The 52,216-nt window shown below is 72.3% G+C and carries 61 protein-coding genes (2 of these 61 only partly in view); 36 read left to right on the forward strand and 25 right to left on the reverse strand.

The annotated features are described in order from the left end of the window. From ACIBG7_RS18985 to ACIBG7_RS18995, 3 genes are all read left to right on the forward strand, one after another. A protein-coding gene (locus ACIBG7_RS18985; RefSeq protein WP_397337044.1) for an ABC-F family ATP-binding cassette domain-containing protein crosses the window boundary here: on the forward strand, positions 1–844 show its 3' portion. The gene continues 764 nt to the left of window position 1, outside the view; the window shows 844 of its 1,608 coding nt (coding positions 765–1,608); its start codon lies beyond the left edge, outside the window; the stop codon is at positions 842–844. A gap of 100 nt (positions 845–944) precedes the next feature. Further along, a complete protein-coding gene (locus tag ACIBG7_RS18990; protein ID WP_357934003.1) occupies positions 945–1,676 on the forward strand; it encodes a molybdopterin-dependent oxidoreductase in 732 nt (243 codons plus the stop codon). Then, the gene (locus ACIBG7_RS18995) at positions 1,642–2,292 is read left to right on the forward strand and encodes a cytochrome b/b6 domain-containing protein (RefSeq protein ID WP_397337045.1); all 651 of its coding nucleotides are present in this window, start codon (positions 1,642–1,644) and stop codon (positions 2,290–2,292) included. The genes ACIBG7_RS18990 and ACIBG7_RS18995 overlap by 35 nt, the downstream gene beginning before the upstream one ends. A 16-nt stretch (positions 2,293–2,308) precedes the next feature. Here the strand turns inward: ACIBG7_RS18995 and ACIBG7_RS19000 are convergent, their stop codons facing one another. The 4 genes from ACIBG7_RS19000 to ACIBG7_RS19015 form a co-directional block, all read right to left on the reverse strand. Continuing rightward, positions 2,309–2,890 (reverse strand): GNAT family N-acetyltransferase, encoded by a 582-nt coding sequence (locus tag ACIBG7_RS19000; protein ID WP_397337046.1) that lies wholly within the window; start codon positions 2,888–2,890, stop codon positions 2,309–2,311. A gap of 58 nt (positions 2,891–2,948) precedes the next feature. Continuing rightward, positions 2,949–3,533: a hypothetical protein gene (locus ACIBG7_RS19005; protein WP_397337047.1), complete on the reverse strand. Its 585-nt coding sequence runs from the start codon at positions 3,531–3,533 to the stop codon at positions 2,949–2,951. Positions 3,534–3,746: 213 nt separating this feature from the next. Continuing rightward, positions 3,747–4,973: an RNA polymerase sigma factor gene (locus tag ACIBG7_RS19010; protein ID WP_397337048.1), complete on the reverse strand. Its 1,227-nt coding sequence runs from the start codon at positions 4,971–4,973 to the stop codon at positions 3,747–3,749. Continuing rightward, positions 4,973–5,350: a YciI family protein gene (locus ACIBG7_RS19015; RefSeq protein ID WP_357933989.1), complete on the reverse strand. Its 378-nt coding sequence runs from the start codon at positions 5,348–5,350 to the stop codon at positions 4,973–4,975. Before ACIBG7_RS19015 ends, ACIBG7_RS19010 begins: the two co-directional genes overlap by 1 nt. A gap of 158 nt (positions 5,351–5,508) precedes the next feature. Here ACIBG7_RS19015 and ACIBG7_RS19020 point away from each other — a divergent pair, with 158 nt between their 5' ends. The 5 genes from ACIBG7_RS19020 (at position 5,509) to ACIBG7_RS19040 (ending at position 9,431) form a co-directional block, all read left to right on the forward strand. Then, positions 5,509–5,877 (forward strand): metalloregulator ArsR/SmtB family transcription factor, encoded by a 369-nt coding sequence (locus ACIBG7_RS19020; RefSeq protein ID WP_357933986.1) that lies wholly within the window; start codon positions 5,509–5,511, stop codon positions 5,875–5,877. After that, the gene (locus ACIBG7_RS19025; RefSeq protein WP_397337049.1) at positions 5,874–6,380 is read left to right on the forward strand and encodes an SRPBCC family protein; all 507 of its coding nucleotides are present in this window, start codon (positions 5,874–5,876) and stop codon (positions 6,378–6,380) included. The genes ACIBG7_RS19020 and ACIBG7_RS19025 overlap by 4 nt, the downstream gene beginning before the upstream one ends. 274 nt (positions 6,381–6,654) lie before the next feature. Beyond that, positions 6,655–7,491: a peptidoglycan-binding protein gene (locus tag ACIBG7_RS19030; protein WP_357933980.1), complete on the forward strand. Its 837-nt coding sequence runs from the start codon at positions 6,655–6,657 to the stop codon at positions 7,489–7,491. 62 nt (positions 7,492–7,553) lie between these two features. Continuing rightward, positions 7,554–8,444 (forward strand): peptidase inhibitor family I36 protein, encoded by an 891-nt coding sequence (locus ACIBG7_RS19035; protein ID WP_357933977.1) that lies wholly within the window; start codon positions 7,554–7,556, stop codon positions 8,442–8,444. Between the two features lie 30 nt (positions 8,445–8,474). Next, positions 8,475–9,431 carry a SpoIID/LytB domain-containing protein gene (locus ACIBG7_RS19040; RefSeq protein WP_397337050.1) on the forward strand — a complete coding sequence of 319 codons (957 nt, stop codon included), beginning with the start codon at positions 8,475–8,477 and terminating at the stop codon, positions 9,429–9,431. 48 nt (positions 9,432–9,479) lie between these two features. Here the strand turns inward: ACIBG7_RS19040 and ACIBG7_RS19045 are convergent, their stop codons facing one another. Continuing rightward, positions 9,480–10,481 (reverse strand): NBR1-Ig-like domain-containing protein, encoded by a 1,002-nt coding sequence (locus ACIBG7_RS19045; protein WP_397337051.1) that lies wholly within the window; start codon positions 10,479–10,481, stop codon positions 9,480–9,482. A gap of 69 nt (positions 10,482–10,550) precedes the next feature. Further along, complete coding sequence (locus tag ACIBG7_RS19050; RefSeq protein WP_397337052.1) at positions 10,551–11,195, reverse strand: dihydrofolate reductase family protein; 645 nt, start codon at positions 11,193–11,195, stop codon at positions 10,551–10,553. Between the two features lie 100 nt (positions 11,196–11,295). Here ACIBG7_RS19050 and ACIBG7_RS19055 point away from each other — a divergent pair, with 100 nt between their 5' ends. Beyond that, positions 11,296–11,769, forward strand: a complete 474-nt coding sequence (locus ACIBG7_RS19055; RefSeq protein WP_397337053.1) for a class I SAM-dependent methyltransferase — start codon at positions 11,296–11,298, stop codon at positions 11,767–11,769. A gap of 54 nt (positions 11,770–11,823) precedes the next feature. On the opposite strand, the gene ACIBG7_RS19060 is transcribed toward ACIBG7_RS19055, so the two are convergent. Beyond that, positions 11,824–12,078, reverse strand: a complete 255-nt coding sequence (locus ACIBG7_RS19060) for a MerR family transcriptional regulator (RefSeq protein ID WP_397337132.1) — start codon at positions 12,076–12,078, stop codon at positions 11,824–11,826. A 706-nt stretch (positions 12,079–12,784) separates the two neighbouring features. After that, positions 12,785–13,057, reverse strand: a complete 273-nt coding sequence (locus ACIBG7_RS19065; protein ID WP_397337133.1) for a winged helix-turn-helix domain-containing protein — start codon at positions 13,055–13,057, stop codon at positions 12,785–12,787. Positions 13,058–13,233: 176 nt separating this feature from the next. Here ACIBG7_RS19065 and ACIBG7_RS19070 point away from each other — a divergent pair, with 176 nt between their 5' ends. Beyond that, entirely contained in the window at positions 13,234–14,265 is a 1,032-nt protein-coding gene (locus tag ACIBG7_RS19070; RefSeq protein WP_397337054.1) for an NAD(P)H-dependent flavin oxidoreductase, read from the forward strand. A 5-nt stretch (positions 14,266–14,270) separates the two neighbouring features. Here the strand turns inward: ACIBG7_RS19070 and ACIBG7_RS19075 are convergent, their stop codons facing one another. After that, positions 14,271–14,573: a hypothetical protein gene (locus ACIBG7_RS19075; RefSeq protein WP_357933954.1), complete on the reverse strand. Its 303-nt coding sequence runs from the start codon at positions 14,571–14,573 to the stop codon at positions 14,271–14,273. 344 nt (positions 14,574–14,917) lie between these two features. On the opposite strand from ACIBG7_RS19075, the gene ACIBG7_RS19080 reads away from it, so the two are divergent. The 3 genes from ACIBG7_RS19080 (at position 14,918) to ACIBG7_RS19090 (ending at position 17,701) form a co-directional block, all read left to right on the forward strand. Further along, complete coding sequence (locus ACIBG7_RS19080; RefSeq protein ID WP_357933951.1) at positions 14,918–16,195, forward strand: glucose-1-phosphate adenylyltransferase; 1,278 nt, start codon at positions 14,918–14,920, stop codon at positions 16,193–16,195. Between the two features lie 155 nt (positions 16,196–16,350). Then, positions 16,351–16,662, forward strand: a complete 312-nt coding sequence (locus ACIBG7_RS19085; protein ID WP_357933949.1) for an isoamylase early set domain-containing protein — start codon at positions 16,351–16,353, stop codon at positions 16,660–16,662. 187 nt (positions 16,663–16,849) lie between these two features. After that, on the forward strand, positions 16,850–17,701 hold the full coding sequence (locus ACIBG7_RS19090) for an SDR family oxidoreductase (RefSeq protein WP_357933947.1): 852 nt from the start codon (positions 16,850–16,852) through the stop codon (positions 17,699–17,701). Positions 17,702–17,718: 17 nt separating this feature from the next. Here ACIBG7_RS19090 and ACIBG7_RS19095 read toward each other — a convergent pair whose 3' ends face one another. Continuing rightward, positions 17,719–18,894, reverse strand: coding sequence for an FAD-dependent monooxygenase (locus tag ACIBG7_RS19095; RefSeq protein ID WP_397337055.1), 1,176 nt, complete (start codon positions 18,892–18,894; stop codon positions 17,719–17,721). 145 nt (positions 18,895–19,039) lie between these two features. On the opposite strand from ACIBG7_RS19095, the gene ACIBG7_RS19100 reads away from it, so the two are divergent. From ACIBG7_RS19100 to ACIBG7_RS19115, 4 genes are read left to right on the forward strand one after another with little or no spacing between them, the layout of a single operon-like run. After that, on the forward strand, positions 19,040–19,975 hold the full coding sequence (locus tag ACIBG7_RS19100; RefSeq protein WP_397337056.1) for an SPFH domain-containing protein: 936 nt from the start codon (positions 19,040–19,042) through the stop codon (positions 19,973–19,975). A gap of 5 nt (positions 19,976–19,980) precedes the next feature. Further along, entirely contained in the window at positions 19,981–20,250 is a 270-nt protein-coding gene (locus tag ACIBG7_RS19105; protein ID WP_357933942.1) for a hypothetical protein, read from the forward strand. Beyond that, positions 20,219–20,869: a GPP34 family phosphoprotein gene (locus ACIBG7_RS19110; RefSeq protein ID WP_397337057.1), complete on the forward strand. Its 651-nt coding sequence runs from the start codon at positions 20,219–20,221 to the stop codon at positions 20,867–20,869. Before ACIBG7_RS19105 ends, ACIBG7_RS19110 begins: the two co-directional genes overlap by 32 nt. Positions 20,870–20,907: 38 nt before the next feature. Next, positions 20,908–22,071 carry a DUF418 domain-containing protein gene (locus ACIBG7_RS19115; RefSeq protein ID WP_397337058.1) on the forward strand — a complete coding sequence of 388 codons (1,164 nt, stop codon included), beginning with the start codon at positions 20,908–20,910 and terminating at the stop codon, positions 22,069–22,071. On the opposite strand, the gene ACIBG7_RS19120 is transcribed toward ACIBG7_RS19115, so the two are convergent. Together ACIBG7_RS19120 and ACIBG7_RS19125 are read right to left on the reverse strand one after the other, a co-directional pair. Then, positions 22,047–22,700: a response regulator transcription factor gene (locus tag ACIBG7_RS19120; protein ID WP_397337059.1), complete on the reverse strand. Its 654-nt coding sequence runs from the start codon at positions 22,698–22,700 to the stop codon at positions 22,047–22,049. The genes ACIBG7_RS19115 and ACIBG7_RS19120 overlap by 25 nt on opposite strands. Next, a complete protein-coding gene (locus tag ACIBG7_RS19125) occupies positions 22,640–24,583 on the reverse strand; it encodes a sensor histidine kinase (RefSeq protein ID WP_397337060.1) in 1,944 nt (647 codons plus the stop codon). The genes ACIBG7_RS19120 and ACIBG7_RS19125 overlap by 61 nt, the downstream gene beginning before the upstream one ends. A 110-nt stretch (positions 24,584–24,693) precedes the next feature. Here ACIBG7_RS19125 and ACIBG7_RS19130 point away from each other — a divergent pair, with 110 nt between their 5' ends. Next, the gene (locus ACIBG7_RS19130; protein WP_397337061.1) at positions 24,694–25,776 is read left to right on the forward strand and encodes an acyltransferase family protein; all 1,083 of its coding nucleotides are present in this window, start codon (positions 24,694–24,696) and stop codon (positions 25,774–25,776) included. 91 nt (positions 25,777–25,867) lie between these two features. On the opposite strand, the gene ACIBG7_RS19135 is transcribed toward ACIBG7_RS19130, so the two are convergent. Next, positions 25,868–27,661, reverse strand: coding sequence for a discoidin domain-containing protein (locus tag ACIBG7_RS19135; protein WP_357933918.1), 1,794 nt, complete (start codon positions 27,659–27,661; stop codon positions 25,868–25,870). Between the two features lie 219 nt (positions 27,662–27,880). Between ACIBG7_RS19135 and ACIBG7_RS19140 the strand changes: the two genes are divergently transcribed. The 7 genes from ACIBG7_RS19140 (at position 27,881) to ACIBG7_RS19170 (ending at position 33,972) form a co-directional block, all read left to right on the forward strand. Further along, a complete protein-coding gene (locus tag ACIBG7_RS19140) occupies positions 27,881–28,984 on the forward strand; it encodes a glutamate--cysteine ligase (protein WP_397337063.1) in 1,104 nt (367 codons plus the stop codon). After that, positions 28,981–29,967 (forward strand): iron-containing redox enzyme family protein, encoded by a 987-nt coding sequence (locus ACIBG7_RS19145; protein ID WP_357933912.1) that lies wholly within the window; start codon positions 28,981–28,983, stop codon positions 29,965–29,967. The genes ACIBG7_RS19140 and ACIBG7_RS19145 overlap by 4 nt, the downstream gene beginning before the upstream one ends. A gap of 35 nt (positions 29,968–30,002) precedes the next feature. Continuing rightward, on the forward strand, positions 30,003–30,680 hold the full coding sequence (locus ACIBG7_RS19150) for a HemK2/MTQ2 family protein methyltransferase (RefSeq protein WP_357933910.1): 678 nt from the start codon (positions 30,003–30,005) through the stop codon (positions 30,678–30,680). 34 nt (positions 30,681–30,714) lie between these two features. After that, on the forward strand, positions 30,715–30,882 hold the full coding sequence (locus ACIBG7_RS19155) for a CDGSH iron-sulfur domain-containing protein (RefSeq protein ID WP_357933907.1): 168 nt from the start codon (positions 30,715–30,717) through the stop codon (positions 30,880–30,882). A 10-nt stretch (positions 30,883–30,892) separates the two neighbouring features. Beyond that, a complete protein-coding gene (locus ACIBG7_RS19160) occupies positions 30,893–31,471 on the forward strand; it encodes a hypothetical protein (protein ID WP_397337064.1) in 579 nt (192 codons plus the stop codon). An 89-nt stretch (positions 31,472–31,560) separates the two neighbouring features. Then, entirely contained in the window at positions 31,561–32,511 is a 951-nt protein-coding gene (locus ACIBG7_RS19165; protein ID WP_357933902.1) for a DUF523 and DUF1722 domain-containing protein, read from the forward strand. A 3-nt stretch (positions 32,512–32,514) separates the two neighbouring features. Then, positions 32,515–33,972 carry an SDR family oxidoreductase gene (locus ACIBG7_RS19170; RefSeq protein ID WP_397337065.1) on the forward strand — a complete coding sequence of 486 codons (1,458 nt, stop codon included), beginning with the start codon at positions 32,515–32,517 and terminating at the stop codon, positions 33,970–33,972. 8 nt (positions 33,973–33,980) lie between these two features. Here the strand turns inward: ACIBG7_RS19170 and ACIBG7_RS19175 are convergent, their stop codons facing one another. Continuing rightward, positions 33,981–34,886, reverse strand: a complete 906-nt coding sequence (locus ACIBG7_RS19175; protein ID WP_397337066.1) for a MerR family transcriptional regulator — start codon at positions 34,884–34,886, stop codon at positions 33,981–33,983. A 74-nt stretch (positions 34,887–34,960) separates the two neighbouring features. On the opposite strand from ACIBG7_RS19175, the gene ACIBG7_RS19180 reads away from it, so the two are divergent. Both ACIBG7_RS19180 and ACIBG7_RS19185 read left to right on the forward strand, forming a co-directional pair. Then, positions 34,961–36,208, forward strand: coding sequence for a cryptochrome/photolyase family protein (locus tag ACIBG7_RS19180; protein WP_397337067.1), 1,248 nt, complete (start codon positions 34,961–34,963; stop codon positions 36,206–36,208). Between the two features lie 102 nt (positions 36,209–36,310). Beyond that, a complete protein-coding gene (locus ACIBG7_RS19185) occupies positions 36,311–37,426 on the forward strand; it encodes a serine hydrolase domain-containing protein (RefSeq protein ID WP_397337068.1) in 1,116 nt (371 codons plus the stop codon). Positions 37,427–37,522: 96 nt separating this feature from the next. On the opposite strand, the gene ACIBG7_RS19190 is transcribed toward ACIBG7_RS19185, so the two are convergent. Together ACIBG7_RS19190 and ACIBG7_RS19195 are read right to left on the reverse strand one after the other, a co-directional pair. Then, the gene (locus tag ACIBG7_RS19190; RefSeq protein ID WP_357933887.1) at positions 37,523–37,738 is read right to left on the reverse strand and encodes a DUF4287 domain-containing protein; all 216 of its coding nucleotides are present in this window, start codon (positions 37,736–37,738) and stop codon (positions 37,523–37,525) included. Continuing rightward, a complete protein-coding gene (locus ACIBG7_RS19195) occupies positions 37,735–38,874 on the reverse strand; it encodes a DUF418 domain-containing protein (protein ID WP_397337069.1) in 1,140 nt (379 codons plus the stop codon). The genes ACIBG7_RS19190 and ACIBG7_RS19195 overlap by 4 nt, the downstream gene beginning before the upstream one ends. Positions 38,875–39,036: 162 nt before the next feature. Between ACIBG7_RS19195 and ACIBG7_RS19200 the strand changes: the two genes are divergently transcribed. After that, on the forward strand, positions 39,037–39,783 hold the full coding sequence (locus ACIBG7_RS19200) for a helix-turn-helix domain-containing protein (protein ID WP_397337070.1): 747 nt from the start codon (positions 39,037–39,039) through the stop codon (positions 39,781–39,783). Here ACIBG7_RS19200 and ACIBG7_RS19205 read toward each other — a convergent pair. Together ACIBG7_RS19205 and ACIBG7_RS19210 are read right to left on the reverse strand one after the other, a co-directional pair. Next, positions 39,758–40,342 carry a GNAT family N-acetyltransferase gene (locus ACIBG7_RS19205; protein WP_397337072.1) on the reverse strand — a complete coding sequence of 195 codons (585 nt, stop codon included), beginning with the start codon at positions 40,340–40,342 and terminating at the stop codon, positions 39,758–39,760. The two genes, ACIBG7_RS19200 and ACIBG7_RS19205, sit on opposite strands and share 26 nt — an antisense overlap. Then, on the reverse strand, positions 40,339–40,881 hold the full coding sequence (locus ACIBG7_RS19210; RefSeq protein ID WP_397337073.1) for a DinB family protein: 543 nt from the start codon (positions 40,879–40,881) through the stop codon (positions 40,339–40,341). Before ACIBG7_RS19210 ends, ACIBG7_RS19205 begins: the two co-directional genes overlap by 4 nt. 58 nt (positions 40,882–40,939) lie before the next feature. On the opposite strand from ACIBG7_RS19210, the gene ACIBG7_RS19215 reads away from it, so the two are divergent. Next, positions 40,940–41,890, forward strand: coding sequence for a helix-turn-helix transcriptional regulator (locus ACIBG7_RS19215; protein WP_397337074.1), 951 nt, complete (start codon positions 40,940–40,942; stop codon positions 41,888–41,890). A 13-nt stretch (positions 41,891–41,903) separates the two neighbouring features. On the opposite strand, the gene ACIBG7_RS19220 is transcribed toward ACIBG7_RS19215, so the two are convergent. Beyond that, positions 41,904–42,416 (reverse strand): CGNR zinc finger domain-containing protein, encoded by a 513-nt coding sequence (locus tag ACIBG7_RS19220; RefSeq protein ID WP_397337075.1) that lies wholly within the window; start codon positions 42,414–42,416, stop codon positions 41,904–41,906. Positions 42,417–42,442: 26 nt separating this feature from the next. On the opposite strand from ACIBG7_RS19220, the gene ACIBG7_RS19225 reads away from it, so the two are divergent. Then, complete coding sequence (locus ACIBG7_RS19225; RefSeq protein WP_357933872.1) at positions 42,443–42,922, forward strand: GNAT family N-acetyltransferase; 480 nt, start codon at positions 42,443–42,445, stop codon at positions 42,920–42,922. 16 nt (positions 42,923–42,938) lie between these two features. Here the strand turns inward: ACIBG7_RS19225 and ACIBG7_RS19230 are convergent, their stop codons facing one another. The 3 genes from ACIBG7_RS19230 to ACIBG7_RS19240 are packed head-to-tail and all read right to left on the reverse strand — an operon-like array spanning position 42,939 to position 45,367. Beyond that, on the reverse strand, positions 42,939–43,589 hold the full coding sequence (locus ACIBG7_RS19230) for a sensor domain-containing protein (RefSeq protein ID WP_357933869.1): 651 nt from the start codon (positions 43,587–43,589) through the stop codon (positions 42,939–42,941). A 42-nt stretch (positions 43,590–43,631) separates the two neighbouring features. Next, positions 43,632–44,729, reverse strand: coding sequence for an ATP-binding protein (locus ACIBG7_RS19235; protein ID WP_357933866.1), 1,098 nt, complete (start codon positions 44,727–44,729; stop codon positions 43,632–43,634). Continuing rightward, on the reverse strand, positions 44,726–45,367 hold the full coding sequence (locus ACIBG7_RS19240) for a response regulator transcription factor (RefSeq protein ID WP_357933863.1): 642 nt from the start codon (positions 45,365–45,367) through the stop codon (positions 44,726–44,728). Before ACIBG7_RS19240 ends, ACIBG7_RS19235 begins: the two co-directional genes overlap by 4 nt. A gap of 90 nt (positions 45,368–45,457) precedes the next feature. Between ACIBG7_RS19240 and ACIBG7_RS19245 the strand changes: the two genes are divergently transcribed. From ACIBG7_RS19245 to ACIBG7_RS19260, 4 genes are read left to right on the forward strand one after another with little or no spacing between them, the layout of a single operon-like run. Beyond that, entirely contained in the window at positions 45,458–45,949 is a 492-nt protein-coding gene (locus ACIBG7_RS19245) for a hypothetical protein (protein ID WP_357933861.1), read from the forward strand. Next, positions 45,946–46,992, forward strand: coding sequence for an efflux RND transporter periplasmic adaptor subunit (locus ACIBG7_RS19250; RefSeq protein ID WP_397337076.1), 1,047 nt, complete (start codon positions 45,946–45,948; stop codon positions 46,990–46,992). The genes ACIBG7_RS19245 and ACIBG7_RS19250 overlap by 4 nt, the downstream gene beginning before the upstream one ends. After that, entirely contained in the window at positions 46,989–47,642 is a 654-nt protein-coding gene (locus ACIBG7_RS19255; RefSeq protein WP_357933856.1) for an ABC transporter ATP-binding protein, read from the forward strand. The genes ACIBG7_RS19250 and ACIBG7_RS19255 overlap by 4 nt, the downstream gene beginning before the upstream one ends. After that, the gene (locus tag ACIBG7_RS19260) at positions 47,639–48,820 is read left to right on the forward strand and encodes an ABC transporter permease (protein WP_357933853.1); all 1,182 of its coding nucleotides are present in this window, start codon (positions 47,639–47,641) and stop codon (positions 48,818–48,820) included. The genes ACIBG7_RS19255 and ACIBG7_RS19260 overlap by 4 nt, the downstream gene beginning before the upstream one ends. Positions 48,821–48,830: 10 nt before the next feature. Here the strand turns inward: ACIBG7_RS19260 and ACIBG7_RS19265 are convergent, their stop codons facing one another. Together ACIBG7_RS19265 and ACIBG7_RS19270 are read right to left on the reverse strand one after the other, a co-directional pair. Further along, positions 48,831–49,703 carry a GNAT family N-acetyltransferase gene (locus tag ACIBG7_RS19265; RefSeq protein ID WP_397337077.1) on the reverse strand — a complete coding sequence of 291 codons (873 nt, stop codon included), beginning with the start codon at positions 49,701–49,703 and terminating at the stop codon, positions 48,831–48,833. Further along, complete coding sequence (locus ACIBG7_RS19270) at positions 49,700–50,605, reverse strand: AraC family transcriptional regulator (protein WP_357933847.1); 906 nt, start codon at positions 50,603–50,605, stop codon at positions 49,700–49,702. Before ACIBG7_RS19270 ends, ACIBG7_RS19265 begins: the two co-directional genes overlap by 4 nt. A 75-nt stretch (positions 50,606–50,680) precedes the next feature. On the opposite strand from ACIBG7_RS19270, the gene ACIBG7_RS19275 reads away from it, so the two are divergent. Together ACIBG7_RS19275 and ACIBG7_RS19280 are read left to right on the forward strand one after the other, a co-directional pair. Continuing rightward, complete coding sequence (locus tag ACIBG7_RS19275) at positions 50,681–51,472, forward strand: NmrA family NAD(P)-binding protein (protein WP_397337078.1); 792 nt, start codon at positions 50,681–50,683, stop codon at positions 51,470–51,472. A 68-nt stretch (positions 51,473–51,540) separates the two neighbouring features. Continuing rightward, positions 51,541–51,993, forward strand: a complete 453-nt coding sequence (locus tag ACIBG7_RS19280; protein WP_357933841.1) for an anthrone oxygenase family protein — start codon at positions 51,541–51,543, stop codon at positions 51,991–51,993. A gap of 40 nt (positions 51,994–52,033) precedes the next feature. Here the strand turns inward: ACIBG7_RS19280 and lpdA are convergent, their stop codons facing one another. After that, positions 52,034–52,216, reverse strand: partial view of a dihydrolipoyl dehydrogenase gene (lpdA, locus tag ACIBG7_RS19285; protein WP_357933839.1) — the end only. The gene runs 1,197 nt beyond the window's last position; 183 of the gene's 1,380 nt are visible here — the last part of the coding sequence; the start codon falls outside the window, past its right edge — the gene reads right to left on this strand; the stop codon is at positions 52,034–52,036.

Here is a 52,216-nt window from a genome sequence, read left to right on the forward strand (position 1 = left end):
GCGCATCGAGGCGGAGACCAAGCTCGCGCGCCGCGAGCGTACCGCGAAGAAGACCCAGAAGGACGGCGGCATCCCGAGGATCCTGGCCGGCAACCGGGCGAGCAAGGCCCAGGCCTCCGCGGGCTCGTTGCGTTCCTCCCTCGACGACAAGGTGCACGCGGCCCAGGCCGTGGTCGACGCCGCGGACGCCCGGGTGCGGGACGAGGAGCACATCTCCCTCGTCCTGCCCGATCCCGACGTCCCGCGCGGCCGGCGCCTGGCCGAGCTGCAGGACCAGGACCACACCTTCGTGATCCAGGGGCCGGAGCGGGTCGCGCTCGTCGGGGCGAACGGCACGGGCAAGACGTCCTTCCTCGACCACCTCGTCCGTGGCACGACCCCGTCGTCCGACCGGCCGCACGGGCGGCTGCTGACCGAGCTCGTCGGGTACCTTCCCCAGCGGCTCGACGGGCTCGACGACGAGGCGAGCGCCATGGCGAACGTGCAGGCGGTCGCCCCGGGGACGCCGGCGGGCACGATCCGCAACCAGCTCGCCCGGCTGCTCCTGCGCGGCGACGCCGCCGACCGGCCGGTGCGCACCCTGTCCGGCGGCGAGCGGTTCCGGGTCTCCCTCGCGCGGCTGCTCCTGGCCGAGCCGCCGGCCCAGTTGCTGATCCTCGACGAGCCCACCAACAACCTCGACATCACCAGCGTCGAGCAGCTCGCCGAGGCCCTCGACGCGTATCGCGGGGCGTTGCTCGTGGTCAGCCACGACTTCGCGTTCCTCGCGCGGATCGGCATCGACACCGTCATCGAGCTCGGCGAGGACGGCCGCATGCGGCAACGGCGAGACCTGGATGACTGATCGCGACGATGGCGTCATCTGACGCTAGCTGCGGCGAATCGGACGAATTTACCTTGTGGCGTGCCACGGCGAGCGGCGTGGCACGCCACAAGGAGGACCCATGCACCAAGAACCCAGCGGGACGGAACGCGCCCAGGACCCCAGTCCTGCGGAGAACGGCCCGCCCGTCGCGCGCCGGGTGATGTTGTCGGTGCTCGGCGCGGGCGCCGCCGCCCTCGCCGCCGCACCGCTCCTGCGACGCGGCTGGGACGGGCTGCTCGGCGCCGCCGCCCAGAACGACCCCACCGGGCTGACCGGCCTGCTCCCCGGCACGGACGGCTTCCGCTACTTCAGCGTGGCGGGATCCGTGCCGAGGAGGACCGCGGCCGACTACCGGCTGGAGATCGGCGGGCTGGTCGAGCGCCCGCAGACGTACACGCTGGACGCGTTGCGCGCCCTGCCCCAGACGCGGGTGGTCGGCGAGGCCCGGTGCACGGACGGCTGGCGGGTGCAGGACGTGCCGTTCTCGGGCGTCCTGCTCTCGCACCTCCTTGACCTGGCAGGAGTACGCGCCGAGGGCAGGGCCGTCCGCTTCACCTGCTTCGACGGCGTCTACAGCGAGAGCCTCACCCTGGAGCAGGCCCGCCGGGCCGACGTGCTGGTGGCCCTGGACATGCTCGACGCGCCGGTCACCCACGACCACGGCGGCCCGGTGCGGCTCTACGTCGCCCCGATGTACTTCTACAAGTCGGCCAAGTGGCTGTCCGGCATCTCCGTCACCGACAAGGTCGTCCCGGGCTACTGGGAGGAGTACGGCTATGCCATCGACGGCTGGCTCGACCCCTCGGCCTGACGGCCCCCTTCCGCGGTTCAGCCGGGCGGAGCGCCTGGTGCACCGGGTCACCGCCGGCCTCCTGCTGCTGTGCGCGGGCACGGCGGCCTGCCTGTACCTCCCGCCGCTGGCCCAGCTCGTCGGCCGTCGCCACCTGATGGTCGTCGTGCACGAGTGGTCCGGGCTCCTGCTGCCCGTGCCCGTCCTGCTGGGCCTCACCTCGCGGGCCTTCCGCGCCGACCTCCGCCGGCTCAACCGGTTCGCGCCCTACGACCGGCAGTGGCTGCGTGCCGTACGGCGGGGCACCCCGGGCCCGCGCCCGGCCGGCAAGTTCAACGCCGGGCAGAAGCTCTACGCCGGCTGGATCGCCGGAGCCGTGCCGATCATGCTGGCCACCGGCCTGCTGATGTGGTTCACCGGGCTCCTGCCGGTGATCCCCCGGGCGAGCGCGCTCTTCGTGCACGACCTCACGGCCCTGGCGATCGCGATCGTCGTCCTCGGGCACCTCCGCCTGGCCTACCGCGACCCCGAGGCCCGGCGCGGAATGCGCACGGGGGTGGTGACGCGCGCGTGGGCCAGGAGGAACCATCCGCAATGGGTGGAAGAGCTGACCCACGTTCGTGAAGACCGCCGATGACGCGCCGCCTCGGCCGCTACCAGAGCTTGTCGATCAGGCCCGGGTGGAGCTGGATCCGGGCGTCGTGGAACGAGGTGCGGTGCCGGCGGCTCGTGGCGCTGAAGAAGCCGGCCATGGTGACCTTGTCGAAGCCGGGTTGATCGCTGGGGAAGGGCTCGTCAGGGGTTCCTCCGATCAGGACCGTCCCCGGCAGCAGCTCCCATCCGCCGCTCTCGTAGAAGGCCTGCAGCGGACGATCGCAGGTGAACAAGCCGATGTCATGGCCGGCCTCGGCCATCGCGGTGCGGGCGGCGGTGATCAGGGTGCGGCCGTGGCCTCGGCCGCGTGCGGAGTTCCGAGTCACCACGGTGCTCAGCCCGGCTGCGCGGTATCGCCGGCCGTGGTGCTCGATCTCTTTGGCGAGGATGTCCAGGGCGGCCAGCACGACGCCCTGGTCGACCAGCAGCATGGACTGCGGAGACAGGTCTGGATCGTGGTTGGGCTCGCTGCCGCCGGGATCGGGGAAGGGAGAGGACGGCCAGGCGTCCCGCTGCAGCTCCCGGACCTGGGCGAGCAACGCGGCGGGGGTGGCCGGCTCGGGAAAGGACACGACATGCACGGGTCGAGTCTGCCTGAACGGAGCGCTGAGGTCGCGGCGGGCCTGGGCAGGGGTGGTCTCAGGACCTTGCGTCGCGGCCGCGCTTCAGGGAGAGGGCGCCCAGGGTGTTCAGGCCGCCGCCCCAGACCAGCAGGACCACGAGCCACTGCGCCCAGATCACCGGGCTCGTCTGCTCGGACAGCAGGCTCTGGACGACGGCGTACGGGGTGAGCCAGGGCTGGGCGGGTTGGAGGGGTTCGATGCTGCCCAGCAGCCACCACAGGCCCATGGGCAGGACGATGGTGCCGATGCTGGCGATCAGCGGGGAGCGCAGGAGCAGGGCCAGCCCGGTGCCGACCGACTGGGCGACGATCTGGACCAGCACGCCGCCGACGGCGACGGTTCCGGCGTTCTGCCACGGGTCCGCATGAGCGGAGGCCACCGCGAGGGCGACGGCGCTCACCAGGCTGCCGAAGATCCCGACAGCGGCGGCCATGAGCGCCGACGCCAGCAACGTGGGGAGGAGGCGGGCGGTGCGCGCGGTTTTCCACAGGTCGGCGGCGAGCAGTGCGCTGAGGAAGGGCACGGTCACCGACATGAGGCTCTGGACTGCCTCGGCGAGGGTCGCGTACGTCAGTTCGGCCGGAGGAACGGTGGCGGACACGCCTATGGCTGCCAGAAGACCCAGTAGCGGTGTGAGTGCGAGGAGCCATTTGCGGGGGCGGGTCCCGGTCAAGCGCTGAAGTGCGGCGCCGGTCGCTGTTTGTGAAGTGGCGTGCGCGGCCTCAGTGTGCACCGAGTGGCTCCTCTCGATGGGTCCGTCTTCGCAGTCCGTTCCTCCGTCATCATCTCCCGCGCGAGCCGAGAGGGGAATCGGTCAGCCGAGCAGGGCCGCCTTGCGGAGCAGGACCGAGCGTTCGTGGGGGTTGGAGCAGAGGCGAGCGGCCAACTCCAGTTCGGCGCGGGCTTCGGCCGGCCGGCCGAGGCGGGTGAGGAGTTCGCCGCGGACGGTGGGGAGCAGGTGGGAGCCGGACAGGCGGCCCGAGGCGGCCAGGGCGTCCACGATGGCCAGGGCCGGAGCGGGGCCGGAGGCCATGGCGACGGCGACGGCGCGGTTGAGGTCGACGACCGGCGAGGGCGCGACCCGGCCCAGAGCCTCGTAGAGCACCACGATCCGGTCCCAGTCGGTCGCCTCGACCGAGGGAGCCGCGGCGTGGGTGGCGGCGATGGCGGCTTGCAGGCCGTACGGGCCGAGGCCACGGGCGGAGGCCTTGGCCAGGGCGGCGAGGCCGCGGTGGATGGCGGAGAAGTCCCACAGGCGGCGGTCCTGGTCCTCCAGCAGGACGGGTGAGCCGTCGGGGGCGGTCCGGGCGGGGAAGCGGGCGGCGGTGAGCTCGCACAACGCCAGGAGGCCGTGCACTTCGGGCTCGTCCGGTTGCAGCGCGGCCAGCGTGCGGGCCAGCCGGATGGCCTCGTAGGCGAGGCCGGGGCGGAGCAGCCGGTCGCCCGATGTGGCCGTCGAGCCCTCGGTGAAGATCACGTAGAGGACGCTGAGCACGCCGCCCAGCCGCTCGTGGCGCTCGGCGGCGGGCGGGAGCTCGAACGGCACGGAGGCCGCCGCGATGGTCTTCTTGCCCCGGGTGATGCGGGCCTGGATGGTCGGCACGGGGACGAGGAACGCGCGGGCGATCTCTTCGGTGGACAGGCCGCCGACCACGCGCAGGGTGAGCGCGACCCGGGACTCGGGGGAGAGCACCGGGTGGCAACTGATGAACATCAGCGCCAGCAGGTCGTCGTCGATCCGGTCGGGGTCGGGTGCTTCGGCGGCCGGGGAACCTGTGGTCAGATCGGCCGCCAGCAGGGCGTATCGGGTGGTCAGGGCGGTACGGCGGCGGATGGTGTCGATGGCCCGGCGCCGGGCCGTGCTCATCAGCCAGCCGGCCGGGTTCGTGGGCGGGGACTGCGGCCAGGACACCAGGGCCTCGGCCACCGCTTCCTGGGCCGCGTCCTCGGCCAGGCCGCAATCGCCGGTGAACCGGGTCAGCGCGGCGATGATCCGCGCTGACTCGATCCGCCAGACGGCCTCGACGTCGGCTGCGCTCATCAGTGTCCCTGGACGGAGGGCGGGACCTCGTCGCTGCCGGGCACCCGCCGTACCTCGATCTTGGATCCGGGGGCGGCGGGAACGCGCTTGGCCCACTCGACCGCCTCCTGCTGGGAAGCCACGTCGAGCAGGAAGAAGCCGCCGAACAGCTCCTTGGTCTCGCCGTACGGTCCGTCCGTGACCACCGGGGCCTCGCCGCTGAAGTCGACCACGACGCCCTTGGCCGGGTCGTCGAGCCCTTCCGCGGCGAGCAGGACGCCGGCCTTCAGCATGTCCTCGATGAACTCGCCGGTCCTGGCCATCAGCGTGTCGATGTCGGCCATCAGGGCCGCGTTCGACTCGTCGGTACCGCGCATGATCAGCAGGTACTTCGCCATCGTCTTCTCCTCGTACGGCGGGCCGCCTCTCGGCCCTTTGTACCCACACGTCGAACGGGCGGCCGGCGGATCGACATCATCCTCAAGATTAACGAGCATGTTACGCGATCAAGCGCTCTGCCTTGTGAACGCGTAACCCATAGGCTACGTTTCGAGCTGTGGACGACGTAGCGAGCGCGATCGCCGACCCGGTACGCCGGGAGATCCTCGCCATGCTGCACAGATCCCCCCGGACCGCGGGCCAGATCGCCGAGCACTTCACCATCAGCCGCCCCGCGGTGAGCCGCCATCTTCGCGTGCTGCGCGAGTGCGGTCTGGTCCGCGACGAGCCGGCCGGCAGGAACCGCATCTACGTCCTCACCCCCGGACCGCTCGCCGACCTGGCCGAGTGGCTGGGCCGGTTCGCCCGGCCGCTGGGCCTGGAGCAGCGCCTCGACGCCCTGGAGACCGAGGTGTACCGCCTTCGCCGCGAGCGGCGCACGAGCCGGACGACCGCACCCGACCTCCGAGAGGAAGGCACGGCATGACTCGCAAGCCTGCCGCCGAACTGTTCCGCAGCACCGAAGGGATCAAGCTCCTCCTGACCCGCACCCTCCGGGCCCCGGTGGAGGACGTGTGGGAGTGCATCACCGAGCCGGAGCGTACGGCCCGCTGGTACGGGCCCTGGGAGGGAGACGCCGGGCTCGGGAAGACGATCAAGGTCAAGCTGGTCTTCGAGGAGGGCGAGCCGTGGGCCGACCTGCTCATCGAGCGGTGTGAGCCGCCGCACCGCCTCGACCTGGCCATGGTCGACGAGATGATGACGTGGCGGCTGCGGCTGTCCCTCACCGAGTCGGACGGCGTGACCGAGCTCCGCTTCGTCCAGGACTTCGACACCGAGGACGGCATCGCGGAGATCGGTCCCGGGTGGGAGTGGTACCTCGACAAGCTGGGCGCCGCGATCGAGGGCGGGCCCCAGCCGGTGTTCGAGGACTACTTCCCGGCGATGAAGCCGTACTACGAGCAGCTCCGCCCGCAGACCGGCGCGTAGCCGGCGGGCGGCCTGAGTTCCCGGCCGCCCCTCTTTCCCAGTGACCGCCCCCGGCGTACGGCGGTGGTGGGTTGACGCCCCGCGCCCCATCACCGCCGCCCGGTGAGGCTTCGCCGTACGGACTGCTCCCGGCGCTGTCAGAGTCGCGCCCACGTGTACGGAAGTGCCTGTCAGACAGGCTGACAACACCCAAATCCTTGCGGACATCCGCGCAACCCGAAACCTTGGTTCTCGCCGCACCGAACCCGCTCGATGCCTGCGACCAGGAGAAACGATGAAGCTGCCCACGTACGCCGCCACCCTGACGGGTGCAGTCCTGCTCGCCTCTCTGCTGGGGGCGGCCGGGAGCGCGGCGGCGGCCGGGGCGCTTCCGGCGGTGAGCATGGCGGCCACCGTGAAGGCCGCGCAGATCGACCCGCGACGCTCGGACAGCACGCTGACGCCGGGCGCCAAGGCGAGCGTGCTGCTGGTCGAGCGGGCGCTGCGCGACCGGCGGCTGCTGGACGCCAAGTGGGTGGACGGCTACTTCGGCACCACGACGGTCACCGCCTACGCGAAGTACCAGAAGTCGCTCGGCCTCACCGGTCTGGACGCCAACGGGCTGCCGGGCCGGGCCTCGCTCAGCAAGCTCGGCGCCGGGCGCTTCACGGTCACCGACGTGGTCGAGGTGGGCGGCCGGGTGCCGATGGACGGCTACGTCGTCAACGCCCGCACCAAGGCCATGCTGATCGAGGCGGAACGGTTGTTCGGCCGCGATTTCAAGCTGGACCAGGGCTCGTACAACCCTGGCGGTGACCCCACGTCGGTGGGCACGCACGACGGCGGCGGCGCGATCGACATCTCGGTGCAGGGCATGGACCCCGCCACCCGCACCGCCGGCGTCCGCGCGCTGCGGATGGTCGGCTTCGCCGCCTGGCTGCGTAATCCGCAGCAGGACGACTGGCCCTGGCACATCCACGCCGTGGCGCTGAACGACCCCAGCCTGTCCACGCAGGCGCAGCGCCAGGCCGGTGACTACTACCTCGGCCTCAACGGGCTGGCCAGCCGCGGCCCGGACGACGGTCCCAAGGTCGCCATCCGCACCTGGGAGGAGTACCGGCGCGGTCGCTGACCCCCACCTCGCACCATCCCACGCTTCCCCGAACTGGCTCCCCAAAGCTCAAGGAGAACACCATGAGAATGCGTACCAGGATCTTCACCGCGGCCTCCGCCGCCCTGGCCCTCGGCGGAGCGGTCCTCGGCGCCGCCTCGCCGGCCTCGGCCGCGAACCGCGACGGTGTCTGTGACCCGGGTGAGTTCTGCTACTACTTCAACAGCAACAACCAGGGTTCGGTTTCTGACTTCACCGGGTCGATCGCGGATTATGCGACGACGCAGCCGACGTGTTACGACTTCAAGGGTCCGGGCGCGGGCAAGGGTCAGTGCATCAAGAACTCGGCGGCTTCGGTGTGGAACCGCAGCAGCAAGACGGTGCGGGTGTACTTCAACACCGGTCACGCGGGCAGCTACCAGGACTTCGGTGCGGGCGCGAGGGGCAACCTGAACTCGACGCTGAAGAACCAGAACGCCTCGCACCAGTTCGCCCCGTCGTCCTCGGCGCGCACCAACATGTCGTTCTCCCTGTACACCGCCGCCGGCCGGATCAGCTGCGGCTTCGACGGCTACACCAGCACCCCCGGCCGCCACGAGGGCATCGACATCGTCCGCGGCGTCGGCTCCAGCGTGCACGCCCTGGTCGGCGGCGAGCTGATCAACCTGCAGCACGGCGCCACCGGCCGGGCCGGGCTGTCCACGATCTCGATCTACAACGCCTCGCTCGACAAGACGATCATCTACCTGCACTCCGCGCCGCTGACCTCGCTGCGCGTCGGCCAGCAGATCGCCAGGGGCCAGACCATCGCCACCGAGTCCTGGCGCGGGGTGTCCACCAAGGCCTCGGCGCACACCCACGTCGAGATGCGCCCCGGACGGCAGTTGCGCGCGGCCAAGAGCGTCGGCGACTCGCACCTGCAGAACCCGAACCCGACCGCGTTCTGGAACTCCCAGGGCTACCACGTCCGCTGACGCCCGAAGCTCTGAGGAGGGAGAACGACTGTGTTCCAACGAACTGTACGGCTGAGCACCCGGCTCGCCTCGGTGACCGCCGCCGCGCTGGTCCTGGGCGGAACGGCCTTCGGCGGCGCCGCACCCGCCTCGGCCGCGAACCGGGACGGTGTCTGTGACCCGGGTGAGTTCTGCTACTACTTCAACAGCAACAACCAGGGTTCGGTTTCTGACTTCACCGGGTCGATCGCGGATTATGCGACGACGCAGCCGACGTGTTACGACTTCAAGGGTCCTGGCGCCGGTAAGGGTCAGTGCATCAAGAACTCGGCGGCTTCGGTGTGGAACCGCAGCAGCAAGACGGTGCGGGTGTACTTCAACACCGGTCACGCAGGCAGCTACCAGGACTTCGGTGCGGGCGCGAGGGGCAACCTGAACTCCACCCTGAAGAACCAGAACGCCTCGCACCAGTTCGTGACGTCCGGGACGACGCCCACCGGCTGCAAGACCGACGGCACGGACTCCAAGCTCCCGACGACGATCCTCGTCTACCGCAAGTCCCTCAACCGGGTCGAGCGCGTCGACTTCAAGACCTACGTCAAGAACGTGCTGCCCAACGAGTGGATCTCGAGCTGGCCGGCCGAGTCGCTCAAGGCCGGGGCGCTCGCGGTCAAGAACTTCGGCTGGTACTGGGCGCTGCACTCCAACAAGAAGACCCCGAGCGGCCAGTGCTTCGACGTCTACGACCACACGTCTAGCCAGGTCTACAAGCCCGGCAGCGCCAAGGCCGTGACGAACGCCGCGGTCGACGCCACCTGGAACATCCGGCTGACCCGCGGCGGCAAGATCTTCCGCGCCCAGTACTGCGCGACCACGACGGCGTGCGGCAACTGGACCAACGGTGACTGGATGTCGCAGAACGGCTCGCGCGACAAGGCCAGGGCCGGATGGAGCTACTCCAGCATCCTGCGGCACTACTACACCGGGATCGCCCTCAGCTCGTTCTGAGGCCCCGCCACCCTGTTCCCCGCCCGTGCTCGCACGTGGCGGGGAACGTCATTCCCCGACGATGATCTGGAAGTTGATCGGCCGGTTGCCGGGGAACACGACCGCTCCCGTCGAGTCGACCATCTTGAACCGCACGTAGCACAGGCCGGGCTTGCGGGGCGTGGTGATGTCGGTCCGGATGTCGACCGTCTCGCCCGGCTGGGTGTCCTCGATCGGCACCTCGGGGATGGTCTGGCACTGGTCGGCCTGCTGGGCCGCGTCGAGGCGGCGGAGCGCGTAGCCCTTCCACGGCACCGAGCCGGCGTTCTTGAGCTGCCAGACCTTGGTCATGGTCTGGCCGGCGCCGACGCGGGTGCAGTCGGGGAGGGTGACGTCCTGGATGAACTGGGCCGCGTCGCCCTTGTGCAGCGGGGCGGCGGCCGGTGGGTTGGTGGGCGGGACCGGGCATTCGGCGGGGGACAGGGCGGCGGTCGACGGGCCGGCCGCCGGGGGCTGGCCGCCGCCTTCGGAACCGCCGCCGCCGCGATCGACGACCGCCACCAGCAGGGCCGCCGCCCCGATGACCCCGGCGCCCGCCACCAGCACCAGCGGGCGGAACCGCCGTGAGCCCCCCGCCTGCGGCCCATCCGCTGGTCCATAGGGGGGAGAGGGGTGCTCCGACGGGGTGGTGGGCGGTACGGCGGGCGTATCCACGGCGAGTGGTACGGCAGGCGCCTCCACGGCGACCTGCCCTCCGCCGGAGCTCTCCGCCGAGGCGCCGGCGCGCACCGGCACCTCCTCAGCGCCGCCCACCCGGATCGCCCGGTTGGCCGCCTCCCAGCGCTCGCGATACAGGGCCGGATCCGCCCCGCACGCCTTGACGAACTCGACGGTGGTCTCCCAGCTCGGAAGCCGGTTGCCCTTGGTGGCTTCGTGCAACGTCGTGTGGGAGATCGCCCCTGAGCGGCCGGACATTTCCCGGAAAGGTGGGTTGCCGACCGCGTTGCGCAGTTCCCGGAGGATCGCCGCGAAGTGCTCGATCGCCTCCGCCCGTGCACGTCTGTCGTCCACCGTGCGAAGCTAACAGCACCCACTGTCCGCTCTCAACTCAAACGAGCAAGGACGTCACACCACCCGCGGTCAACGTCTCCAGAACAGCAGGTGGGTGATCCCGCTCGGGCTCGGGATCTCTTCCAGGTGGAACCGGTCGAGCAACTCCGCGGGGCTCTTCCACAACCGCTCGCCCCGGCCCAGGTCGACGGGTGCGACGGCGATGTGCAGCGTGTCGACCAGATCGGCCTCCAGGAAGGCGCGCAGGGTGGCGACGCCGCCGCCGAGCCGTACGTCCTTGCCGCCGGCGGCCTCCTTGGCGCGGGCCAGCGCCTCGGCCGGGGTCGCGTCGAGGAAGTGGAAGGTGGTGTCGGCCAGGGTGAAGGACGGCCGGGGGTGGTGGGTGAGCACGAAGACCGGGGTGTGGAACGGGGGAGTGTCGCCCCACCACCCCTGCCACTCGTAGTTCTCCCAGGGCCCGCGCTGGGGGCCGAACTTGTTGCGCCCCATGATCTCCGCGCCGATGTTGTTCTGGTGGTCGCGGGTCATGTAGTCGTCCAGGCCGCGCGTGCCGCCCGGCTCGGTGCGGTTCACCCAGCTCGCGGTGGCGCCCGCCCAGGACGCGAGGTCCGCGGGGTCGGCGTGGCCGAACGGCCGTTCCAGGCTCTGCCCCTCACCGGCGCCGAACCCGTCGCGCGACACACAGAAACACTGCACTCGCACCAACTGCGACATGAGTCCTCCACTGTCTTCCCGTGGAGCGCCCGGGCTGGGCGCCCCTGTCGGAAGGTGGTCGAAGCTGCGGCGCGATTCTTGCCTCCCGAACGGCAAAAAGATGGAGCCACGGACCCCCTGTGGGGGGAGGGCGTACCCGCCGCCGCCCTGCGGGACCGCAGTCGGGCGCACCTGGCAGTACGCGGACGCGAACGAGCTGCCCTTCGGCGACGGCTCCTTCGACGCGGTCACGCACGGCTACCTGCTGCGCGACGTGCGGAGCGCCGAGCGGGTGCTGGCCGAGCAGTACCGGGTGCTGAAGCCGGGCGGCCGGCTGGTCCTGCTGGAGACCTGCCCGCCCCGTGGCCTGCTCCGCCACCCGGTGGGGCTGGGCGTGCGGATCCTGATCCCGCTGCTCGGGCAGGTGGTCACGGGCGACCGCGAGTCCTACTCCTACCTGCAGCGCTCCACGCTCGGCTTCATGACCCGGCAGGAGGTCGCCACGATCCTCCGGCGGCTCGGGTTCGAGGCCGTCCGGTGGAAGAAGCGCTTCCTCGGCACCCACATGATCATCGCCGTGCGGAAGCCACGATGATCACCCCGGTGAGTTCCTGTCGACCCCGGCGGGCGGCTGCCGGGGTGCAGGGGGTCAGTCGCGCCGGCGCAGCTCCTCGTTGATGCGCAACGCCTCGGCGAGTTGGTCCTCGAGGATGATGATGCGGCAGGCCGCCTCCAGCGCGGTGCCGGCGTCGACAAGTTCGCGGGCGCGGGCGGCCAGGCGGAGCTGGTAGCGGGAGAAGCGGCGGTGACCGCCCTCGGAGCGCAGTGGTTCGATCAGCTTGGCGGCGCCGAGGCTGCGCAGGAACGCCGGGGTGACCCCGAGGATCTCCGCGGCGCGGCCCATGCTGTAGGCGGGATAGTCCTCGTCGTCGAGCCGTTGCTCGGGACTGGCGGAGGCGTCCGGCCGGCCGGGCTCGGCGCCGTTGGTGGCTTCGGGGTGGTGGTGTGGGTTTCGCGTGGGTTGCGACACCTGGCGTGTTTGTTCCATACAGCCTTCCTGAACGCGAACAGGGGCCCCGGCGCATTCCCGCGCCGGGGCCCGAATGAGGTTTAACACCATCGACCGATCTTGCGACCGGTCACTTGTTCCGCATGAGCCGCCTGGTGGGGCGGGGATGCGGGGATCGCGTAAGCGTGACCGTAGACCACCGTCCTGTTCGTGGAGCTGCGGTACCCGTGCGGCGATGTTCAGCCGGCGACGGGCGATCCTGATGGCGTTCAACACTCCTTTCCGGTGTTACTGCGTCGTCGGCGGATGCCGACCTCTTGCTACGGCAGCGCGTCCACCGCCACGACCCACTTCCACTGCGCCGGCCGCGGCAGTCCGACCTTCTGCCTTCTTTCCCTTACCTTCGTCTTTGTCCTGCTGTCCACGTCCGTCCGGGCAGTTCGTCGTAGTGCTCGTGAAGCGCTGCCCTCGTGGATCCCTCCCTTGCTATGCCAGAGACATTACCCCCGGGTGATGCGAATGTCTACTGTGGCGACGACAGATTTTCTCTCCCGAGGGAGTAAAGGACGCGCCTGCGGCATGAGGTCGGGGTGGACCGCGCTCAACCGGCGGTGCCCTCGGTGATCCGCCGGAGGGTGGCGGTGTACTCCCGGAAGGCGATACGGCCCGCGTCGGTCAGCGACAGCCAGGTGCGCGGGCGCTGGCCGACGAAGCCCTTGGTCGCCTCCACGTACCCCGCCTTCTCCAGCGTGGTGATGTGCTTGGACAGCAGCGAGTCGCTGACCTCGATCGTGTCCCTCAGGTAGCCGAACTCGGCGGTGTCCGCCGCCGCGAGCATCGCCATGATGGACAGCCGTACCGGGGCGTGGATGATCTCGTCGAGGGCGTGACGTGGGTGGCTTTGCGAGCACCCAGCCGGGGCCGGCGGGCTCGCGCGGGTGCAGGAACATCGCGTAGAGCGCCGCGAGCACGGTCGTCCCCACGAACGCGTAGGTGATCCGGTAGGCGAGCCGGGAGTGCGACCGGCCGTGCCCGCGTAGGGTGCCTCTCATGGGCAGGCTTCAGGCGTTGCTCGGCATCGAGCATCCGATCGTCCAGGGTCCCTTCGGCGGAGGGCTGTCGTCGGTGGCGCTGGTGGCGGCCGTCTCCGAGGCCGGTGGGCTCGGGTCGTACGGCGGGAACACGCTGGGGCCGGCGGAGCTGACCGGGCTGGTCGCCGAGCTGAAGGTGGCCACGGCCCGGCCGTTCGCGGTCAACCTCTGGGTGCCGCAGTCCGGCGAAGGGACCGCCCGGGTGAGTGAGGCGGATCTGGCGCGGCTCCAGCCGTACTACGACCGGTTCGGGCTGACGCCGCCGGAGAGCCTGACGATCCCGGACTTCGCCGAGCAGGCCGAAGCGTTGCTGGCGGCGGAGCCGTACGTGATCAGTTTCGTCATGGGCGTGCCACCCGCCTGGGTGCTGGCCGAGGCCCGGCGCAGGGGCGTGGTGACGATCGGCACGGCCACGACCGTGGAGGAGGCGGTCGCGCTGGCCGAGGCGGGGCTGGACGCGGTCGTGGCCTCCGGCGCCGATGCCGGAGGCCACCGCGGGGCGTTCCTGCGGCCCGTGCGCGAGTCGCTGGTCGGCACCTTCTCGCTGGTCCCGCAGGTCGCCGACGCGGTCGAGGTGCCGGTGATCGCGGCCGGGGGCATCGCCGACCGGCGCGGTGTCCGCGCGGCGCTGGCCCTGGGCGCCGACGGCGTGCAGATCGGCACCGGTTTCCTGGCCACCGAGGAGTCGGCCGCGCGGCCCGCGCACAAGCAGGCGCTCCTCGGCCCGGAGGGGCGGGTCACGGTGCTGACCCGCCTGTTCTCCGGTCGTACGGCACGCGCCATCCCCAACCGCTTCATCAGGGAGCTGGCCGCCCACGAGGCGGACGTGCCGGACTACCCGCTGCAGAACGCGCTGATGATGCCCATCCGCCGCCAGGGCGACCCGGACTACCTCAACCTGTGGTCCGGCCAGGCCGCGCCGCTGGCGGTGGGCGGCAGGGCGGCCGACTACCTGGCCGTCCTCGTGGAGCCGCGTTCTACGGAACGCTGACCAGGTCAGGGGGCGGGACGGGTGTCCAGACCGTAGCTGACCCGGTCGATCCAGTAGGGGCCGCAGCTCGCGCCGCTCCACTGGCCGGTGTTGGTGCGCACCCAGGCCCCGTCGCGGCGGCCGTTGACGCACTGGACCCAGGCGCGGAACTCGTAGGCGGGCCCGCTGGTCGCGCAGCGGGCCGAGAAGGAGTTCTGGCCGATGGAGTACTCACAGTCGCCGGCCGCCGAGGCGGCGGACGCCGAACCGATGGTGATGGCGCCCGCGGCGAGCGCGGTCGCGGCGAGGACGCGCAGGACTCTTCTCATTCCCTCTCCCAGGGCTGGTGATGACGGTGGGCCGTACGCGCGACGGAAGTAATTCTTAGGAAACTTTCCTAAGCAAACGACACCGTGCGCGGCCCGTCAACCCCACGGGTTCCTGGTTGACCCGTGCCAGGAACGGTGCCCCGCCGAGGTGAGGACCGCCACGACACGCCCAGGCGAAGGCAGGCCCGATGCGCATGCCGGCAAACTTTTCTCTGCCCAATCACGGAGCGCCTATGGTCCCCCGCAATAACGCCGCATACACGTGTCCGTGACAAATAATTCTTTGACGGGGATTATCAAAACTCGCGAAAGTGTCGCGGGAATGGCGAAGATACCGTCGTCCCATGACCTCGTCCAGAGTTCTCGCCGTGGTGCTGGCCGGCGGGCAGGGAAAGCGTCTGCTGCCTTTGACGTTGCGCAGAGCCAAGCCCAACATGACCTTCGGTGGGATGTTCCGCTTGATCGACTTCGTGCTGTCGAACCTGACCAACGCCGGCCATCTGCGAATAGTGGTGTTGACGCAGCACCACAGCGCCGGACTCGACCGCTACATCTCGCGGGGCTGGCAGCTCTCCTCGCGGGTGGGCCACTACGTCGCGCCGATCCCGGCGCAGCGGCAGTTCGGGCCGCAGTGGTTCTCGGGCTCGGCGGACGCGTTGTTCCAGAACCTGCATTTGATGCGGGAAGAGCTGCCCGAGCACGTGCTGGTGTTCGGCGCCGACCACGTGTACCGGATGGACCCGGCGCAGATGCTGGCCCAGCACGTCGAGTCGGGCGCCGACGTCACGGTGGCGGCGATCCGGCAGCCGCGGGAGCTGGCGCACCACTTCGGGGTGATCGAGTGCGGCCAGGCGGGCCGGCGGATCGTCCGGTTCAGGGAGAAGCCGAGCGACCCGGCCGGGCTGCCGGACTCGCCGCAGGAGATCCGCGCCTCCATGGGCAACTACGTGTTCCGCACCGACTCGCTGATCGACGCGCTGGAGCGCGACGCCCGTGACCTGGCGAGCAAGCACGACATCGGCGCGGACATCATCCCGTATCTGACGCGGGAGGGCCGCGCGGAGGTCTACGACTTCGCGCGCAACCACGTGCCCGGGGTGAACGCCCACGAGCGCGGCTACTGGCGGGACGTGGGCACGCTGGACGCCTACTACGAGGCGCACATGGACCTGATCGGGCCGGAGCCGGCGTTCTCGCTCTACAACGCGGACTGGCCGATCCGGACCTACCACGACCTGCTGGCCCCGGTGAGCTTCGGCCGGGAGCGGGCCTGCCGTACCGTCGACTCGTTGTTGTCGCCCGGCGTCGTCGTCGAGGCCGAGGCCGAGATCGAGCGGTCGGTGCTCGCGCCGCGGGTCAGCCTGGGGGCCCGGGCCCAGATCACCGACTCGGTCCTGCTGGGCAACGCGCGGATCGGGCGCGACGCGATCGTCCGGCGAGCCATCGTCGACCGCGACGTCGTCATCCCGGACGGGGCGCGCATCGGCGTCGACCCCGACCAGGACCACGAGCTCTTCCAGGTCACCGCCAACGGCATCGTGGTCGTCGGCAACGACGACGCCCGCCCCGCCCAAGCGCGGGTGGAAGCGGCCGGAGACCTGGCGATAGCACCGCGACACTGAGAGCCGGGCACAGCGACTCGGGAAAACTCGATCAAAGAGTGCGGAGATCATCAGGTTCCGCCGGACGAGGCGGGTATGCCTGAACGCGCAATCGTCGGAACCATCCATTCGGGGGAAAGATGTTCACACACAGCAAACCCAATCGGAAGGGACAGGTGGAGGTCCTCTTCACGCTGCCCCGTGAAGTCGGCCCGGTGTCGGTCGTCGGCGACTTCAACGGCTGGGACCCGTTCGCGCACCCGATGACCCTGGGCGAGGACGGTCACTACAAGGTCGCGATCGCCGTACCGCAGGGCGAGGCGTTCGCCTTCCGCTACCTGGGCGAGGGCGGCCGCTGGTTCGACGACGAGGGCGCCGAGGAGTACGACCACCGCGGTGCGGTCTTCCGCGTTCCGGCGCCGAAGGCCCGCACCACCACGGCCAAGCCGCGCGTCGCCGCGACCAGGGCCACCGCCGCCGCGCGCTGAGCGGTGGCGCGTGTTCGCGAGCATGGTCGTGATTGCGCGTCGTGAGGCCCCTTGCCTCCCGCGACGCTGATGCCGCAGGCAGGCGATCGGCCGGTCACCGTACGCGGGGACCGGCCGGCGTCGGTCCGGACCGCCTGCGGCGCGGACGGAACCGTTTGACAGCCCGCCATCGGGGGAGCCGAGACTGATGACCGACAACATCCCGCCGCAAGAGCAGCCCTATCCCGGTCACACCGACCGGATGACGCCAGAGCCCAAGGACGAGATGCGCGACTACCAGGGTCGCGACCTGCTCGCCGGCAAGCGGGCGCTCATCACCGGCGGCGACTCCGGCATCGGCCGGGCCGTCGCGGTCGCCTTCGCCAAGGAGGGCGCCGACGTCGCCATCGCCTACCTGAACGAGCACGACGACGCGGCCCACACCCGCTCCCTGGTGGAGAAGGCGGGCCGGCGCTGCCTCACCATCCCCGGCGACCTCGCCGAGCCCGAGCACTGCCGGAAGGTGGTCGAGGCGACCGTCGCCGAGCTGGGCGGCCTCGACATCCTGGTGAACAACGTGGCCTACCAGGAGCCGGTCGAGTCCCTCGGCGAGCTGAGCGACGAGCAGTGGCTGCGCACGTTCGCGGTCAACATCCACAGCTACTTCCGCGTCACCCAGGCCGCGTTGCCGCACCTCGGCGACGGGTCGGCGATCATCAACACCTCGTCGGTCAACGGGCTGCGCGGCAACAAGACGCTCATCGACTACGCGGCGACCAAGGGCGCGGTCAACGCCTTCACCCAGTCGATGGCCCAGAACCTCATGGACCGCGGCATCAGGGTCAACGCGGTCGCGCCGGGACCGGTGTGGACGCCGCTCATCCCCGCGACCATGCCGGCCGACCGGGCGGAGGGTTTCGGCCAGCAGGCGCCCATGGGCCGGGCGGCCGACCCGGACGAGATCGCCCCGTCGTACGTGTTCTTCGCGGCCGGGCGGTTGTCGTCGTACTACACGGGGGAGGTGCTCGCCCCGGTCGGCGGCGAGACGATGCCCGGCTGATCGGGTGGAGCCGCGGTCTAACTGCGGTGCAGGGAGGCGGCGAGGCGGTGCCCGGCCCAGCGCTTGACGCGGCGGAGCGCCGCCAGCCCGCTGGCCGCCCGGTCCAGCCGGTGGTACAGCCGCGGCGGCAGGTACGGCAGCAGCGGTGAGTGCCGCTGGCCGAGCAGGGCGAACATCTGGTCCGGCGGCAGCCGCAGGTAACGCGGCAGGTTCTCGTAGAACCGGGCGCTGTAGCGCGCCGCGCTCTGCAGCGGGCGCAACGCCGCCTTCCGCGCCCGCTCGTACTCCAGCAGGGCCCGATCCCCGCCGCCGACCGTGCCGGCCAGCGCGATGGCGTCCTCGATGGCCAAGGTCGTGCCGGCCCCGATCGAGTAGTGGGTGCTGTGCGCCGCGTCGCCGAGCAGGACGAGGTTGCCGCGTGACCACGACCGGTTGGTGACCGTCTGGAAGCGGAGCCACTGGACCTCGTCCTGGCCCCGGCCGATCAGGGGATGGCCGTCCAGGATCCCGGCGAAGAGCTTCTCCAGCAGGGAGAGGGTGTCCGCCTCGCCGGCGCGGTCGAGGCCCAGGCCCTGCCAGGTGCCGGGGGAGCACTCGATCACGCACGTGCCGCGCTCGGCGCTGTAGCGGTAGCCGTAGCACCAGATCCAGCCGTGCTCGGTCTCGACGAAGGCGAAGGTGAAGGCGTCGAACGCCTTCGTGGTGCCGAGCCAGAGATAGGTGTTGCCGCCGGTCGCGACCTCGGTGCCGAACGCGGCCTCGTGGCGGGCGCGCAGCCGGCTGTGCACGCCGTCGGCGGCGACGACCAGGTCGGCGTCCAGGGGCTCGTCGGTGATCTCGCGCTCGAACTCCACCCGCACCCCCAGGTCGGTCGCGCGGTTGGCCAGGATGTCGAGCAGCCGGTGCCGGCCGATGCCGAAGCCCTCGTCGCCGCGGTGCCGGGCGGTGCGCTCGCCGATGTGGGCGACGCCGTCGCGCCAGCGCACCGACGCGGCGGCGATGGCGCGGGCCGATTCGGGGTCGTGCTCCTGGAGCTTGGCCAGGAAGGATCCCCAGTAGGTGACACCCCAGCCGTAGGTCGCGCCGGCCGGGTTCCGTTCGTACACCGTGATGTCGTGATCAGGGGCCTTGAGCTTCCGCAGGATCGCGAAATACAGGCCGGCGGGTCCGCCGCCGACGCAGCTCACCTTCACATGTGCTCCCTGACCAGGCGGTTAATCTGTCGCTCAGCGTAGTCATTTGGCCACGAACTGCCCGGATCGGCACGCCCGTTGTCAGCCGCTTGGAAAAGTGATATCACTTTGCTATAGACCCGATAGCAACCCCCAGGGAGTAGAGATGGTGGACGCAACGGAAGAGGTCATCGTCGACATGCCGGCGCCGCGCACCAGCGAGCGCCAGGCGCGGGGAGCCAACGGCTTCGTCGTGTTGACCGTGGCGACGATCGTGCTCCTCGGCGGGATCGCCGCGCTCATCGGAGGCATCGTCATGCTCGCCGGCGGGGCCGGGACGAGCGGCTGGCTGGTCCTCGCGCTGGGCGTGCTCGCGGCGCTGGCCGGATTCGTCCTGTACTTCGGCCTGTCGGCCGTCGCGCCCGGCGAGGCGCGGGTCGTGCAGTTGCTGGGCCGCTACGTCGGCACCCTGCGCACGCCCGGCCTGCAGTGGGTCAACCCGTTCACGGTACGGCGCCGCGTCTCGACCAGGATCCGCAACCACGAGACCGACGTGACGAAGGTCAACGACGCCGACGGCAACCCGATCCAGATCGCCACCGTGGTCGTCTGGCAGGTCCAGGACACCGCCCAGGCCGTCTTCGAGGTCGACGACTTCGTGGAGTTCGTCGCCATCCAGGCCGAGACGGCCGTCCGGCACATCGCCGGCAGCTACCCCTACGACTCCCACGGCGAGCCCAGGCTGTCGCTGCGCGACAACGCCGAGGAGATCAACGAGAAGCTGGCCGCCGAGATCTCCGTCCGGGTCGCCTCGGCCGGCGTGAAGGTGATCGAGGCCCGGATCGTCCACCTGGCCTACGCGCCCGAGATCGCGCACGCGATGTTGCGCCGCCAGCAGGCCGGCGCCGTGGTCGCGGCCCGCCAGCGGATCGTCGAAGGCGCGGTCGGCATGGTCGAGATGGCCCTGGCCAAGCTCGCCGAGGACGGCGTGGTCGAGCTCGACGAGGAGCGCAAGGCGGCGATGGTCAGCAACCTGCTGGTGGTGCTGGTCGGTGACCGCGACACCCAGCCGGTCGTCAACACCGGCACGCTCTACCAGTAACCGCCGTGGAGCGGAAGAAGATCCTGCTGCGCCTCGATCCCACGGTCCACGACGCGCTGGCCAGGTGGGCGGCCGACGACCTGCGCAGCACGAACGCGCAGATCGAGTTCCTGCTGCGCAAGGCGCTCAACGAGGCGGGGCGCCTGCCCGGCGGGGTGGGTCAGATGCGCAGGCAGGGCCGGCCCCCGAAGAAGCAGACGGAGGAGTCCGAGGATGAGAGCGCAGCGGAGAAGCACACGGGCGATGGCGCGGCGGAGGCGGACGGCGCCGGGTGAGTCCCTGGCCGAGTCGGTGTTCCTGCTCGCCTTCGACGTCCGCAAGCAGCGGCTGGCCGGGCTGAGCGACCTGGGGTACGTCGTGCGGGCGGCGGTGCTGGCCGAGTTCCTGCTCAACGGGAACGTCGCCGACGAGGGCGGCAAGGTCCGGGCGCTCACCCCGCCGGTCGCGCCGACCGCGCTGGAGGCGGCCGTCTGGGAGCAGCTCTCGGCCTCGCCGCCGCGCTCGTGGTCGCGGTGGATCAACAAGAACGCCACGCTCGCCTACCGGCTGGTGCGGGACGAGCTGGTGGCGGCCCGGCTGGTCCACGTGGAGCACCGCCGGATCCTGTTCTTCCCGGTCCAGCGGGTCACGCCCCGCCGGCCGTACGTCTCGCGCCGGCTCGCCGAGCGTGTCACGTCGGCGGCCCGGGGAGGGCAGCCGGTCGGGCGGCTGCCGCAGGAGCTCAGGGCGCTGGCCGCGCTCGCCGCGGCGGCCAAGATGACCACGGTGCTGTCGCAGCGCGAATGGCGGCAGTACCGCAAGCGGACCGACGAGCTGTCCGCGCCGATCGAGCCGATCACCACGGCCCTGCGCAAGACCCTGGCGTCCCACCACTCGTCCGACGCGGCCGGCTGACCAGCCGCCCGGCTCGTCCCCTGGAAGGGAGACCGACAGTGAGCTCACCGGCCCGCGTGCCCCTCGCGCCCGAGCGCCCGCCCGGCGCCGCCCCCCGCGCGCTCGCCCCCGACCTGGCCAGAGGCGTGATGCTGCTGGCCATCGCCTTCGCCCACGCGCCGCTGTTCGTGCTCGACCCCGAGCACGGCTCCACGCTCGCCAACCGGATCGCCGACGCCTTCCAGTTGCTCTTCGTCACCAACCACGCCCGGCCGATGTTCGCCTTCCTGTTCGGCTACGGCATGGTCCAGTTGCTGCACCGGCAGGCCGAGCGCGGCCAGGACCCGGTGGCGGTCCGCAGGCTGGTGCGCCGCCGGGGCTGGTGGCTGATCGTCATCGGCGTCCTGCACGCGGTCGTGCTCATCCCGCTGGACATCCTCGCCGCCTACGGCCTGGCCGCGGTCGTGCTCGCCGGGCTGCTGCGGCGCAAGGACGCCACCCTGCTGTGGGTGGCCGGCGTGAGCTTCCTCGGGGCCACGGCGCTGGTGGGCGCGGCCATGGGCTACGTCTTCACCGTCGACATGCCCTCGATGCAGGTCCCGCTGGGCGCCACGCCCTGGGAGCTGGTCGGCGACCGGCTGACCGGCCTGCCGTACGGCATCGTGATCGGCACGATCATGGTCATCCCCGGCGTGGTGATCGGCATGTGGGCCGGGCGGCGGCGGGTGCTGGACGAGCCCGAGCGGCACCGGCGCTTCCTGACCCGCGCCGCGGTGATCACCACGGTCGTATCGGTCGCCGGAGCGATCCCGCTGGTCCTCATCGGGACCGGGCTGTGGACGCCGTCGGGGGCCACGCAGTGGCTCGCCGCCTTCGCCCAGCCGCTCACCGGCTACCCCGGCGGGATCGGCATGGCGGCGATCATCGCCCTGGTCGCGATCCGGGTGGGGCGCCGTCCCGGCCGGCTGACCACGGCGGTCACGGCGCTCGGGCAGCGCTCGATGAGCCTGTACCTCTTCCAGTCCGTCGCCTTCATGGCGGTCTTCGCACCGTACGGGCTCGGGCTGCAGGACGACCTCGGCACCGCGGGGGCGCTGGGGGTGGCCGCGGTCACCTGGCTGGTCTCACTGGCGCTGGCCGAGGCCATGCGCCGGGCCGGGTACCGCGGCCCCGCCGAGGTCCTGCTGCGCAGGCTGAGCTACCGCCGCTCGTCGGCCAGATAGGCGAGTACGGCGAGCACCCGCCGGTTGGTGTCGTCGTCCGGCTCGATCCCGAGCTTGGCGAAGATCGCGGCGATGTGCTTGCCGACCGTCCCCTCGCTGACGTACAGGTGGGCGGCGACGGCGCTGTTGGACCGGCCCTGGGCCATGAGCTGGAGCACCTCCTGCTCCCGAGGGGTCAGCAGCGCCACGGGGTGGCGGGGCGAGGTGCCGCCGAGCAGCTTGGCGATCACCTCGGGGTCCATGGCGGTGCCGCCCCCGGCCACCCGGCGCAGCGCCGAGACGAAGTGGCCGGTGTCGAAGACGCGGTCCTTGAGCAGGTAGCCCACCCCGCCGGCGCCGTCGGCCAGCAGCTCGCGGGCGTAGATCTGCTCGACGTACTGCGACAGCACCAGCACCGGGAAGCCGGGCCGGCGCCGCCGGGCCTCGATCGCCGCCCGCACGCCCTCGTCGGTGAAGGCGGGCGGCAGCCGTACGTCCACGACGGCCAGGTCGGGCCGGTGCGCGTCGACGGCGGCCAGCAGCTCCTCGGCGGTGCCGACCGCGGCCACGGTCTCGATGTCGTGGGCCTTCAGCAGGTGAGCGAGTCCTTCCCGGAGGAGGAAGACGTCCTCGGCGAGGACAACGCGCATGGGATCTCCAAAGTGGCCACGGTCGGCCCGCCGGGCGGGCTGGAGAGCGTGAGCAGGCCGTCGAAACCGGACAGTCGTCGCCGGATGCCGGCCAGGCCGCCGCCCGGGCCGGCGCTCGCCCCGCCCCGGCCGTCGTCGGCGACCGAGACCGCCAGCACCCCGGCGGAGTGCCGCAGCTCGATCCGCACCCGCGTCGCGTCGGCGTGCCGGGCGGCGTTGGCCAGCAGTTCCGAGACCGCGAAGTAGACCGCCGCGGCGATCGGAGGTGGCACCGTACCGGGCAGGTCCACCTGGACCTCGACGTCCAGCGGGGCGTCCAGCGCGAGGGTGCGGACGGCGTCGGGCAGGCCGCGGTCGGCCAGGACGGGCGGGTGGATGCCGCGGATGAGCTCGCGCAGCTCGCCCAGGGCGGTCACCGACAGGTCCTTGGCCCGGGAGACCAGGTCGCGGGCGGCCTCGGGGTCGCGGGCGATCAGGTCCTCGGCCGCGCCGAGCGTCATCCCCACCGCGATCCACCGGGCCTGGGCGCCGTCGTGCAGGTCGCGCTCGATGCGCCGCAGCTCGGCGGCCTGCGCGTCGCCGAGCTCGGTGCGGCTGGTGGACAGCGCGCTGACCCGGTGGGCGAGCACGGCCGCTCTCGTGGGGCCGAGCAGCGTCGCGCTCAGCCGGGCGTGGAGGCGCAGCAGGGCCGGCGCCACCGCGGCCCCGGCCAGCGCGGCGCCCAGCCCGGCGAGGGGGATCCACAGCCCAAGCGTCCAGGACAGGCCGGCGGGTGGGGGCCACGGCTCCAGGGGCCAGGGCAGGTCGGCGCCCAGCAGGCGCAGGGCGGTGAGCCACACCCACGCCCAGCACGCGGCGAGCCCGCCGGCCACCAGGACGGCCGGGCCGGCGAGCACCAGGCCGGCGGGCAGCTCCAGCGCCAGCCAGGCGAGGTCGCGCCAGGAGGCGGGGTCGCGCACGGTCCACTGCCATCGCAGGGCGCGCGCCGCGCTCGCGGCACTCCGGTGCACGGCGCCGAACTCGCCGCCGACCACCCGGTAGCTCCCGTCGGCGTCCGGCTCCGGCACCACCGGCGCCAGCCGGTACGGCTCGGCGATCCGCGCCCCCGTCCAGCGGTGGAACCGCTCCCGGCGGCGCGCGACGAAGCGCCGGGAGGCCAGCACGGTCTCCGGCCACAGCCGCATGGCCGTCGCCACGATCGTCCCGATGTGCGCCACGGCCAGCGCGACCGCCACCACGGCCAGTCCCACGCTCGCCCACAGCCGCGCGGCGGCCAGAGCGTGCCGCCCGAGCGCCGACACCACCCGCCCCGGCCCCGGACGGGCGGCCCGCGCGAGCAGCACCCGGGTCCACCGCGCATGCAGCCGCAGCGACACCGGGCCGACGGCCAGTCCCGCCAGCACACCGGCGACACCCGCCACCGGCCACCCCGACCAGGCCGCCACCAACCCGCCGCCGATCAGCGCCGGCCCCACACCGGCCAGCGTGCCCCCGACCACCGGCTCGACCGCCAGCCACGCCAGATCCCGCCAGGTCGCCGGATCGCGCGCCACCCACCGCAGCCTCGCCAGGTAGGCGGGCACGAACGCCGACCGGTAGAGGTCGTCGCCGTCGCGATACCAGCCCTCGGCGTCAGGCCCGGGCGGCGGCGGCTCCGGAAGGTAGGGCGCCGGGATCGTCACCCCGCCCCAGCGACCGGCCAGCCGCCGCGCCAGAGCCGGCAGCCGCCGCGCCTGGACCACGAAGAACGCCGGGGACGGCAGGCCCGCGTGCACCGCCACGAACAGGACTGCCAGGACCGGCCAGCCCACCGCGGCCAGCCCGGCGAGCGCCAGGCCGCGCACCGGGGCGATGACGTGCGCGCGCACCCGTGCCCCCTCCACGTGACCGATGAAACCACGCCGGTCCGGCCGGCGGTATGGGGGCCAGCCCCCAGACGGCCGGGGGGCCAGGCCGGTTCTCCGGGCCGGGCGGCGTTCCTAGCGTCCTGGACATGACTGTCACCGCTGTACGCATGGCCCACCTCGACCGGGTCCGGGTGCTGCTGACCGTGCTCGTCGTGCTCCACCACGTCGCGCTCACCTACGGGAGCTTCCCGCTGTGGTACCACCACGAGCCGGACGGGAGCGGGTGGGGCCGGCTGCTCGACCTGTTCATGCTCCTGAACCAGACCTTCGCCATGGGCCTGTTCTTCCTGATCTCCGGCTACTTCCTGCCCGGAGCCGTCGAGCGGCGGGGCCGGTGGCGGGTGCTCGGCGATCGGGCGGTCCGGCTGGGGGTTCCGCTCCTGCTGATCGTCTTCGTCGTCGTGCCGCTGGCCAAGCTGCCGGGCTACCTGCGTGCGCCGCAGGGCGGGTACCTCGACTTCTACCTGCGGGAGCTGGAGCAGGGGCCGGGCTGGTTCCTGGCGGCGCTGCTGCTGTTCACCGCGGCGTACGTGCTGCTGCACCGGCCGCCGGGGGAGCGCCCGGGCTCGCCGCTGCGGGCTCGCACGCTGATCGGCTTCGCGCTGGCGCTCGTGGTGCTCGGCGTCGCCTGGCGGGTGGCGCAGCCGCTCGACCGGGTGCCGCTGGTGCAGTTCCCGGTGCCGGCCTACCTGCCGCAGTACGTGGGCATGTTCGCGGCCGGGGTGCTGGCCTGGCGGCGCGGCTGGCTCACCGAGTGGCCGGCGCGGGCGGCCGGCTGGGGCTTCGGGGCCGCGGCGGTGGCAGTGGTCGCGCTCGTCCCGCTCACCCTGGACGGCTCGCTCCTGGCGCGGGTGGCGCACGGGATCTTCGACGGCGTCTACGGCGTCGGCATGTCGGTGGGGGTGCTGGCGTTGTTCGCCCACCGGTTCGCCGGACCGCCGACGGCGCTCGGCCGGTTCCTGGCGGCCAACGCCTACACGGTTTACGTGCTGCACGCCGTCGTGCTCGTGGCGGTCTCGGTGGCGTTGTCGGGGCTCGACGTCGGGCCGCTGGCGAAGTTCGTCCTGGTGGGCGCGGTGTCGGTCCCGCTGTGCTGGGCTCTGGCGGCGATCGTGCGGGGGCTGAGCACAACCGCCCTCGCGGCGGTCGTGCGCGGGGTCAGGCGGTGAGCGTAGCGGAGCCCATGGTCAGCAAGGGAACGAGTCCGGCCGCCCGTTCGGTCGGAACGGGCGGCCGGGGTGTGGCTACGGGGTGATCAGGTCAGCGCACGACCTCGTACGGCAGGATCTCGGCGAGCGCGGAGGCGCCGCCGATGCCGTAGTCCGAGCGGAGCCGGATGTAGCGCGCCGAGACGCCCTGGAGGCTGACGTCGTTGGGCGAGGTGAGCCGGAGCCACTCGACGGCCTTGACGTCCCTGAAGGTGACGCCGTCGTCGCTGACCTGCACCATGCCCTTGAGGATGGTGCCGTTCATGTTGGTGCGGAGCTTGGGCTGGAACCGCACTGCGGACAGTTCCCTGACCCGGCCCAGGTCGACCGTGATGGTGTGCGGCTGCGGGGGGACCACCGGGTAGTCGGAGTGGAAGTCGGTGGTCAGGTTGCCGTCCACGGCGCGCTTGGGGTCGCCGATGCCGGGCTTGAAGGTGCTGGCGGTGGCGGTGAGCTCCGCCGGCGGGATGCGGCGGCCGGCCGGCTCGGCGGGCCAGATCTCGCGGGCCTTGCCGACCTCCTCCGAGACCGGCTCGCGGGTGGGGCCGGGGCCCTCGCCGCGGATGAGGATGTCGGTGATGACCGAGCCGTGGTCGGAGTAGAAGGGGTACTGCGGGTTGAGCCAGCTGCTGCGGTGCCGCGGCAGGCGGTCGACGTCGGCGCGCGAGCCCAGGATGCGGACCTCCTCGCCGCGGGCGAAGACGTAGTCGATGCGGCCCGGGATGGCGCCCATGCCGTGGAACGGGCTCCACGTGCGGCCGGGGAAGCGGCCGGCGTCGGGGTTGGCGTAGCGGAAGGTGTCCATGAAGCCGGCGTCGTCGTACTGCTTGGTGTACGGCCAGGGCAGCACCAGGCCGCCGTGGCCGGGGGCGTTGGCGAACTGCTCGGTCCAGTCGAGGTAGGACTGCGCGTTGAGGTCGCCGCCCATGACGATCGGCGCGCCGTCGTTCTCGGTGAAGAACGGGATGGCCTTCTCGATGATGGCCTTGCCCATGGCCATGCGGCGCTCGTAGTCGCCGGCGAGGATCTGCTCGTTGGTCTTGCTGCGCGGCAGGCCGTGCGTGTTCTCCACGGCCGCGTTGTGGGTGTCGCCGTAGGCCCAGCCGTCGTGCCAGGTCCACATGCTGAAGGCGTGCACGTGCTTGCCGCCGGGCAGGCTCAACCGGGCGCCGCCGAAGTTGAAGGAGTCGATGTCGGCGTCGGCGTAGCGCGGGTAGACCTTCTCGACCTTCAGCTTGGTGTACAGCCAGAGGTTGTCGCCGTTGTGGCTGTTGTCCTCCGGCTGGGTGATCATCACCGCGGAGAACCGGTCGCCCTCGGCGCGGCCGGCGTTCAGCCCGTCGAGGATCTTCTGGCTGGAGCCGTAGGCCTCGACCACGAAGAGGATGTCCGGGTTGACCTCGTTCATGTACTCGATCATCTGGGCGAGGTTCTCGCCCGTGGTCTCCTTGCGGTCGAACGTGCCGCCCACGAAGAGGTTCCACGCCATCAGCCGCAGCGGCGTGCCGACCCGCTTCTGGTGGATCGGCGTGACCGAGACGTCCACCGTGACCTCGCCCTTGGGCAGCGGGAAGGGGCGGCTGCGCGCCTGGCCGTCCCGGCTGTAGACGGTGTCGCGCGCCCAGACCTGCTCACCGGTCTTGACCGTGGTGATGTACTCCTCCACGTGGTTGGGCCGGCTCTTGCCGGAGGCCACCACGACGCAGGAGTTGCCGGGCTGCTGACCGCCCTCGCACTCCAGGCGGTAGGCGCCGGGCTTGGGGCCGGGGTCGGCCGAAGCCGGTGCCGGCACCGTCAGCGCGGCCAGCGCCAGCGCGGCGGCCATCGGGGGGATCAGTCTGCGCATCGAGGTCCTCTTCCGGGTGGGGGTGCGGTCCGGGCAGGCCTAGCAGAGCACTTTCGATGGTCTGCAAAATATGTAAGGGTCGGCGCTGCCGCTGTAACCTGGATCATCGGGAAAAATCTTCCCGACCGCAAGAGGGTGAATGATGACTATTTAAGGAGTCCAAGATAAATCCCAGGTTAAGGGCAGCATGCTCCAGCCCCCACCGGGTAGACGGCATAGATGGACGACGGGATCACGGTCGGCGTCGAGGAGGAGTTCCTCCTCCTGCACCCGGCCACGCGGGAGCCTGCCACGCGGGCGGGCGAGGTGCTGCACCGGGCCGGGCGGCACCGTTGGGCGGACGCGGGCGGAGGCTTCCACCGCGAGCTCTTCCAGACCCAGGTCGAGGCCGCCACCGGCGTCTGCGGCACGCTCGCCGAGCTGAGGACCCAGATCGAGTACGGCAGAGCCCACCTGGCCGAGGCGGCGAACGCCTGCGGGCTCGCCCTCCTGGCGACCGGCACCCCGGTCGTCGCCGGACCGCCACCCGAGCTGACGCCCGGCGACCGCTTCGCGCATATCGGCCGCGTCTACGCCGGGGTGGTGGCCGACTACCAGAGCTGCGGCTGCCACGTGCACGTCGGCGTGGCCGACCGCGAGACCGCGGTCGCCGTCCTCAACCACCTGCGCCCGTGGCTGCCCGTGCTGCTCGCGCTCTCGGTCAACTCCCCGTACGGCGCGGCGGGCGACTCCGGCTACGCGAGCTGGCGCATGGTCCAGCAGTCCCGCTTCCCCGGCTCCGGCGTCCAGCCGGTGTTCGCCTCGGCGGCCGGCTACGACGAGACCGTCGAGCGCCTGGTGGACTGCGGCGTGCTGGCCGACGCGTCGATGTCGTTCTGGCTGGCCAGGCTGGGCTCGAAGCTGCCCACGATCGAGATCCGGGTCGCCGACGCCGCGGCCACCGCCGATGACGCGATCCTCCAGGCCGCCCTGTCCCGGGCCCTGGTCAGGACCGCCCTGCACGACCTGGGCGCCGGCCGTCCACCCGCCCGGCCGGACGCGCAACTGTGCGCGGCCGCCGTCTGGAACGCCGCCCGCTACGGCATGGACGGCCCCGGCGTCGACCTGACGACCGGCCGCCCGGCCCCCGCCTGGCAGCTCGTCGAGAACCTGCTCGGCCACGTGGGACCCGCGCTGGCGGAACGGGACGACCTCGCCGAGGTAAAGGAACTGCTCGAACGGGTGAGGAACGAGGGTGACGGGGCAGGGCGGCAGCGCCGGGCCGCTCGCGAGGGGGAGGCGCCGGTCGTCCGGCTGCTCACGATCGACGGAGGGACCTCATGAACGACGTCACGCCGAAGCTGCCCGTCCCGCGCGGCCCGATGTCGGCCGCCGTCGTCGGGATGCTGAGCGGCCGCGATCCGGCCGTGCCCGCCGCCGACGAGTGCGACCCGTTCGGCGAAGACCTGCACCTGGCCCTCTACACCTGCTACGAGCTGCACTACCGCGGCTTCGGCGGGGTGGACGACGCCTGGGAGTGGCATCCCGGGCTGCTGAGCGTGCGCGGCGAGCTCGAACGCGTCTTCCTGACGGCCCTGCGGGCGAACGTGGCCGGCGGCGACGACGTCACCGGCGTCCTGGACGAGCTGCTGGTCGAGCCGATCGACGGCGACGGCATCTCCTACCACCTGCGCGACCAGGGGGAGCGCTGGCAGTTCCGCGAGTACGTGGCCCACCGCTCGATCTACCACCTGAAGGAGGCCGACCCGCACGCCTGGGTGATACCGCGGCTGACCGGCAAGGCCAAGGCGGCGCTGGTCGCGGTGGAGTTCGACGAGTTCGGCGGCGGCCGGGCCGAGATGATGCACTCCAAGCTGTTCGCCGACCTGATGGAGGAGCTCGACCTCGATCCGGCCTACGGCGCCTACCTCGACGTGGCCCCGGCCCGGATGCTCGCCGTGGTGAACATGATGAGCCTGTTCGGCCTGCACCGGGCGCTGCGCGGCGCGCTGGCCGGGCACTTCGCGGCGGCCGAGATCACCACCTCGCCGAGCGCCCGCCGGCTGGCCCAGGCGGCCGAGCGGCTCGGCGTCGGGCCCCGCGGCACGCTGTTCTACACCGAGCACGTCGAGGCGGACGCCGTGCACGAGCAGGTGCTGCGCCGGGACGTGCTGGGCGACCTGCTGGCCCGCGAGCCGGAACTGGCCGCCGACGTGACCTTCGGGGTGCAGGCGACCGGCTTCCTGGAGGACCGGTTCGGCGAGCACGTTCTGGCGTCGTGGCGTGCGGCGGAACCGGCGTCCTCGCTGCTCAGCCCGCTGCCTTGAGTTTGGAACGTCCGAATTGCGGTATTTCGTGAGACATGTTCTTGTTGAGACCGCCGGGTGTCTACCGGCCGCAGGGAGACACCTTCCTGCTGTCCGAGTCGCTCTCGCGTCTGGACCTGCGTCCCGGAGCTCGCATCCTCGACATCTGCTCGGGAACGGGCCTGATGTCGGTGCTGGCCGCACGGCACACCGTGGCGGCACAGGTGACCGCCGTGGACGTCAGCCTCCGGGCGGCCTTCGCCGCCTGGTTCAACACCACCGTGCGCGGCCTGCGGGTCCGGGTCCTGCGCGGCGACCTCTTCGAACCGCTGCGGGGTGAGGAGTTCGACGTCATCCTCGCCAACCCGCCCTACGTCGCCGGCCGCTCCAGGCCGCCCGGCTCGCACAGCGCCGCCCGCGCCTGGGACGCCGGCCTCGACGGCCGGCGGCTCCTGGACCGCATCTGCGCCGCCGCGCCCCGCCACCTGGCGGCCGGCGGCACCCTGCTCATCGTGCACTCCGCTCTCTGCGGGGTGGAGGCCTCCCTGCGCCACCTGCGTGAGGCCGGGCTCCGCGCCACCGTGGACGCGCGCCGTCCCGAACGCTTCGGCCCGGTCATGCGGGCCCGAGCCGCCCAACTGGCCGCCCAGGGGCTCATCGAGCCCGGCCAGTGCGAGGAGGAACTGGTGGTGATCCGTGCCCGGCGACACGCCGCGGCCGCGCAGGCCGCTTGACGACACCAGGGTCGCCTTGGTCCAGGGCGGCCCCATGCTGGTCGAGGGACCGGTCGAGATCACCCTCGACGACGACACCACCGTGCGCTCCGACCGCTTCCTGGTCGCGCTCTGCGTCTGCCGCCGCAGCCGTACCTACCCGTTCTGCGACACCAGCCACCGCCGCCGGGTCAGGACGGAGGAGCCCGAATCCGACGAGTAGGGTCGGGGCGATGAAGCTGGCCCTCACCGTCCACCAGGTGCACCGGCTCACCGTGCTGCGCCCGGCCCGGCCGCTCCGACACGCGGTCCTGCTCGACGAGGACCGCTCCTTGGACGCCTACCTCGACCAGGAGGCCGCCCGGCGGATCGGCGCGTTGTGGGAACTCGCCGCCGCCTCACCGCACGCGCTGGTGCATGTGCCGCTGCGCGGCAACGCCGTACCGGCTTCGGTGGGTGGTGGGCGGCGGCTGGACCTGGTGCTGGTGCATCACTCGCTGCAGTTCAGGCCGTCGCGGTGGAAGGAGGTGCGCGGGCGGCTGGGGGCGGGACGGGCGCGGACCGTGGAGGTGGGCTGGAGGGCTCCCGAAATCGATCACGCGGCCGTGCACTTCCGGGAGAACCGCGACCTGTTCCACCAGCACGTGCACGCCGAGACCCTGTTCATGACCGGCAGCGCCAAGGCGTTCCGGGACAGCGCCCGGCACCTGTTCGAGCTGGCGCCCGCACCGGACGGCACGCACTCCTGCACCGAGCTCGACCCGGTCGGACGGGCCCGGCTGGTGCACTTCGTCTCCTGCGAGCAGTGGTAGACGATCTCCCCCGAGTTGGTTGCGCGCGCCTGTCGAGGGCAGATTGAATAAGTTGTGAGTAGGTTTTCTCCAGACGGGGAGGTGGGGTCATGGTCAGGCCACGGGTGGCGGTGTCGAGCTGCCTGGTCGGCGAGCCGGTCCGGTTCAACGGCGGCCACAGCCGCGACCGCTTCCTCGCCGGCCCGCTCGACCCGTACGTCGACTGGGTGCGGATCTGCCCCGAGATGGAGGCCGGCCTCGGCACCCCCCGCGAGACGCTGCGCCTGGAGACCTCCCCGGCGGGCCCCCGCCTGATGACCAGGAAGACCCGCCGCGACCTCACCGACGAGATGCGCGAGCTGGCCCGCCGGAGAGCCGCCGAACTCGACGTGGACGGGTACGTGTTCAAGGCCCGCAGCCCGAGCTGCGGCATCCACGGCATCCCCGTCTACCCCGGCCCCGACGGCCCGCCGGTCGAGCGCCGCAACCGGGGCCTGTTCGCCGGCACGGTCCTCGACGCCCACCCGCTGCTCCCGGTCGAGGATGAGGGCCGGCTCAACGACGCGCTGCTGCGCGAGGCCTTCGTCGAGCGGATCTTCGCCCATGCCCGGCTGCGCGAGCTGCGGCAGGGCGACTGGAAGCCGCGCGACCTGGTGGCCTTCCACGCCCGGCACAAGATGCAGTTGCTCGCGCACGACCCCCAGCTCTACCGCGAGGCCGGCCGGATCGTCGCCCGCGCCGGCTCGGCGGAGCCGTACGAGGTGGCCGGCGGCTACGGCGAGGTCTTCCGCCGCATCCTGGCGAAGAAGCCGAGCCCGGGCCGGAACGTCAACGTGCTCCACCACTGCCTGGGCATGCTCGATCTCGACCCCGTCCGCCGGGACGACCTGCTCGGCGTCATCGACGCCTACAAGGCGGGCCAGGTGCCGCTCAGCGTGCCGGCCACGCTGATGCGGCACCACGCCCGCGGCGAGGGCGCGGCGTGGGTGCGCGACCAGACCTACTTCGCCCCGTACCCTGACGACCTCCGCCTGCGCAACCACACGCCGGAAAGGGGCTGAGCCGTGGCCCTCTGCCTGGTGACCGGCGCGACCGGCTACATCGGCGGGCGGCTCGTGCCCGAGCTGCTGGAGGCCGGGCACCGGGTGCGGTGCATGGTCCGCTCGCCCGGCCGGCTGCGCGACCTGCCGTGGGCCGGCCGTACGGAGATCGCGACCGCCGACGCGCTCGACCCGGAGGCGACGCGGGCGGCGATGGAGGGCGTCGAGGTCGCCTACTACCTGATCCACACCATGGGCGGCGGCAAGGGCTTCGCCGGCGCCGACCGGGAGGCGGCCCGCGTCTTCGCGGCGGCGGCGCAGGCCGCGGGCGTACGCCGGATCGTCTACCTGGGCGGCCTGTCCGGCGAGGGGGCGCTCTCCGCGCACCTGCGGTCCCGGGCCGAGGTGGCGCGGATCTTCCTCGACGCGCCGGTGCCGGCCGTGGTGCTGCGCGCGGCGGTGATCATCGGCTCGGGCTCGGCGTCCTTCGAGATGTTGCGCCACCTCACCGAGCGGCTGCCGGTGATGACCACCCCGCGCTGGGTGCACAGCCGGACCCAGCCCATCGCGGTCCGCGACGTGTTGCGCTACCTGCGCGCCTGGGCGGACGTGCCGGACGAGGTGAACCGCGCCTTCGACATCGGCGGCCCCGACGTGCTGACGTACGGCGAGATGATGCACGGCTACGCGGCGGCGGCCGGGCTGCCGCCCCGGCTGATCATCCCGGTGCCGCTGCTCAGCCCCTGGTTGTCCAGCCACTGGGTCGGCCTGGTCACCCCGGTGCCCGCCTCGATCGCGCGCCCGCTGGTGGAGGGGCTGCGCAACGAGACCGTCTGCCGCGAGCACGACATCGCCCGCTACGTCCCCGATCCGCCCGAGGGTTTGATCGGCTTCTCGCTGGCGGTCAAGCTGGCGCTGCAGAAGATCAAGGAGGCGGACGTGGCGACCCGCTGGACGTCCGCCTCCACACCCGGAGCGCCCAGCGACCCGCTGCCCAGCGACCCCGACTGGGCCGGCGGCAGCCTCTACATCGACCGCCGCACCCTGACCAGCGACGTCGCGCCGGAGGCGCTGTGGCGGGTGATCGAGGGCATCGGCGGCGAGAACGGCTGGTACTCGCTGCCCACCGCCTGGAAGCTGCGCGGCGTGCTCGACCGGGCGGTCGGCGGCGTGGGGCTGCGGCGCGGCCGGCGTGACCCGCGCCGGCTCCGCGTCGGCGACGCCAACGACTTCTGGCGGGTGGAGGAGATCGAACCGGGGCGGCTGCTGCGGCTGCGCGCCGAGATGCTGGTGCCGGGCGTGGCCTGGCTGGAGCTGGGCGTGCGGACCGAGGACGGCCGGACGGTGTACGAGCAGCGGGCGATCTTCCACCCGCACGGCCTGTTCGGCCACCTGTACTGGTGGTGCCTGGTGCCGTTCCACCGGGTGATCTTCGGCCGGATGCCGGCCAACCTCGCCGCCGCCGCGTCACGGCCCTCCTGACCAGCCGGTCAGCGGGCCGCGGCCACCAGCGTGCTCACCGCGGCGTCCAGGGAGTCGACCCTGACCACCCCGCGCGGCAACTCCGCGTGCCAGCCCGGCCCGCCGACCACGAGCCGGTACGGCGGCCGCACCGCGGGCAGGGCGGCCAGCGGCGCGGGATCGCCGGTCTCCTCCTGCTGCGACCAGACGAAGACCGCGCTCGGCCCCAGCGCCCGGACGGCGTCGGCCAGCGCCGGGTACGGCACGCGCGCCCCCAGCACCCGGGCGTCCACCCCCATCGCCGAGGCCAGCACGGCGCCCAGCGCGTACACGGGCAGGCTGTGCTGTTCCTCCTCGGCGCAGGCGAGCAGCACCGGCCGCCCCGCCGCCCGGCCGGTAGCCAGCAGCGGATGCAACGCGGCCAGGACCCGGTCGGAGAAGACGTGCTCCACCTCGATCCCCGCGCCGGTCTGCGCCTGCCGCCGGCTGATCGCGCGAAAGACCGGCACCACCAGGTGCGCCCACGTCCAGGCCACGCCGTGCCGGGCGAGCGCGGCGGCCAGCCCTTCGTCGAGGGTCCGGCCGTCCAGGCGCACCGCCGCGCGGCTCAGCATCGCGACCGACGGCACGGCCGCGCCCGGCTCTACGGCCGGAGCCGGCTCCGCGGGCTCGGACGCCGGGGCCGGGGTCCCGCGCAGGGCCTCGCGCGCGGCCTCGGCGGGCGGGACGCCCTGGTGGATGAGCCGGCTCATCTCCTCCAGGCGCCGCAGGTCGGCCCGGTCGTAGCGGCGGTGCCCGCCGGGGCTACGCCGGCTGGGACCGATGCCGTAGCGCAGATTCCAGGTGCGGAGCGTGGGCGCGGGCACGCCGAGCCGCCGGGCCACGGCTCCGATGCCGTAGCCCTCCTCGTCGCTCGTGTCCCGTTGCTCAGCCATCGCTCCGTCCATTCCTTCGGACACCAGGTCCGGCAGGTTGCAACCGCGGGCGGCTCCCTGACGAATTCCTGGTGATGGAGACCGCGATCGTACTGCTCAACCGGGACCTACGGGTCCACGACCACCCTGCCCTGGCCGCCGCCTGCGCCGCCGCCCGGCAGGTCGTTCCGCTGTTCGTGCTGGACCCGGCGATCCCGGCCGGGCGGCGCACGAGCTTCCTGCTCGACTGCCTGACCGACCTGCGGGCCTCGTTGCGGGCCAGGGGCGGGGAGCTGTTCGTCCGGCGCGGGGACACCGTGACCGAGACCCTGCGGCTGGCCCGCCAGGTCGGCGCCGAGGCCGTCCACGCCAGCGCGGACGTCAGCGCGCTCGCGCAACGCCGGCAGCGGCGGCTGGCCGCCGAACGCCTCGACGTCCGGTTCCATCCGGGTGTGACCGTGGTGCCGCCCGGCGAGCTGCGGCCGGGCGGGGGCGGGGACCACTACCGGGTCTTCACGCCCTACTGGCGGGCCTGGAGCCGGCGAGCACGGCGGGCGCCCGCGCCGGTGCCGGAACGGCTGGCCGTGCCGGCCGGGGTGGAGGCGGGGGAGCTGCCCGAGGCCGGGCCACGCTGGGGCGCGATGCGCGGCGGGGAGTCGGCCGGCCGCGAGCGGATGCGCGCCTGGCTGGACACCGGCCTGGACGGCTACGCCGACGGCCACGACGACCTGGCGGGTGACCGTACCTCCCGGCTCAGCCCCTACCTGCGCTTCGGCTGCCTGTCGCCGCTGGAGCTGGCCGCGGCCGGCAACGAGGACTTCACCCGGCAACTGTGCTGGCGCGACTTCCACCACCAGGTCACCGCCGCCTTCCCGGAGATCGCCCGGCGCGACTACCGCCCGCGCGGCCACCGATGGCGCGAGGACCCGGACGCGGCCGAGGCCTGGCGGCAGGGGCTGACCGGCGTCCCGATCGTCGACGCCGGCCTGCGGCAACTGCTCGCCGAGGGCTGGATGCACAACCGCGCCCGGCTGATCACCGCCTCCTACCTGGTGCGGCACCTGCGCCTCGATTGGCGGATCGGCGCCGCGCACTTCCACGAGCTGCTGCTCGACGGGGACGTGGCGAACAACTGCGGCAACTGGCAGTGGGTCGCGGGGACCGGCAACGACACCCGCCCCAACCGCACCTTCAATCCGCTCCGCCAGGCCAGGCGGTTCGACCCCGACGGCGAGTACGTGCGCCGCTACGTGCCCGAACTGGCCGGCCTGCCGGCTTCGGTGATCCACGAACCCTGGCTGTCCGGCCACCCGATGGGCGACTATCCCGTCCCTCTGGCCTGAGCCCTCGTGCGTCCGGACGACCGGACGCCTCGGCCTGGCGAAGGAGGGGCTCTGCCCGAACGGCCGATCCGGCGGGACCGGTCGCCGACTCATGATCGCCTCATGCGAAGAGCCGGAAGAATCATGATCGCGCTGGCATTGGCGGCCTCGGTGACCGCCCTGGCCCAGCCCGCCCGGGCGGACGCGGACCCGTGCGAGCACAGCGAAGCCCGGGCGCTGCTGCGCGAGCTCAAGGTGATCGGCGCGGTCCTGACCGTGGAACGGCCCGGTTGCCGCCCTTGGACCGCGGCGGCCGGCCGGGCCGAGCTCGGACGCGAGCGGGCCATGCGCGGCGACGAGCGGTTCCGGATCGGCAGCGTGACGAAGACCTTCACCGCGACCGTCGTCCTCCAACTGGTCGCCGAGGGGCGGCTGGAGCTGGACCGGCCGGTCGTGGACTACCTGCCCGGCCTGGTTCCGGCGGCGATCACCGTCCGCGAGGTGCTCGACCACACCAGCGGGCTCGGCGACTACACCAAGGCCCTCGACCTGGGCCGCGCCGACGAGTGGCGGCTGAAGCGGTACGAGGCCGCCGACCTGGTCGCCCGGGGCGTCCGGCTGAAGAGCACGCCGCGCGGCGAGTGGCACTACTCCAACACCAACTACCTGGTCGCCGGCCTGCTGGTGGAGAAGGTCACCGGCAACGACGTCTGCCGCGAGGTGACCCGGCGGATCCTGCGCCCGCTCGGGCTGCGGGACAGCTCCTGGCCGGGGAACACCACCAAGATCCCGGGACGGCACGCGCACGGCTACTTCCCGCTGCCCGAAGGCCCGGCGGACGTGACGAGGAGCTTCCACCCCAGCCTGGCGGGGGCGAGCGGGGCGCTGATCTCGACGCCGGCCGACGTCAACCGCTTCCTCGCCGCCCTGCTCGACGGCCGGCTGCTGCCCGACCACGTGCTGGCCCGGATGCGGGAGGGCGTGGCGACCGGCAACCGCCTCTGGCCAGGGGCGAGGTACGGGCTGGGCCTGGTGAGCACGCCGTCCCGGGCCTGCGAAGGCGTCTGGTACGGCCATCGCGGCAGCTTCTACGGCTACCGTACGCTGGCCGGCGCCACGGCCGACGGGCGAAGGGCCACGGTGGCGGTCAACGCCTACCCGCTGCCGAAGGCCGTGGAGACCAAGCTGAGGGAGCTGGTGGATCGGGCCCTGTGCGGAAACGCCGCCCGCGACCGGTAGGTCGGGGCGGCGGCCCGTCACGGAGGAGAGCCGCCAGCCGCACGCAGGCGAACTCTCACCTGCTTAGATGCCGGAGATCACCAACTGGTTCGCGACCTAGCCCTGCTGGGCGCGGAAGTGCGCGACGAGCGCGTTGGCGTGACCGTGGCCCAGGCCGTGCTCGGTCTTCAGCCAGGAGACGAGCTCCATGTGCTTGGTCAGGGGAGAGGCCTGGATCAGGTCCAGCCACTCCTGGACGGGCTTGCCGTACTTCTTCTCGATGGCCGGGAAGTAGCTGCTCGGGTCGCCCTTGGCAGGGGTCGATGCGGTCATGGGGAAAGTCTGGCAGGGGCCTCCACCTGCGAGGACACGGGGGTCTCCGGGCGGTCGGCGAGCTTGCGCAGGAGAACCTCACCGGGTCCGCGGTACCCGGCGGCGTGCATCAGCCAGGCGAGCAGGAGCGAGACGACCCAGACCGCGACCGCGATCACGAAGGTGGCCGCGAAGCTCAGGTCGTCGTGCAGGCCGAGGCCGAAGGGGTAGAAGAGCACGACCCACACCACGGCCTGGAAGAGGTAGAAGCTCAGCGAGCGCTGGCCCAGGGCGGTCAGGGCGGTGGTGAGCGGGCCACGGCGGTGGATACGCACGGCGATGAGGCCGATGGCCGCGGCCATGCCGACGCCGCCGGCGTACCCGGTCAGGTCGTGCCCGACGGCGATGGCCCAGCGCAGCGGCGTCGCGGGCAGCGGGAAGGCGCCGGCGGCCAGGAGCGCGGCGGGCAGCCGGCCGATCAGGGCGAGGGCGAGGCCGCCGTAGGCGAGCCGGCGCAGGAGGGGCAGGTGCCGCTCGGGCTCGTCGAGCAGCCGGCGGCGGGCGGCCCAGATGCCGGCCAGCATGCCGGGGACGACCATGATGGTGCCGGCCAGCGCGTTGCCGGGCCAGGTGGGGAGGTTGCCGATCAGGTGCTCGCCGAAGGTGCCGGCCATGAAGGAGGTCATGGTGACCGGCCCGGCCTGGGCGATGACGCTCTGCCAGGCCAGCAGCAGGGTGGCCGGGATCAGCGTCAGGCCGGCCGTCCACCACAGGACCGAGTCCCTGGCCCGCACCATGGGAGCGAGGGCCAGCAGGGTCAGCCCGTAGACCGCGATGATGTCGAACGGCACCAGCAGCGCGGTGTTCAGCAGGCCGATCGCGACCAGCCACCAGGCCCGGCGGCGCATCAGCTTGCGGGTGGAGATCCACTCCAAACCCTTGGCCCGGCGGCTGTGCGCCAGTTGCCCGAGGCCGTAGCCGAACAGGAAGATGAACATGTCCCGGGCCTGGTTGTCGGCGATCAGTGATTTGGTGAACGCGAGCCAGGCGGGGCCGCTCCAGTCGCCGACGAAGGCGGGCGCGTGGGCCAGAGCGATGAGGAGCAACATGAAGCCGCGGGCCAGGTCGGGGGCGAGCGAGCGAGTCTTGTTCAACACCTGGCGAACGCTACGTTGCATTCAAGCTTCGATCAATCCATAATCTGAGGAATTGCTCCGTTTGTGCAGGATAAAGAGTCCGAGAATTGCATCGAGTCTCCGCCTGAACGCAACGGCACTATTGCAATGGCCTCGGAACCGAACGCAACGGAGGACACCTGGATGCCCGGAGGACGGCTGACCGCGCAGGACCGTAAGGACATCGCCGCCGGTCTGGCCGAAGGGCTGGGCTACGCCGAGATCGCCCGCCGCCTCGACCGCCCGACCTCGACGATCAGCCGCGAGGTCGCGCGCAACGGCGGCCCGGAGTCCTACCGCGCCGACCGGGCCCAGCGCGAGACCGGCAAGCGGGCCAAGCGCTCCGGCCCGGCCGCCCCCAAGGTCCCGGCCATCCCCAACCCCTTCGGCCGCGACCCGCGCGCGGTGCGCGCCTTCGAGGAACGCCTGGTCGAGGTGCTGGTCAGCGGCGGCATGCCGCAGATGGCGGCCCGGGTCATGGTGACGCTCTACCTCACCGACAGCGGCACCCTCACCGCGGCCGAGCTCGTCGCCCGGCTCCAGGTCAGCCCGGCGTCCATCTCCCTGGCGGTCGGCTTCCTCGAAAGCCAGGAACTGCTCACCAGGCGTCGCGACCCGCGCCGCCGCCGCGACCTGTACGTCGTGGACGACGACGTCTGGCTCCGGTCCTGGCTGGCCAGCGTGCAGGCGAACGCGGCCCTGGTCGAGACCTCGCGGCAGGGCGTCGCCGTCATGGGCGCCGGCACCCCGGCCGGCGCACGCCTGGACGACATGAGCCGGCTGCTCGGGCACCTCATGGACGACATGCTCAGATCCGCCGAACACTGGCGCAAGGTCTTCGCCGCCCGCAGGTCCGGCGAGGCGGTCAAGGACCGAACTCCACCCGCATGATCACCCGGCGCAGCGTCGGCCGGCACACCTCCGTGAAGCCCGCCTCCTCGAACACCTGCACCGCGCCCACGTGCAGCTCGCCCCAGGTGATCTCCTTGCCCGGCTGGGTGAGCATCGCGTACGCCTCCAGCGCGCGAGCCCCCCGCTCCCTGGCGTACGGGACGACCGCGCGTGCCAGCTCGTAGGTCAGCCCCCGGCCCCGATACCCCTTGCGCACCACGAAGCAGGTGACCGACCAGACGCCCTCGTCGTCCTTGTCCTCCTCACGCCCGCTCCACGGCACCCGCAACGTGCGCAACTTCGGGTAGGCGACGCGCGGCTCCACCGCCACCCACGCGACCGGCTCGCCGTCGAGGTAGGCGACCAGCCCGCTGGTCTCCGGCGCCGCCGTCTGGGAGCGCAGCGCCGCGGTCCGCTGGTCCAGGGTGGAGTCGCGCCAGATCCAGCCCTCCACCTTGAAGCGCTGGCACAGGCAGCGGCTCGCCTCGCGGACGCTGAAGATCGCCTGCAGATCCGCCCAGGAGGCCTCGTTGGCCGGGACGATGGTGAGCTTGCTCATGCCTGCGGCGGGTCCTCGCCGACCAGGCCGTCGATCGCCTCGCGGAACAGGTCGGCGTGGCCCACGTGCCGGGCGTACTCGTCGTGCAGGTCGGTCAGCACGCGCCGCAGGTTGGGGGACTCGCCGTCCCGCGTCCTGAACTTCGAGCGCTGGTCGAGCCCGCCGTGCGGCAGGAGCTCGGCCAGAGCCGCCCGCGAGCGGTCGACCGCGCCCTGCCACAGCGCGTACAACTCCTCCGGGCTGTCCCCGTCCACCGCCCAGCCGCCCTGCGGGTCGGCCTTCGTCCACGGCTCACCCAGGGGCCGGCCCAGCAGGTCGACGCAGGTCCGTTCGTCCTCCACCAGCGCCAGGTGCTTGATCAGCCCGGCGAGCGTCATCGCGCTCGGCGGGTGCCGCCGGTGCAGCGCCTCCGCGTCCAGGCCGCCCACCTTCCAGGCGAACTGCGCCCGCGAGCGGTCGAGCGCGAACAGCGCCATCTCGACCTCCCCGGCGTCCATGGCCGGCTCCTCGATCGACGTGTCGAGCAGGTTCTTCTCCATGTCGGGCGATGTTAGATTCCATTCCGGACGGTCTACTGCCGGATTGTGAGCGTGTTCGGTGAAATCTGACGCCGGTCCCGCCGCGCGGGCCCTTCTCGCCCTCGAACTGCTGCAGAACCAGCCCGGCATCCGCGCCGACGCCCTGGCCGACCGGCTCGGCGTCTCCGAGCGGGCCGCGCGCCGCTACGTCGGCATCCTGCGCGAGGCCGGCATCCCCGTCGAGTCCACCCGTGGCCCCTACGGCGGCTACCGCGTCGGCCGCGGTCTGCGGCCCCCGCCGCTCGTCTTCACCGCCGACGAGGCCCTCGGCCTGGTCATGGCCGTGCTCGACGGCCACCACGACGCCGGTGACGGGCCGGTGGGCGCCGCCCTCGGCAAGATCGTCCGGGCGCTGCCCGCGCCGGTCGCCGCCCAGGTCGAGGCGGTCCGCCGGACCACCGCCCCGGCTCCCGACCGCGCCGCCGCCCGCCCCGACCCGCACCTGACCACCGCCCTGGTCCAGGCCTGCTCCCGCCACCAGCGGGTACGGCTGGCGTACCGCACCGGCGGCGGAGCCACCCGCGAGTTCGAGGTCGACCCCTGGGCCGTGGTCGTCCGGCACGGCCGCTGGTACCTGCTGTGCTGGTCGCACACCGCCTCCGCCCGCCGCGCCTACCGCGTCGACCGCATGGCCGCCGTCGCTGCCCTCCCCGCGACCTTCGACCCGCCCGCCGGCCTCGACCCCGTGGCCGTGCTGGAGGAGCACCTCGCCGTCGGCTGGGACTATGAGGTCGACGTGCTCATCCACGCCCCCGCCGCGCTCGCCGCCCGCTGCCTGCCCCGCGCCCTCGGGCTGCTGACCGACCTCTCCCCGCAGTCGTGCCGGCTGACCGGCACCACCAGCAACCCGGCCTGGTACGCCGAGCAACTCGCCGTCCTCCCGGCCCCGTTCCGCGTGGCAGGCTGCCCCGAGCTCCGCGCCGCCGTACGCGAGCTGGCCGAACGGCTGCTGGCCGCTTCGGAGGCGTGACCGCCGCGGCTGCTCAGCCCGCCCGGTGCCGGCGGACCGCGTCCCGGTTGGCGCACCGCGGCGAGCAGTACCGCTGCCGTCCGGTGCGGGAGGTGTCGGCGAAGATCGTGGCGCACTCGGTCACGGCGCACCGCCCGAGCCGGTGCATCCCTCGCCCCACCAGGTGCAACGCGGTCCCCACGGAGATGAGCGCGAACAGCACCGAGCCGAGCGATTGCCGGTCGTCGCGGTAGTGCAGGTGCCAGCCGGTCCCCGCGTGGTCGGTCAGCCGGGGGTAGGCGGCCGACTCCGCCAGCATGCGATTGACCAGCTCGGCGCGTTCGTGCTCGCCGGCGGCGTCGACGACCTTCTCCCACCTCTCCAGAACGGCGTGGACCCGGTCCACGTCCTCAGGCGTGGCCGGCCGCTCCAGCACGAGCCCCGCCGCCCGGCAACGGTCCGCGAGTTCCTCAGCGGTCGCCGGGCGCCGGTTGGCCAGATGCGCGGCCAGGTTCACCGCATCCTCGCCGTAAGGGTTGAAGCGCATAAGACCATTACATCAATCTGATCCGCATGACCCATCACCCCGATGTACGGCAGGCGTCCAAGGACGACATCGCCGAGCTCGTCCGCCTGCGGGCCCTGCTGTTCGAGGACCTCGGCGGCGACTTCTTCAACCCCTCGTCGGCAGGCGACGACTGGCGGGACGCCCTCGCCTCGGTCCTGGAGGCCAAACTGGCGCAGGACGACGCACGGATCCTGGTCGTGGACGGCGTCGGCGGCCTGGCCGCCTGCGGCATCGGCACCATCGAGCAGTGGTTTCCCGGCCCGCACTCACGCAACGGCCGGATCGGGCACGTGATCGGCGTGGTCACCGATCCGGCGCACCGACGGCGCGGCCACAGCCGCGCGATCATGCAGGGGCTGCTCGACTGGTTCCGGGAACGCGAGGCCGTGCGCGTGGACCTGTTCGCCTCCCGGGAGGGTGAACCGCTCTACCGGGAGCTCGGCTTCTTCGACCATCCCGACCCCGCGCTGTGCTGGAAGCCGTGACGAGCCGGCGGGCTGGTCAGAGGGCGGCCATGGCCATCGGGCGGGGCCGCGTGCCGTACACGGGCCGGGTGAGCAGCGCCTGGGCCAGCGAGGCGCGCAGGAGGGTGGCGGTGCGGACGACCGGGATGAGGGTGAGCGCGAAGAGCACCCCGGCCAGGGTGCTGAAGCCCAGGTAGGCGCCGAGGCCATCGCCGAGGCCGAGGAGCTCGGGCAGCGTGGTCTGCGACTCCGACAGGTTGTACAGGATCCAGCCGTACAGCGGGAAGGTGAGCCCCGCGATGGCGCCGGCCCACCAGGTGACGGTGATCACGAAGGCGACGATGGCGAACGGGAAGTTGATGATCGCGTGCAGCAGGTCGAGGAAGGCCTGCCCGCGCGTCAGCGGGTGCATGGTGCGGCGGAACCACCCGGCCCAGCTCGGCGCCTCGGAGTAGTCGGGCACGGCCAGCGGCCGGTCGATCACCTCGGCGAGGCCGCCGCGCTCGAAGTCGGCGAAGCGGCGGGCGGCGCCGGCGGTGCCGGCCAGGACGGGCAGGCCGACGAAGGCGACCGCGCTGCCGACTCCGGCGGCGACGCCGGCGATCGTGACGCTGAAGGACAGCGCTGAGGCGGGCAGTCCGGCCAGGCAGTAGCGGGTGTCGGCGGTGAGGCGCTGGAGGGAGTTCATGCCCATAAAACTACGGATCGGGGCCTGGCGGCTCGATCCTGCTCACCGGCGAACCGGGGGTAGGGCCAGCCCTACTGCCAGGCCCCCGTCCGGGCGGGCGCGGGCGCTGGCCGTACCGCCGTGGGCGTCCATGATCGCGCGGACGATGGACAGGCCGAGCCCGGCGCCCTTGGCCGAGCGCACGCGCTCGCCCTGCGCCCGCCGGAACGGCTCGAACAGGTCGTCCACCTCGTACGGCGCGACCGCCGGCCCGGTGTTCTCGACGACGAGCGAGCCGGTGCCGTCGACGCGCACCCACACCTCGCCGTCGCGGTGGTTGTACTTGACCGCGTTCTCCAGCAGGTTGAACACGGCCCGTTCGAGCAGCAGCGGGTCGCCCTCCACGGTCACCGGCGAGAGGTCGTGGTGGATGGTGACCGAGCGCTTGCGGGCCAGGTCGAGCTGGTCGAGCGCCGCCTTCACCACGGCCGACAGCTCGACCGGCCGGCGCACACCCAGCTCCTCGGCCGATTCGGCGAGCAGGAGCAGCCCCTCGATCAGCCGTTCGTAGCGGGCGTTGGTGCTGAGCAGCGTGCGTGCCAGCGTCCGGAGGTCTTCGGAGCTGTCCGGCTCCTCCAGCGAGACCTCCAGCACGGTCCGGTTGATCGCCAGCGGGGTGCGCAGCTCGTGGGAGGCGTTGGCGATGAAGCGCCGCTGGTTGTCGAAGACGCGGTGCAGCCGGTCGAGCATGGCGTCGAAGGTGTCGGCGAGCTTCTTGACCTCGTCGTCGGGTCCTTCCAGGCCGATGCGCTCGTGCAGCGTGCTCTCCGACAGCCGCCGGGCGGTCTGGGTGACCAGGTCGAGGGGGCGCAGGGCCCGGTCGGCGACGAAGTAACCGATCACCAGCGCGACCAGCCCCACGATGACCAGGATGGTGATCGAGGTGCGCAGCATGTCCTGCTGCACGCCGTCCTCGACGGTCGAGAGCTTCTCGAACAGGACGTCGGCGGAGGCGGCGTCCACCGGCTTCGCGCCGACGATCTTCGTCTTGAGCGAGCGGGTGTTGAACAGGTGCGAGAACCACACCAGCACCGCCCCGGCCAGGAAGAACAGCCCGCCGTAGATCAGCGTGAGCCGGGTGCGCAGGCCGAGCCGTCTCACAGGCGATACCCCCGACCCGGCACGTTCTCGATCACCGAGGGCGTGCCCAGCTTGCGGCGCAACGAGGTCATGGTCACCCGCAGCACCCCGGAGTCGGGCGCGAACTCGTCCCAGACCCGGCGGCGCAACTCGGCCGAGCTGACCAGCTCGCCGCCGGCCTCCAGCAGGGCGCGCAGCAGGTCGAACTCCTTGCGGTTGAGCCCCACGGCCGCGCCGTTCCTGGCCACCGTACGGCGAGCCGGGTCGAGCACGATGCCGCGCCGCTCCAGCGGGGGCGTCTCCGGACGGCCCACCCGCCGCCCCAGGGTGCGGACGCGGGCGACCAGTTCGGCGAAGACGAACGGCTTGGCCAGGTAGTCGTCCGCGCCCAGCCCCAGCCCCTGGACCCGGTCGTGCACCCGGCCGGCGGCGGTGAGCATCAGCACCCGGCTCGACCCGCCGAGCGAGCGGCAGACCTCGTCGCCGTGCACCTCGGGCAGGTCGCGGTCGAGCACGACGACGTCGTAGTCGACGTAGGAGGCCCGTTCGAGCGCTTCCCGCCCGTCGTAGGCGACGTCCACCGCCATCGCGTGCAGCCGCAGGCCGCGGGCGATCGCGTCGGCCATCTGCTCCTCGTCCTCCACCACCAGCACTCTCATGCCGCTGAGCCTGCCGTGCGGGGTGTTAGACCCCGGTAAGCCTTATGAGCCTTATCCACGTTTAGCGCCCGGCTCGCTGGAGTGTGCGGCATGAAGCCACGTTTCGTGCCGGCCCTGCTGCTGGCCCTCGCCCTGTCCGCCTGCGGCTCGACCGCGACCGCCACGGGAGCCGGTACCGGTACCGGCTCGCCCTCCGCCTCGCCCTCCGTCGACCGCCAGCAGGCCGCCCTCAAGTTCGCCCAGTGCATGCGCGAGAACGGCGTGCAGATGGAGGACCCCGGCGCCAACGGCATGATCAAGATCCAGGGCGGTCCCGGCGACCGCGAGAAGGTGGAGAAGGCGCAGAAGGCCTGCCAGCAGCATATGCAGGGCTCCGTCGGCGACCGGGCCGGCGGCCTGTCCAAGGAGGAGCACGACCGGCTGCTCAAGTTCGCGCAGTGCATGCGCGACAACGGCGTCCCGATGGACGACCCGGGCATGGACGGCCGCATCGAGTTCAAGATCTCCAAGGACATCGGCGAGAAGAAGGTCGAGGCGGCACAGGCCGCCTGCAAGGAGTACGCGCCGGGCGGCAAGGGATGAGGCGGGTCCTCACCGCGGCGGCCGCGATCGGGGTGATCGCGGCCGGCGGCTGGCTCGCGCTCGGCCTCGCCGAGCCGGTCGTCGCCCCCACCAGCGCCGGCGCCCCCACGGTCGCGGCCACGGCCGAGATCACCCGCCGCGACCTGGTGGACCGGGAGAAGGTCGACGGCACGCTCACCTACGCCGACCGGCAACGCATCGCCACCGAGCGGGCCGGCACCGTGACCTGGACCCCCGACCCCGGCCGCATCGTGCGGCGCGGCCAGTCGCTGATCAAGGTGGACCGCGAACCGGTCACCCTCCTGTACGGCACGCTCCCCCTCTACCGGGAGCTGTCGTGGGGCGTGAGCGACGGCCCCGACATCACCCAGCTCCGCCGCAACCTCAAGGCCCTCGGCTACGACGTGGACGTGGAGGACGAGTTCGACTACGAGACCTACGCCGCGGTCCTGGAGTGGCAGGAGGACCGCGGCCTGGAGGAGACCGGCCGCATCACCGCCGGCCAGGTCGTCTTCCTGCCCGGCGCGGTCCGGGTCGGCGAGATCAAGGCCGAGGTCGGCGCGAAGGTGCGGCCCGGCCAGGAGATCATGACCGTCAGCGGCACCACGCTCCAGGTGCACGTGGACCTCGACGCGGCCGAGCAGGCCCTGGCCAGGAAGGGCGCCCGGGCGCGGATCGAGCTGCCCGGCGGCGAGACGGTCTCGGGACGCATCGTCGAGGTGGGCAAGGTGGCCGAGTCCTCCGGCGGCCAGGACCCGCGCACCACCATCGACGTCGAGATCGCCCTGGACAAGAAGCCGAAGACCCGGCTCGACCAGGCCCCGGTCGAGGTCGAGCTGCAGAGCGAGAAGCACGAGAACGTGCTCGCCGTCCCGGTGGAGGCCCTGCTGGCCACCCGCGAGGGCGGGTTCGGGCTGGAGGTCGTCGAGGCGGGCGGCAGCCGGGTCGTCCCGGTCGAGCTCGGCACCTTCGCCGAGGGCCTGGTCGAGGTCGAGGGCCCGGGTCTGACCGAGGGCATGAAGGTCGGGGTGCCCGCGACATGATCATCGAGCTGAAGGCGGTGACCAAGGTCTACGGCGGGAACGTCCAGGCCCTTCGCGGCGTCGATCTGCAGGTCGAGCAGGGGGAGTTGCTGGCCATCGTCGGACCGTCCGGATCGGGCAAGTCGACCATGCTGCACATGATCGGCACGCTCGACCGGCCGACCAGCGGGACCGTGCGCATCGCCGGTCACGACGTCGCCACGCTCAACGACCGCCGGCTCTCCGCCCTGCGCGCCCGGCACCTGGGCTTCGTCTTCCAGCACTTCCACCTCTCGCCCGGCGTCCCGGCCGTGGACAACGTGGCCGACGGCCTGCTGTACAGCGGGGTCCCAATCCGGGAACGCCGCGAGCGGGCCGCGGCGGCGCTGCGCCGGGTGGGCCTCGGGCACCGGCTCGGCCACCGGCCCAACCAGATGTCCGGCGGCGAGCAGCAGCGGGTCGCCATCGCGCGGGCCGTGGTCGGCGACCCGCCGCTGCTGCTGGCCGACGAGCCGACCGGCAACCTCGACTCCGCCAGCGGGGCGGAGGTGCTGAGGCTGCTGAAGGAGCTCAACGACGCCGGCACCACGATCGCGATCATCACGCACGACAACGACATCGCCGAGTGGTGTCCCCGCCAGGTACGGGTGCGCGACGGGAGGCTGGCATGAAGCCGGCACGCCTCTCGCCGGGCGACGTGCTGCGCGTGGGCGCGGCCGGGCTGCGCAGCAGGCCCGCGCGGGTGATCCTGTCCGCGCTGGGCATCGCGATCGGCATCGCCACCATGATCGCGGTGATCGGCATCTCATCCTCCTCGCGCGAGCAGCTCCTGCGCCAGCTCGACCGGCTCGGCACCAACCTGCTGACCGTCGCGCCCGGCCAGACCGTCTTCGGCGAGCAGGCCAAGCTGCCGGAGACCGCCCTGGCCATGGTCGGCCGGATCGACCAGGTCCAGACCGCCGCCGCCACCGGCGTCGTCGACACCTCGGTGCGGCGCACCAACCACATCTCCGAGGCGGTCACCGGCGGCATCACCGTCCAGGCCGCCTCCACCGAGCTGCTCACCACGCTGGAGGGCGAGGTCGTCACCGGCGCCTGGCTCAACGACGCCACCGGCCGGCAGCCGGCCGTCGTGCTGGGCGCGGAGGCGGCCAAGCGGCTCGGCGTCACCAGGACCGGCGTGCGGGTCTGGATCGGCAACCGCTGGTTCACCGTGCTCGGCGTACTCGGGCCGATGCCGCTCGCGCCGGAGATCGAGCGCTCGGCGCTGGTCGGGTTCCCGGCGGCGGAGAAGTACCTCGGGTTCGACGGGCATCCGACGACCGTCTACGAACGTTCGGCCGACGAGGCGGTCGAGCAGGTGCGAACCCTGCTGCCGCGCACGGTCAACCCGCAGGCCCCCGAGGAGGTGCAGGTCAGCCGTCCCTCCGACGCGCTGGCCGCCAAGGCCGCCGCGGCCGGGGCTTTCACCAGCCTGCTGCTCGGCCTGGGTGCGGTGGCGCTGCTGGTGGGCGGGGTCGGCGTGGCCAACACCATGGTCATCTCGGTGCTGGAGCGGCGCAGGGAGATCGGCCTGCGGCGCTCGCTCGGGGCGACGCGGGGGCAGGTGCGGACGCAGTTCCTGGCCGAGTCGCTGCTGCTGTCGGCGCTCGGCGGAGCCGTCGGAGCGGTGCTGGGCACGGCCGCGACCATGGGGTACGCGGTGTGGCGGGACTGGCCGCCGGTCGTGCCGCCCTGGGCGATCCTCGGCGCGGTCGGCGCGACCCTGGTGATCGGCACGATCGCCGGGATCTACCCGGCGATGCGCGCCGCCCGCCTGTCGCCCACCGTCGCGCTCACCACGACGTAAGAGCGCCCGCTCAGGACACCTTGAGCCGGTAGCCGTAGGTCTCGTGGGCGACCTGGAAGCCCAGCCCGCGATACAGGGCGGCGGCCGGGAGGTTCTCGGCGTTGTGGTTGACGCTCGCCGAGCGCAGCCCGGCCGCCCGCATCTCGGCCAGCGCGTGCGCCATGACCGCCCGCGCCAGGCCGAGGCGGCGGAAGCCGGCGTGCGTGCCGACCGGCTCGAAGTGGCCGGTCCCGTTGCGCGGGTCGGTCCAGGCGACGGTGAAGGCCCCCACTCGGCCCTCCGGGTCGACCGCGACCACGGCCGGGGCCTGCGCGCGGCCCAGGATCAGCCGGCCGTAGTCGGCCCCGCGCCAGTCGGAGCCGAAGGCGCTGTTGTGCGCCTCGGCCAGCGTCCAGGCGTCGCTGCCGGTCGCCTGCCGTACGGTGAAGCCGTAGGGGAGCAGAGCCTCGGGCACCGGCTCGGCCAGGGAACGGTCGTTCACGTGGTCCCAGACCCGGAAGCGCTCGAAGCCCAGCCGGTGCAGCAGCTCGATGCGGCTGCTCGAACAGTCGAGCACGTCGGTCAGCACGTACGGCCGGCCCGAGGCCGCGGTGGTGCGCGCGGCGAACTCCAGCAGCTCCGCCTCCGTCTCCGACCCGGCCAGCTCCGGCGCCACGAACAGGTCGAAGGCCTCGCCGAAGCGCATCGTCAGCGCCAGGGCGACGATCTCGCCGCCGTCCTCCCACAGGTGCACGCGGTCGGGGTCGCCGCGCAGGTTCTCGTAGATGCGGTGCGGCACCTCGCCCACGTGGTCGTAGGCGCAGCGCCCGCCGCGTTCGATCCAGCCGGAGAAGGCGTCCAGGAGCCGGGGCAGCTCGGCGTGGGTGTAGGGGCGAACTCTCATCGACCTGCTCGATGCTCCTGGGGGCTGACGCCGCGCACGCGCTTGAAGGCGGCGCTGAGCGCGAAGGGGCTGCCGTAGCCGACCTTCCGTGCCACCGTACCGATCGTCGCGCCCGGCTCGCGCAGCAGGTCGGCGGCGAGGGTGAGCCGCCAGTCGGTCAGGTAGCTCATCGGGGGCTCGCCGACCAGGTCGGTGAAGGTGCGGGCGAAGGTGGCGCGGGAGACGCCGACCCGCTCGGCCAGCGCGGCGACCGTCCACGGGTGTGCCGGGTCGTTGTGCATCAGCCGCAGCGCCCGGCCCACCACGGGGTCGCCGAAGGCGAGGTACCAGTGCGTGTCCCGCGAGGCGAACCAGCCGCGCAGCACCGCGATGACCAGCAGGTCGAGCAGCCGGTCGAGGACGACCTCCTGGCCGGGGTCGTCCTTGCCGATCTCGTGGTCGAGCAGCGCCACCAGCGGGCTGTCCACCGCGGGCATGACGACCAGCGGCGGCAGGGCGCGCAGCAGCCGCTTGCTGACCTCGGAGTCGAGCTGGTAGCTGCCGATCAGCATCGCCGTCGCGCCGTCGGGGGAGGTGCCCCAGGTGCGCAGGCCCAGGCTCATCTCCTGCACCAGCTCGCGGCCGTCGAGCGTACGGCAGTGCTGGCCGGGGTCGATGACGATCTGGACCGGGGAGGACGGGTCGTCGCAGAAGGTCAGCGGCTCGGGGCCGCGGGTGATGACCACGTCGCCCTGGCGGAGCCGTACGTCGGGCAGGACCCACGCGTCGCCGCGCAACATGACCACGACGCTCAGCGGCGCCTCGTCCTGCACCAGGATCGACCACGGCGGGTCGAGCAGAGCCCGGACGAGGAAGGCGCCCTGCGCCCGCGGGCCGCTGAGAAGTCCGGCGAGTGCGTCCATGCGTGAGACGATAGAACATGGAAGTGAGTCGCTCAACTATGGAGAGTCTCACGCTCCTGCACTTCACTAGGAGACATGACAAACCTGGTGATTGGCGCGAACGGCAAGACCGGCCGCCGAGTGATGGACCGCCTGACCGCCCGCGGCCTGGACGCGCGAGGCGTCTCCCGCCCCCGCTTCGACTGGACCCAGCCCTCGACCTGGGACGGCGTCTTCGACGGCGTGCGGGCCGCGTACGTGACCTACCAGCCCGACCTGGCCTTCCCCGGCGCGGCCGAGGCCATCCGCGAGCTGACCGGCCTGGCCGTGCGCAGCGGGGTGCGGCGGCTGGTGCTGCTGTCCGGGCGCGGCGAGGACGAGGCGGCGGTCAGCGAGCGGACCGTGCTGGAGTCCGGCCTGGAAGCGACGATCGTGCGCTGCAGCTTCTTCAACCAGAACTTCTCCGAAGGCGCCTTCGCCGGCATGGTCGAGGGCGGCGTGCTGGCGCTGCCGGCGGGCGAGCGGGCCGAGCCGTTCGTGGACGCCGAGGACATCGCCGACGTGGTGACCGCGGCGCTGACCGAGGACGGCCACGCCGGCCAGGTCTACGAGCTGACCGGGCCGCGGCTGCTCACCCTCGACCAGGTCGCCTCCGAGATCTCCGCGGCCTCCGGCCGTCCGGTGCGCTACCTGCCGCTCGGCGCGGCCGAGTACGTGGACCTGCTCACCGGCTACGGCCTGCCGCGCGAGGAGGCCGAGGCGCTGACCGACCTGTTCACCCAGGTGCTGGACGGTCGCAACGAGAGCCTGACCGACGGGGTCCGCCGGGCCCTCGGCCGGGAGCCCCGCGACTTCGCCGACTACGCGAAGACCGCCTTCACCCGCTAGCCCGCGATCGGCCGGATACCGGCAGACTGCGGGGACACCACCGACACCCCTCGACAAAGGTGATTGCCATGGCATCGATGATCGTCGCAGTGCTGGCCCTGCTCCTGACCGGCGCGCTGGCCGGCCTGTTCTACGCCTTCTCCATGTCGGTCATGCCGGCCCTCGACGCCGTCGAGCCCGCCCAGGCCGAGGCGGTCATGCGCAGCATCAACCGCAAGATCCTCAACCCGTGGCTCTTCCTGCCGTTCTTCGGCTCCTGGCTGCTCTCCGGAGCGGCCGGGGTGCTGCGGCTCACCGCGGGCGAGCCGGCGGGCTTCTTCCTCGCCGCCGCCGGCGTCACCTTCGTGGGCGCGTTCCTGTCCACCATCGTGGTCAACGTGCCGATGAACAACGCGCTCGACGCGGGGGAGCGGTCCTGGAGCGCCTACTCACCGCGCTGGACCCTCTGGAACACCTCGCGCACGATCGCCTGCCTGATCAGCCTGGGCCTGCTCGGCGCGGGCCTGATCACCTGGAACTGACCCGCCCGGGCCCGGAGGATCGGGCCCGGCGGATCGTGCCTCACATGTTGATCATGTGACCGGCCAGGCCGTGGATCGCCTCCTTGACCGCCTCGCCCAGGGTCGGGTGCGCGTGGATGTTGCGCCCGACCTCGTGCACGGTCAGGTCCCACTGCTGGGCCAGGGTCAGCTCGGGCAGCAGCTCGGTGACCTCGGGGCCGATCAGGTGGGCGCCGATGATCTC

Source organism: Nonomuraea sp. NPDC050328, from assembly GCF_044459405.1.
Lineage (GTDB): Bacteria > Actinomycetota > Actinomycetes > Streptosporangiales > Streptosporangiaceae > Nonomuraea.

What these genes read in the sequence shown, in the direction of transcription:
- ACIBG7_RS19100 (WP_397337056.1), top strand. Translation starts at nt 19,040, where the DNA reads ATGGTGGACGCAACGGAAGAGGTCATCGTCGACATGCCGGCGCCGCGC.
- ACIBG7_RS19265 (WP_397337077.1), bottom strand. Translation starts at nt 49,703, where the DNA reads ATGAGAGTTCGCCCCTACACCCACGCCGAGCTGCCCCGGCTCCTGGAC.
- ACIBG7_RS19135 (WP_357933918.1), bottom strand. Translation starts at nt 27,661, where the DNA reads ATGCGCAGACTGATCCCCCCGATGGCCGCCGCGCTGGCGCTGGCCGCG.
- ACIBG7_RS19220 (WP_397337075.1), bottom strand. Translation starts at nt 42,416, where the DNA reads ATGCGCTTCAACCCTTACGGCGAGGATGCGGTGAACCTGGCCGCGCAT.
- ACIBG7_RS19250 (WP_397337076.1), top strand. Translation starts at nt 45,946, where the DNA reads ATGAGGCGGGTCCTCACCGCGGCGGCCGCGATCGGGGTGATCGCGGCC.
- ACIBG7_RS19210 (WP_397337073.1), bottom strand. Translation starts at nt 40,881, where the DNA reads ATGGAGAAGAACCTGCTCGACACGTCGATCGAGGAGCCGGCCATGGAC.
- ACIBG7_RS19160 (WP_397337064.1), top strand. Translation starts at nt 30,893, where the DNA reads ATGAAGCTGGCCCTCACCGTCCACCAGGTGCACCGGCTCACCGTGCTG.
- ACIBG7_RS19050 (WP_397337052.1), bottom strand. Translation starts at nt 11,195, where the DNA reads ATGTCGCAGTTGGTGCGAGTGCAGTGTTTCTGTGTGTCGCGCGACGGG.
- ACIBG7_RS19155 (WP_357933907.1), top strand. Translation starts at nt 30,715, where the DNA reads ATGCTGGTCGAGGGACCGGTCGAGATCACCCTCGACGACGACACCACC.
- ACIBG7_RS19130 (WP_397337061.1), top strand. Translation starts at nt 24,694, where the DNA reads ATGACTGTCACCGCTGTACGCATGGCCCACCTCGACCGGGTCCGGGTG.
- ACIBG7_RS19055 (WP_397337053.1), top strand. Translation starts at nt 11,296, where the DNA reads ATGGAGCCACGGACCCCCTGTGGGGGGAGGGCGTACCCGCCGCCGCCC.
- ACIBG7_RS19225 (WP_357933872.1), top strand. Translation starts at nt 42,443, where the DNA reads ATGACCCATCACCCCGATGTACGGCAGGCGTCCAAGGACGACATCGCC.
- ACIBG7_RS19010 (WP_397337048.1), bottom strand. Translation starts at nt 4,973, where the DNA reads ATGAGCGCAGCCGACGTCGAGGCCGTCTGGCGGATCGAGTCAGCGCGG.
- ACIBG7_RS19185 (WP_397337068.1), top strand. Translation starts at nt 36,311, where the DNA reads ATGCGAAGAGCCGGAAGAATCATGATCGCGCTGGCATTGGCGGCCTCG.
- ACIBG7_RS18990 (WP_357934003.1), top strand. Translation starts at nt 945, where the DNA reads ATGCACCAAGAACCCAGCGGGACGGAACGCGCCCAGGACCCCAGTCCT.
- ACIBG7_RS19280 (WP_357933841.1), top strand. Translation starts at nt 51,541, where the DNA reads ATGGCATCGATGATCGTCGCAGTGCTGGCCCTGCTCCTGACCGGCGCG.
- ACIBG7_RS19075 (WP_357933954.1), bottom strand. Translation starts at nt 14,573, where the DNA reads ATGAGAAGAGTCCTGCGCGTCCTCGCCGCGACCGCGCTCGCCGCGGGC.
- ACIBG7_RS19200 (WP_397337070.1), top strand. Translation starts at nt 39,037, where the DNA reads ATGCCCGGAGGACGGCTGACCGCGCAGGACCGTAAGGACATCGCCGCC.
- ACIBG7_RS19270 (WP_357933847.1), bottom strand. Translation starts at nt 50,605, where the DNA reads ATGGACGCACTCGCCGGACTTCTCAGCGGCCCGCGGGCGCAGGGCGCC.
- ACIBG7_RS19260 (WP_357933853.1), top strand. Translation starts at nt 47,639, where the DNA reads ATGAAGCCGGCACGCCTCTCGCCGGGCGACGTGCTGCGCGTGGGCGCG.
- ACIBG7_RS19140 (WP_397337063.1), top strand. Translation starts at nt 27,881, where the DNA reads ATGGACGACGGGATCACGGTCGGCGTCGAGGAGGAGTTCCTCCTCCTG.
- ACIBG7_RS19205 (WP_397337072.1), bottom strand. Translation starts at nt 40,342, where the DNA reads ATGAGCAAGCTCACCATCGTCCCGGCCAACGAGGCCTCCTGGGCGGAT.
- ACIBG7_RS19110 (WP_397337057.1), top strand. Translation starts at nt 20,219, where the DNA reads ATGGCGCGGCGGAGGCGGACGGCGCCGGGTGAGTCCCTGGCCGAGTCG.
- ACIBG7_RS19070 (WP_397337054.1), top strand. Translation starts at nt 13,234, where the DNA reads ATGGGCAGGCTTCAGGCGTTGCTCGGCATCGAGCATCCGATCGTCCAG.
- ACIBG7_RS19240 (WP_357933863.1), bottom strand. Translation starts at nt 45,367, where the DNA reads ATGAGAGTGCTGGTGGTGGAGGACGAGGAGCAGATGGCCGACGCGATC.
- ACIBG7_RS18995 (WP_397337045.1), top strand. Translation starts at nt 1,642, where the DNA reads ATGCCATCGACGGCTGGCTCGACCCCTCGGCCTGACGGCCCCCTTCCG.
- ACIBG7_RS19015 (WP_357933989.1), bottom strand. Translation starts at nt 5,350, where the DNA reads ATGGCGAAGTACCTGCTGATCATGCGCGGTACCGACGAGTCGAACGCG.
- ACIBG7_RS19175 (WP_397337066.1), bottom strand. Translation starts at nt 34,886, where the DNA reads ATGGCTGAGCAACGGGACACGAGCGACGAGGAGGGCTACGGCATCGGA.
- ACIBG7_RS19275 (WP_397337078.1), top strand. Translation starts at nt 50,681, where the DNA reads ATGACAAACCTGGTGATTGGCGCGAACGGCAAGACCGGCCGCCGAGTG.
- ACIBG7_RS19180 (WP_397337067.1), top strand. Translation starts at nt 34,961, where the DNA reads ATGGAGACCGCGATCGTACTGCTCAACCGGGACCTACGGGTCCACGAC.
- ACIBG7_RS19230 (WP_357933869.1), bottom strand. Translation starts at nt 43,589, where the DNA reads ATGAACTCCCTCCAGCGCCTCACCGCCGACACCCGCTACTGCCTGGCC.
- ACIBG7_RS19060 (WP_397337132.1), bottom strand. Translation starts at nt 12,078, where the DNA reads ATGGGCCGCGCCGCGGAGATCCTCGGGGTCACCCCGGCGTTCCTGCGC.
- ACIBG7_RS19090 (WP_357933947.1), top strand. Translation starts at nt 16,850, where the DNA reads ATGACCGACAACATCCCGCCGCAAGAGCAGCCCTATCCCGGTCACACC.
- ACIBG7_RS19030 (WP_357933980.1), top strand. Translation starts at nt 6,655, where the DNA reads ATGAAGCTGCCCACGTACGCCGCCACCCTGACGGGTGCAGTCCTGCTC.
- ACIBG7_RS19080 (WP_357933951.1), top strand. Translation starts at nt 14,918, where the DNA reads ATGACCTCGTCCAGAGTTCTCGCCGTGGTGCTGGCCGGCGGGCAGGGA.
- ACIBG7_RS19150 (WP_357933910.1), top strand. Translation starts at nt 30,003, where the DNA reads ATGTTCTTGTTGAGACCGCCGGGTGTCTACCGGCCGCAGGGAGACACC.
- ACIBG7_RS19255 (WP_357933856.1), top strand. Translation starts at nt 46,989, where the DNA reads ATGATCATCGAGCTGAAGGCGGTGACCAAGGTCTACGGCGGGAACGTC.
- ACIBG7_RS19120 (WP_397337059.1), bottom strand. Translation starts at nt 22,700, where the DNA reads ATGCGCGTTGTCCTCGCCGAGGACGTCTTCCTCCTCCGGGAAGGACTC.
- ACIBG7_RS19025 (WP_397337049.1), top strand. Translation starts at nt 5,874, where the DNA reads ATGACTCGCAAGCCTGCCGCCGAACTGTTCCGCAGCACCGAAGGGATC.
- ACIBG7_RS19165 (WP_357933902.1), top strand. Translation starts at nt 31,561, where the DNA reads ATGGTCAGGCCACGGGTGGCGGTGTCGAGCTGCCTGGTCGGCGAGCCG.
- ACIBG7_RS19145 (WP_357933912.1), top strand. Translation starts at nt 28,981, where the DNA reads ATGAACGACGTCACGCCGAAGCTGCCCGTCCCGCGCGGCCCGATGTCG.
- ACIBG7_RS19245 (WP_357933861.1), top strand. Translation starts at nt 45,458, where the DNA reads ATGAAGCCACGTTTCGTGCCGGCCCTGCTGCTGGCCCTCGCCCTGTCC.
- ACIBG7_RS19035 (WP_357933977.1), top strand. Translation starts at nt 7,554, where the DNA reads ATGAGAATGCGTACCAGGATCTTCACCGCGGCCTCCGCCGCCCTGGCC.
- ACIBG7_RS19190 (WP_357933887.1), bottom strand. Translation starts at nt 37,738, where the DNA reads ATGACCGCATCGACCCCTGCCAAGGGCGACCCGAGCAGCTACTTCCCG.